The organism is Pseudomonas sp. S2_A02, from assembly GCF_054668495.1.
In genome coordinates this window covers 2004499-2060424 of the sequence record NZ_CP162776.1, presented here as the reverse complement: position 1 = coordinate 2060424, position 55926 = coordinate 2004499, and the positions used below count along the sequence as shown (strand labels likewise).

At 59.7% G+C, this 55926-nt stretch carries 53 protein-coding genes (2 of these 53 cut by a window edge); 28 read left to right on the top strand and 25 right to left on the bottom strand.

Going from position 1 to position 55926, the window contains the following annotated elements; all coding sequences use genetic code 11:
- Window positions 1–16 carry the 5' portion of a Yip1 family protein gene (locus tag AB4O41_RS09420; RefSeq protein WP_460147438.1) on the bottom strand. The gene continues 587 nt to the left of window position 1, outside the view, so the window shows 16 of its 603 coding nt (coding positions 1–16); its start codon is at window positions 14–16; its stop codon lies off the left edge, out of view.
- 428 nt (window positions 17–444) lie between these two features.
- Between AB4O41_RS09420 and ttcA the strand changes: the two genes are divergently transcribed.
- Complete coding sequence (gene ttcA, locus AB4O41_RS09415; protein ID WP_460147436.1) at window positions 445–1269, top strand: tRNA 2-thiocytidine(32) synthetase TtcA; 825 nt, start codon at window positions 445–447, stop codon at window positions 1267–1269.
- 144 nt (window positions 1270–1413) lie between these two features.
- Entirely contained in the window at window positions 1414–2088 is a 675-nt protein-coding gene (locus tag AB4O41_RS09410) for a DNA-3-methyladenine glycosylase I (RefSeq protein WP_038979464.1), read from the top strand.
- Between the two features lie 114 nt (window positions 2089–2202).
- On the opposite strand, the gene AB4O41_RS09405 is transcribed toward AB4O41_RS09410, so the two are convergent.
- The 3 genes from AB4O41_RS09405 to arsC are packed head-to-tail and all read right to left on the bottom strand — an operon-like array spanning window position 2203 to window position 3576.
- The gene (locus AB4O41_RS09405; RefSeq protein ID WP_460147434.1) at window positions 2203–2628 is read right to left on the bottom strand and encodes a DUF2069 domain-containing protein; all 426 of its coding nucleotides are present in this window, start codon (window positions 2626–2628) and stop codon (window positions 2203–2205) included.
- Between the two features lies 1 nt (window position 2629).
- Window positions 2630–3226 carry an NAD(P)H:quinone oxidoreductase gene (gene wrbA / locus AB4O41_RS09400; protein WP_008011647.1) on the bottom strand — a complete coding sequence of 199 codons (597 nt, stop codon included), beginning with the start codon at window positions 3224–3226 and terminating at the stop codon, window positions 2630–2632.
- Window positions 3223–3576, bottom strand: a complete 354-nt coding sequence (gene arsC, locus AB4O41_RS09395; protein WP_030131096.1) for an arsenate reductase (glutaredoxin) — start codon at window positions 3574–3576, stop codon at window positions 3223–3225. The genes wrbA and arsC overlap by 4 nt, the downstream gene beginning before the upstream one ends.
- Before the next feature lie 114 nt (window positions 3577–3690).
- Here arsC and AB4O41_RS09390 point away from each other — a divergent pair, with 114 nt between their 5' ends.
- Window positions 3691–4158: a TlpA disulfide reductase family protein gene (locus AB4O41_RS09390; protein WP_460147432.1), complete on the top strand. Its 468-nt coding sequence runs from the start codon at window positions 3691–3693 to the stop codon at window positions 4156–4158.
- A 138-nt stretch (window positions 4159–4296) separates the two neighbouring features.
- Here the strand turns inward: AB4O41_RS09390 and AB4O41_RS09385 are convergent, their stop codons facing one another.
- Both AB4O41_RS09385 and AB4O41_RS09380 read right to left on the bottom strand, forming a co-directional pair.
- Window positions 4297–4701: an META domain-containing protein gene (locus AB4O41_RS09385; protein WP_223487352.1), complete on the bottom strand. Its 405-nt coding sequence runs from the start codon at window positions 4699–4701 to the stop codon at window positions 4297–4299.
- A complete protein-coding gene (locus AB4O41_RS09380; RefSeq protein ID WP_460147430.1) occupies window positions 4701–5135 on the bottom strand; it encodes a hypothetical protein in 435 nt (144 codons plus the stop codon). The genes AB4O41_RS09385 and AB4O41_RS09380 overlap by 1 nt, the downstream gene beginning before the upstream one ends.
- Window positions 5136–5269: 134 nt before the next feature.
- Here AB4O41_RS09380 and AB4O41_RS09375 point away from each other — a divergent pair, with 134 nt between their 5' ends.
- Complete coding sequence (locus AB4O41_RS09375; protein WP_460147428.1) at window positions 5270–5656, top strand: hypothetical protein; 387 nt, start codon at window positions 5270–5272, stop codon at window positions 5654–5656.
- Between the two features lie 11 nt (window positions 5657–5667).
- On the opposite strand, the gene AB4O41_RS09370 is transcribed toward AB4O41_RS09375, so the two are convergent.
- Complete coding sequence (locus AB4O41_RS09370) at window positions 5668–6651, bottom strand: 2-hydroxyacid dehydrogenase (protein WP_460147426.1); 984 nt, start codon at window positions 6649–6651, stop codon at window positions 5668–5670.
- Between the two features lie 74 nt (window positions 6652–6725).
- Complete coding sequence (locus tag AB4O41_RS09365; RefSeq protein ID WP_460147425.1) at window positions 6726–9476, bottom strand: response regulator; 2751 nt, start codon at window positions 9474–9476, stop codon at window positions 6726–6728.
- 214 nt (window positions 9477–9690) lie between these two features.
- Between AB4O41_RS09365 and AB4O41_RS09360 the strand changes: the two genes are divergently transcribed.
- From AB4O41_RS09360 to AB4O41_RS09330, 7 genes are all read left to right on the top strand, one after another.
- Window positions 9691–10413 carry a response regulator transcription factor gene (locus tag AB4O41_RS09360; protein WP_460147423.1) on the top strand — a complete coding sequence of 241 codons (723 nt, stop codon included), beginning with the start codon at window positions 9691–9693 and terminating at the stop codon, window positions 10411–10413.
- Window positions 10400–11830, top strand: coding sequence for a histidine kinase sensor domain-containing protein (locus tag AB4O41_RS09355; protein ID WP_460147421.1), 1431 nt, complete (start codon window positions 10400–10402; stop codon window positions 11828–11830). Before AB4O41_RS09360 ends, AB4O41_RS09355 begins: the two co-directional genes overlap by 14 nt.
- Before the next feature lie 168 nt (window positions 11831–11998).
- Window positions 11999–12901: a cysteine synthase CysM gene (cysM, locus tag AB4O41_RS09350; RefSeq protein WP_007899067.1), complete on the top strand. Its 903-nt coding sequence runs from the start codon at window positions 11999–12001 to the stop codon at window positions 12899–12901.
- A complete protein-coding gene (gene rlmD, locus AB4O41_RS09345; RefSeq protein ID WP_460147419.1) occupies window positions 12901–14253 on the top strand; it encodes a 23S rRNA (uracil(1939)-C(5))-methyltransferase RlmD in 1353 nt (450 codons plus the stop codon). Before cysM ends, rlmD begins: the two co-directional genes overlap by 1 nt.
- 126 nt (window positions 14254–14379) lie before the next feature.
- Window positions 14380–16623, top strand: coding sequence for a GTP diphosphokinase (gene relA / locus AB4O41_RS09340; RefSeq protein WP_460147417.1), 2244 nt, complete (start codon window positions 14380–14382; stop codon window positions 16621–16623).
- Window positions 16624–16760: 137 nt separating this feature from the next.
- Window positions 16761–17594 (top strand): nucleoside triphosphate pyrophosphohydrolase, encoded by an 834-nt coding sequence (gene mazG, locus AB4O41_RS09335; protein ID WP_460147415.1) that lies wholly within the window; start codon window positions 16761–16763, stop codon window positions 17592–17594.
- Window positions 17595–17622: 28 nt separating this feature from the next.
- The gene (locus AB4O41_RS09330; RefSeq protein ID WP_367374643.1) at window positions 17623–18165 is read left to right on the top strand and encodes a DUF2058 domain-containing protein; all 543 of its coding nucleotides are present in this window, start codon (window positions 17623–17625) and stop codon (window positions 18163–18165) included.
- A 66-nt stretch (window positions 18166–18231) separates the two neighbouring features.
- On the opposite strand, the gene AB4O41_RS09325 is transcribed toward AB4O41_RS09330, so the two are convergent.
- From AB4O41_RS09325 to AB4O41_RS09300, 6 genes are all read right to left on the bottom strand, one after another.
- Window positions 18232–18420 carry a hypothetical protein gene (locus AB4O41_RS09325; RefSeq protein WP_030130084.1) on the bottom strand — a complete coding sequence of 63 codons (189 nt, stop codon included), beginning with the start codon at window positions 18418–18420 and terminating at the stop codon, window positions 18232–18234.
- A gap of 413 nt (window positions 18421–18833) precedes the next feature.
- On the bottom strand, window positions 18834–20054 hold the full coding sequence (gene fabB, locus AB4O41_RS09320; protein WP_460147413.1) for a beta-ketoacyl-ACP synthase I: 1221 nt from the start codon (window positions 20052–20054) through the stop codon (window positions 18834–18836).
- Between the two features lie 11 nt (window positions 20055–20065).
- The gene (fabA, locus tag AB4O41_RS09315) at window positions 20066–20581 is read right to left on the bottom strand and encodes a 3-hydroxyacyl-[acyl-carrier-protein] dehydratase FabA (RefSeq protein ID WP_007899046.1); all 516 of its coding nucleotides are present in this window, start codon (window positions 20579–20581) and stop codon (window positions 20066–20068) included.
- A 247-nt stretch (window positions 20582–20828) separates the two neighbouring features.
- A complete protein-coding gene (locus tag AB4O41_RS09310) occupies window positions 20829–22730 on the bottom strand; it encodes an ATP-binding protein (RefSeq protein WP_460147411.1) in 1902 nt (633 codons plus the stop codon).
- Window positions 22727–23659, bottom strand: a complete 933-nt coding sequence (locus tag AB4O41_RS09305; protein ID WP_460147409.1) for an ABC transporter substrate-binding protein — start codon at window positions 23657–23659, stop codon at window positions 22727–22729. Before AB4O41_RS09305 ends, AB4O41_RS09310 begins: the two co-directional genes overlap by 4 nt.
- Window position 23660: 1 nt before the next feature.
- Window positions 23661–25784, bottom strand: coding sequence for a TonB-dependent receptor plug domain-containing protein (locus AB4O41_RS09300; protein ID WP_460147407.1), 2124 nt, complete (start codon window positions 25782–25784; stop codon window positions 23661–23663).
- A 196-nt stretch (window positions 25785–25980) separates the two neighbouring features.
- Between AB4O41_RS09300 and AB4O41_RS09295 the strand changes: the two genes are divergently transcribed.
- From AB4O41_RS09295 to AB4O41_RS09275, 5 genes are all read left to right on the top strand, one after another.
- Window positions 25981–27006: an NAD(P)H-dependent glycerol-3-phosphate dehydrogenase gene (locus AB4O41_RS09295; RefSeq protein ID WP_460147405.1), complete on the top strand. Its 1026-nt coding sequence runs from the start codon at window positions 25981–25983 to the stop codon at window positions 27004–27006.
- 30 nt (window positions 27007–27036) lie between these two features.
- Window positions 27037–27384 carry a DUF4389 domain-containing protein gene (locus tag AB4O41_RS09290; protein ID WP_095051689.1) on the top strand — a complete coding sequence of 116 codons (348 nt, stop codon included), beginning with the start codon at window positions 27037–27039 and terminating at the stop codon, window positions 27382–27384.
- The gene (gene sixA, locus AB4O41_RS09285) at window positions 27381–27833 is read left to right on the top strand and encodes a phosphohistidine phosphatase SixA (protein ID WP_460147403.1); all 453 of its coding nucleotides are present in this window, start codon (window positions 27381–27383) and stop codon (window positions 27831–27833) included. The genes AB4O41_RS09290 and sixA overlap by 4 nt, the downstream gene beginning before the upstream one ends.
- Window positions 27834–28044: 211 nt before the next feature.
- Window positions 28045–29712, top strand: coding sequence for an AMP-binding protein (locus AB4O41_RS09280; protein WP_460147401.1), 1668 nt, complete (start codon window positions 28045–28047; stop codon window positions 29710–29712).
- Window positions 29713–29744: 32 nt separating this feature from the next.
- Entirely contained in the window at window positions 29745–30188 is a 444-nt protein-coding gene (locus tag AB4O41_RS09275; protein ID WP_258616561.1) for a hotdog fold thioesterase, read from the top strand.
- A 40-nt stretch (window positions 30189–30228) separates the two neighbouring features.
- Here the strand turns inward: AB4O41_RS09275 and AB4O41_RS09270 are convergent, their stop codons facing one another.
- On the bottom strand, window positions 30229–33030 hold the full coding sequence (locus AB4O41_RS09270; protein WP_460147399.1) for an RHS repeat-associated core domain-containing protein: 2802 nt from the start codon (window positions 33028–33030) through the stop codon (window positions 30229–30231).
- 224 nt (window positions 33031–33254) lie between these two features.
- Between AB4O41_RS09270 and AB4O41_RS09265 the strand changes: the two genes are divergently transcribed.
- From AB4O41_RS09265 to AB4O41_RS09245, 5 genes are all read left to right on the top strand, one after another.
- Window positions 33255–34061 carry an alpha/beta fold hydrolase gene (locus tag AB4O41_RS09265; protein ID WP_460147397.1) on the top strand — a complete coding sequence of 269 codons (807 nt, stop codon included), beginning with the start codon at window positions 33255–33257 and terminating at the stop codon, window positions 34059–34061.
- On the top strand, window positions 34058–34912 hold the full coding sequence (locus AB4O41_RS09260; RefSeq protein WP_460147395.1) for an alpha/beta hydrolase: 855 nt from the start codon (window positions 34058–34060) through the stop codon (window positions 34910–34912). The genes AB4O41_RS09265 and AB4O41_RS09260 overlap by 4 nt, the downstream gene beginning before the upstream one ends.
- A gap of 50 nt (window positions 34913–34962) precedes the next feature.
- Complete coding sequence (locus AB4O41_RS09255) at window positions 34963–35622, top strand: glutathione S-transferase family protein (protein ID WP_367374657.1); 660 nt, start codon at window positions 34963–34965, stop codon at window positions 35620–35622.
- Between the two features lie 8 nt (window positions 35623–35630).
- The gene (locus AB4O41_RS09250) at window positions 35631–36437 is read left to right on the top strand and encodes a DUF4892 domain-containing protein (RefSeq protein WP_460147393.1); all 807 of its coding nucleotides are present in this window, start codon (window positions 35631–35633) and stop codon (window positions 36435–36437) included.
- Between the two features lie 68 nt (window positions 36438–36505).
- Complete coding sequence (locus tag AB4O41_RS09245) at window positions 36506–37561, top strand: AI-2E family transporter (protein ID WP_095051697.1); 1056 nt, start codon at window positions 36506–36508, stop codon at window positions 37559–37561.
- 85 nt (window positions 37562–37646) lie between these two features.
- Here the strand turns inward: AB4O41_RS09245 and lapD are convergent, their stop codons facing one another.
- The 4 genes from lapD to AB4O41_RS09225 form a co-directional block, all read right to left on the bottom strand.
- Complete coding sequence (lapD, locus tag AB4O41_RS09240; RefSeq protein WP_460147390.1) at window positions 37647–39587, bottom strand: cyclic di-GMP receptor LapD; 1941 nt, start codon at window positions 39585–39587, stop codon at window positions 37647–37649.
- Between the two features lie 22 nt (window positions 39588–39609).
- Entirely contained in the window at window positions 39610–40314 is a 705-nt protein-coding gene (gene lapG / locus AB4O41_RS09235) for a cysteine protease LapG (RefSeq protein WP_460147389.1), read from the bottom strand.
- Window positions 40315–40473: 159 nt separating this feature from the next.
- Window positions 40474–40869: a YbaN family protein gene (locus AB4O41_RS09230; RefSeq protein WP_460147387.1), complete on the bottom strand. Its 396-nt coding sequence runs from the start codon at window positions 40867–40869 to the stop codon at window positions 40474–40476.
- Window positions 40870–40879: 10 nt separating this feature from the next.
- Window positions 40880–41467 carry a UPF0149 family protein gene (locus AB4O41_RS09225; RefSeq protein ID WP_038979493.1) on the bottom strand — a complete coding sequence of 196 codons (588 nt, stop codon included), beginning with the start codon at window positions 41465–41467 and terminating at the stop codon, window positions 40880–40882.
- Between the two features lie 398 nt (window positions 41468–41865).
- Here AB4O41_RS09225 and recQ point away from each other — a divergent pair, with 398 nt between their 5' ends.
- The 3 genes from recQ to AB4O41_RS09210 all read left to right on the top strand — a co-directional run bounded on the left by recQ (window position 41866) and on the right by AB4O41_RS09210 (window position 46483).
- Entirely contained in the window at window positions 41866–43995 is a 2130-nt protein-coding gene (gene recQ / locus AB4O41_RS09220) for a DNA helicase RecQ (RefSeq protein WP_460147385.1), read from the top strand.
- 119 nt (window positions 43996–44114) lie between these two features.
- Window positions 44115–44549 (top strand): MarR family transcriptional regulator, encoded by a 435-nt coding sequence (locus tag AB4O41_RS09215; RefSeq protein ID WP_007895007.1) that lies wholly within the window; start codon window positions 44115–44117, stop codon window positions 44547–44549.
- A 128-nt stretch (window positions 44550–44677) separates the two neighbouring features.
- A complete protein-coding gene (locus tag AB4O41_RS09210; RefSeq protein WP_460147383.1) occupies window positions 44678–46483 on the top strand; it encodes a FimV/HubP family polar landmark protein in 1806 nt (601 codons plus the stop codon).
- A 141-nt stretch (window positions 46484–46624) separates the two neighbouring features.
- Here the strand turns inward: AB4O41_RS09210 and AB4O41_RS09205 are convergent, their stop codons facing one another.
- The gene (locus tag AB4O41_RS09205) at window positions 46625–48814 is read right to left on the bottom strand and encodes a patatin-like phospholipase family protein (RefSeq protein WP_460148317.1); all 2190 of its coding nucleotides are present in this window, start codon (window positions 48812–48814) and stop codon (window positions 46625–46627) included.
- 71 nt (window positions 48815–48885) lie between these two features.
- On the opposite strand from AB4O41_RS09205, the gene AB4O41_RS09200 reads away from it, so the two are divergent.
- Window positions 48886–49173 carry an Rdx family protein gene (locus AB4O41_RS09200; protein WP_007895010.1) on the top strand — a complete coding sequence of 96 codons (288 nt, stop codon included), beginning with the start codon at window positions 48886–48888 and terminating at the stop codon, window positions 49171–49173.
- Here the strand turns inward: AB4O41_RS09200 and AB4O41_RS09195 are convergent.
- On the bottom strand, window positions 49167–50060 hold the full coding sequence (locus AB4O41_RS09195) for a DMT family transporter (protein ID WP_460147380.1): 894 nt from the start codon (window positions 50058–50060) through the stop codon (window positions 49167–49169). The two genes, AB4O41_RS09200 and AB4O41_RS09195, sit on opposite strands and share 7 nt — an antisense overlap.
- A 177-nt stretch (window positions 50061–50237) precedes the next feature.
- The gene (locus tag AB4O41_RS09190; RefSeq protein ID WP_460147378.1) at window positions 50238–50996 is read right to left on the bottom strand and encodes a helix-turn-helix transcriptional regulator; all 759 of its coding nucleotides are present in this window, start codon (window positions 50994–50996) and stop codon (window positions 50238–50240) included.
- 136 nt (window positions 50997–51132) lie between these two features.
- Here AB4O41_RS09190 and AB4O41_RS09185 point away from each other — a divergent pair, with 136 nt between their 5' ends.
- On the top strand, window positions 51133–51948 hold the full coding sequence (locus AB4O41_RS09185; RefSeq protein ID WP_460147376.1) for a UDP-2,3-diacylglucosamine diphosphatase: 816 nt from the start codon (window positions 51133–51135) through the stop codon (window positions 51946–51948).
- Window positions 51949–52015: 67 nt separating this feature from the next.
- Here AB4O41_RS09185 and AB4O41_RS09180 read toward each other — a convergent pair whose 3' ends face one another.
- Window positions 52016–52606, bottom strand: a complete 591-nt coding sequence (locus tag AB4O41_RS09180) for an HD domain-containing protein (protein ID WP_460147374.1) — start codon at window positions 52604–52606, stop codon at window positions 52016–52018.
- A gap of 98 nt (window positions 52607–52704) precedes the next feature.
- Window positions 52705–53016: an Mpo1-like protein gene (locus AB4O41_RS09175; protein WP_460147373.1), complete on the bottom strand. Its 312-nt coding sequence runs from the start codon at window positions 53014–53016 to the stop codon at window positions 52705–52707.
- Window positions 53017–53174: 158 nt separating this feature from the next.
- On the opposite strand from AB4O41_RS09175, the gene AB4O41_RS09170 reads away from it, so the two are divergent.
- Window positions 53175–54236, top strand: coding sequence for an AraC family transcriptional regulator (locus AB4O41_RS09170; RefSeq protein ID WP_460147371.1), 1062 nt, complete (start codon window positions 53175–53177; stop codon window positions 54234–54236).
- On the opposite strand, the gene AB4O41_RS09165 is transcribed toward AB4O41_RS09170, so the two are convergent.
- Window positions 54193–55647: a TrkH family potassium uptake protein gene (locus tag AB4O41_RS09165; RefSeq protein ID WP_367374671.1), complete on the bottom strand. Its 1455-nt coding sequence runs from the start codon at window positions 55645–55647 to the stop codon at window positions 54193–54195. The genes AB4O41_RS09170 and AB4O41_RS09165 overlap by 44 nt on opposite strands.
- Window positions 55648–55769: 122 nt before the next feature.
- Here AB4O41_RS09165 and AB4O41_RS09160 point away from each other — a divergent pair, with 122 nt between their 5' ends.
- Window positions 55770–55926: the 5' end (the start) of an NAD(P)H nitroreductase gene (locus AB4O41_RS09160; RefSeq protein WP_460147369.1), read on the top strand. The gene runs 410 nt beyond the window's last position; 157 of the gene's 567 nt are visible here — the first part of the coding sequence; it begins with the start codon at window positions 55770–55772; its stop codon lies beyond the right edge, outside the window.

Below are 55926 nucleotides of genomic sequence, written 5' to 3'. Positions count from 1 at the left end.
CTACGTGATGGATCATGCCAGTCACTCCTCTTGTTGTTGCCATCGCCCCCCAGCGGAGCGCTTACGGGCCAAAGTGGCCAGGTAAGTACAGGTCTGAATACGTGTGCGACCTTATGCCGCAGTATAGAAAGGAGTTACCGCCAATAGTGCGAGGGCCTTAGAGCAAATCGCGCTGTAAACAGTCTTGTTAATCGCCGCCGGGTCTGTGCCGAACCCTGTGGCGAGGGAGCTTGCTCCCGCTGGGGCGCGAAGCGGCCCCAAGACATCCACCCCAGTCATATCAGGCAAACCGGCGGCGGCAGGTTTTGCGACTGCTGCACAGCCGAGCGGGAGCAAGCTCCCTCGCCACAGGGGTATGCTCAAGTCATATAAGTGCAGGCTTCGCCCCGAAAGGGTTTTTGCGTAAAATGCCGGCCTTTCGTCACACCTCACGGATTTCGCGTCATGGGCACTCTTACGGTCAACCAGAACAAACTGCAAAAGCGCCTTCGCCGCCAGGCCGGTGAGGCTGTCGCCGATTTCAATATGATTGAAGATGGCGACAAGGTCATGGTCTGCCTGTCCGGTGGCAAGGACAGTTACACCATGCTCGACGTGCTGATGCATTTGCAGAAGGTCGCCCCGATCAAGTTCGAGATCGTGGCCGTGAACATGGACCAGAAGCAGCCAGGCTTTCCCGAGCACGTGCTGCCGGCTTACCTCAAAGAACTGGGCATCGAGTACCACATCGTCGAGAAAGACACCTATTCGGTGGTCAAGGAGCTTATTCCTGAGGGAAAAACCACCTGCTCGCTGTGCTCGCGCCTGCGTCGCGGTACGCTCTACACCTTTGCCGATGAAATCGGCGCGACCAAAATGGCCCTCGGTCACCACCGCGACGACATCGTCGAGACGTTCTTCCTGAACATGTTCTTCAACGGTTCGCTCAAGGCCATGCCGCCGAAGCTGCGCGCCGACGACGGTCGCAACGTGGTGATCCGCCCGCTGGCCTACTGCAACGAAAAAGACATTCAGGCCTACTCGGATTTCAAACAATTCCCGATCATCCCGTGCAACCTCTGCGGCTCCCAGGAAAACCTGCAACGCCAAGTGGTTAAAGAGATGCTGCAGGACTGGGAACGCAAGGCCCCGGGCCGTACCGAAAGCATTTTCCGCAGTTTGCAGAACGTGATCCCGTCGCAACTGGCGGACCGTAACCTGTTTGACTTCACCAACCTCAAGATCGATGAAACGGCGGCTTCGCGGTTCGTCAACGTGGTCAACCTCTGAGCAATATGTGGGAGCGGGCTTGCTCGCGAATGCGTAGTGTCAGCCGACATTCATGTTGAATGGCACACCGCTTTCGCGAGCAAGCCCGCTCCCACACTTTATCGCTCGCAGGCGCCGTTTTCATTTCAATCCTCAGGAGAGGGCATGCGCGACTACAAGTGGCTGAACGAGTACTGCTTGAACCGCTTCGGTTCGGCGGCTGAACTGGAAGCCCATCTGCCCGTTCCCAAGACCCCGGCGCAATTGCGCAAGATCAGCGACGACCGCTACCTCTCGACCATGGCGTTGCGGGTGTTCCGCGCCGGGCTCAAGCACAGCCTGGTGGACGCCAAGTGGCCGGCGTTCGAAGAGGTGTTCTTCAAGTTCGACCCGGAAAAAGTCGTGCTGATGAGCGCTGAGCATCTGGAGCGCTTGATGCAGGATGCGCGGATCATCCGCCATCTGGGCAAGCTCAAGAGCGTGCCACGCAATGCGCAGTTCATTCTGGACGTAGCCCATGAGAAGGGCAGTTTTGGCGCGTTGATCGCCGAATGGCCGGTGACCGATATCGTCGGCTTGTGGACTTACCTGAAAAAACACGGGCATCAGTTGGGCGGGTTATCGGCCCCGCGATTCTTGCGGATGGTCGGCAAGGACACCTTCGTGCCGAGCTACGACGTGGTGGCAGCGCTGAGTGCGCAGAAGATCGTCGACAAGGTGCCGACCAGTCTGCGGGACATGGCCACGGTGCAGGCTGCGTTCAACCAGTGGCATGAAGAGAGCGGTGGGCGGCCGATGAGCCAGATTTCGATGATGCTGGCTTACACCGTGAATCATTGAGACCGGGTTGCCCCAATCGCAGGCAAGCCAGCTCCCACACGTTTTTGCGTCGATCACACATTTGTGTTTCAACAGAGATCCTGTGGGAGCGGGCTTGCCCGCGATGGCGGTATGTCAGGCGACGGAGGTTTCGTCTTCTCCCGCCAACTTGCGATTGAGCTGAAACCGCCAGCGCACATACAACATGGCCGAGCAAAACACCGCCAGGCTCGCGCCCATTTCCAGTAAACCGAACAACTGCCGGTTCGGGTCATACGCGGCCAATGCGCCCTTCATGAAATACAGGTTCACCACAAAGCACATCCACGAATGCCCACGGGCGCTGCCGACGATCATCCCCGGCGCCAGCAATAGCAGCGGCACCAGTTCGATCAGCAGAATCACCCAAGGCCGCGCGCCGTGCAGGTCGGCGAATATCAGGTAGTAGGCGCAGAGCAGTCCCACCAGGCCGAAAAAGCACAGCAGGCTGATGACGCGCATTGCCCGTACTCGCGGTTCGAGCCATTCGATGGAAGGCAGAATCTTCGGCTTTTTGGCCATATCAGCTCACCAACTTTTGCGCAGTCTTCGCCAACCGCAGGCCTAATGCCCGACACAGCGCAACTTCGTGTTCATTCAAACCGCTTTTGCCATCGGCCCCGGCGTGATGGCTGGCGCCGTAAGGCGTGCCGCCACCGCGGGTTTCCAGCAGCGCCGACTCGCTGTAAGGCAGGCCAGTGATCAGCATGCCGTGGTGCAGCAACGGCAACATCATCGACAGCAGCGTGGTTTCCTGGCCGCCATGCAGGCTCGCGGTGGAGGTGAAGACCCCGGCCGGTTTGCCCACCAGGGCGCCGGTCAGCCACAGATTGCTGGTGCCATCGAGAAAGTACTTCAACGGTGCAGCCATGTTGCCGAACCGGGTCGGGCTGCCGAGGGCCAGGCCGGCACAGTTCTTCAAGTCGTCGAGGCTGGCGTACAGCGCGCCTTCATCGGGAATGTCCGGCGACACGGCTTCGCATTCAGTGGAGATCGCCGGCACGGTGCGCAGGCGCGCCTCCATACCGGACTGCTCGACACCACGGGCGATCTGCCGGGCCATTTCATTGGTCGAGCCGCTGCGGCTGTAATACAGCACCAGAATGTACGGCGCACTCACGGCAGCAACTCCAGCACATTCTCCGGCGGACGGCCGATGATCGCTTTGTCGCCGACTTCGAGAATCGGACGCTCCATGAGTTTCGGGTGCGCGGCGATGGCGGCGATCAATTGCGCTTCGCTCAAGCTGCTGTCGGCCAGGTTGAGGGTTTTGTACTCGTCCTCGCCGGTGCGCAGCAGTTGCCGGGCGCTGATGCCGAGCTTGCTCAGCAGGCTCTGGATTTGCGCGGCGTCCAGCGGGGTTTCCAGGTAGCGGACCACAGTTGGGGCCACGCCACGGGCTTCGAGCAGTTCGAGCGCACCGCGGGATTTCGAGCAGCGCGGGTTGTGATAAAGCGTCAGATCGGTCATGTGCGGGTCGCATCTTGCGTAAGGTGGCGGCTATTCTAACTGTGCGGCGCGTAATCCAGAACCTTGGGAGGTGATGGGTCGCAGGTGCATTCTATTTTTGACAAGGATCGAGACATGACAAGGCGACTGGCAGCGGCATTGGCGATCATGGGGGCGTTATTGCTGGGGGGCTGCGGCAACGACTATGGCACCGACCAAAATGGTCGCAAAGTCGCCGCCGAGCGTCTGGACAAACAATGGCTGGTGCTCAATTACTGGGCCGAATGGTGCGGCCCGTGCCGTACCGAGATTCCCGAGTTGAACGTGCTGGCCGAGCAGCTCAAGGGCAAGAAGATCGGGGTGTTCGGGGTCAATTTCGACAATGTGCAGGGCGAAGAGCTGAAAAGTGCCAGCGAGAAACTGGGGATCGCTTTCACCGTGCTGGCGCAGGATCCGGCCGACCTTTTCGAATTGCCGCGCAGTGAAGCGCTGCCAGTGACTTACATCATCGATAACAAGGGCAAGGTGCGGGAACAGTTGATGGGGGAGCAGACGGCGGCGGGGGTGATGGCGAAGCTTGAGGCGTTGCAGGCGATTAACTGAACGGGGGGCGCTGAATGATGAATGATCGTTCCCACGCTCTGCGTGGGAATGCCGCCCGGGACGCTCCGCGTCCCTGTGACGCAGAGCGTCACTTGATGCATTCCCACGCGGGAGCGTGGGAACGATCTGTTAGAGGCATCAACCCTCTTCAAGCCACCAACGCAACGGCTTGCCTTCGGCCGGCCAGAAACGCATCTGCTCGATCGGCGAGACGTCCCAGCGCTGCACGTTTTCCAGCGCCTGCAGGAAGCGTTTTTCCTGCTCCATCAACGCCGGCGCACACATTTTGCGGGTGCTGCCGATCTTGCCGAAGCTCAGCTTGTCGCCTTCCAGGGTATACGGCGCGAACCAGTGGTTGCAGCCGCCATTGCCATAGGCCCGACCGTCTTCATCGAGGGTGATGGTCAGGTGGCTGTAGTCCATCAGCGGACGCTCGCCGATCCACTCCAGAATGTAGCTGCGGTTGTGTTGCAATTGCACCGGTTCGGCGGCGCAGCCCAACAGGCTGGCGCCAGCCATGGCGCTCAGAGCAAGGCGTTTCATCACGCAGGCTCCTGGCACTTCTTGCACAGGTGCTTGTCAGCAACAGTGGCCCAACCCAGCTCGGCAATCCGTGCAGTGGCCGCCGGTTTTTCCGCCTTGTTGCCCAGCTTGGCGTCGACCGCGAACTCAAAGTTCAGCTCTTTGGCGCAGCTGTCGCAGTTGACTTTCCAGGTGTGGATCGCCAGTTCGCCGAACACCGGACCACTGGCCACCGCGACCCATTGGCCCGGCGGGTTGATCAGATGGCGAACCGTTTCGACGGTCAGGCGCATGGACAAGTCCTTGCTGCCTTTAAGGGTCACTACCAGCACGTCGTTATTACGAATCGAGCCGCCGTTGCCGGTGACTTGATAACGCCCCGGCACGAGGGCGCGGCATTCGGTGAGGGTGTGTTGCGGGTTCATCAGGCTGTAGCGGAAATCGTGTTCGACCATGGGTCCTCCAAATATGCGCGATATGCTAGCACGGGCATGAACGCAGCATGGCGCGGGCATGTGACCTTCGATCTGGTTCGAATTACCTACCGAGTCGTGGCACACTGCCACTTTTGCATCTCTAAGGAATGGAAATGGCGTTGATCGAATGTTTTGAGTGCAAGCAACGCATCAGTTCCACGGCGCCTGCTTGCATTCATTGCGGTGCACCTGCGGTGGCAGAAGCCGCCACGTCGACGGCAACGCAGGCGCCTCTTTCTTTCGGGCGTTTACCGACCAATGAGAACGTGCCCAGGGTGACCCCGGCCGCTTTCGGGCGCAAACGTAAAGCCGAAGTCGAGGCAGAGATCCCGGCACCGGCACCCGGCGGGCCGCGTCCGGTGGAACTCTGGCTGAAATTGATGATTTTCTTGCTTCCGCCGTTCTTTGTCTGGTTCCTGCTGCGTCGCGGGCATTCGCTGGGGCAGCGCTTTTTGGGCTTCGGCTGGCTGGCGTTTATGTACCTTTTGTCCAAGGCCTGAGCCGATCAGCACTAAACCTGATTCTGTGGCGAACCGGCCGCCCAGGCCGCGATGTTGTGCAGTGTGGTCGCGGCAATCGCGCCCAACGCTTCACGGGTGAGGAAGGCCTGGTGCGCCGTAATGATGACGTTCGGAAAGGTCAATAAGCGCGCCAGCACATCGTCCTGCAGCGGCAGGTCGGAGCGATCCTCGAAGAACAGCTGCGCTTCTTCTTCATACACATCCAGCCCCAAATAGCCCAATTGGCCGTCCTTCAACGCATCGATCAGCGCCGGGGTGTCCACCAGACCGCCGCGCCCGGTATTGATCAACATCGCGCCTGGCTGCATGTGCGCCAGTGACTCGCTGTTGATCAAGTGTTTGCTCTGTTCGTTGAGCGGGCAATGCAGGCTGATGATCTGCGACTCGGCCAGCAGTTGCGGCAAGCTGAGGTAGCGCGCGCCGAGCGCTTCGACCTGCGGGTTCGGGTAAGGATCACAGGCCAGCAACTGGCAGCCGAAGCCGTTCATGATTTTCGCGAACGTCGCGCCGATCTGCCCGGTGCCGACCACGCCGACGGTCTTGCCCACGAGGTCGAAACCGGTCAGCCCGTGCAAGCTGAAATCCCCCTCGCGGGTACGGTTGTAGGCACGGTGCAGTCGGCGGTTAAGCGCCAGGATCAGCGCCACCGCGTGTTCGGCCACCGCGTGAGGCGAGTAGGCCGGGACCCTTACAATCGCTAGCCCCAGGCGCTTCGCCACCGTCAGGTCGACATGGTTGTAACCGGCCGAGCGCAGGGCAACCAGGCGTGTGCCGCCCGCCGCCAGACGTTCGAGTACCGGAGCGCTGAGGTCATCATTGATGAAGGCGCAGACCACGTCGTGATGCTCCGCCAACGCCACGGTGTCGAGACTCAGTCGCGCCGACTGGAAATGCAGCTCGATGCCGACAGGAAGGTCGGCACTCAGAAAACTGTCGCGGTCGTAAGTCTGGCTGCTGAAAAGAATCGTGCGCATGCTGTGCTCCTGGAAGTCTCAAACCGGAATGCGGTGAGCTTAGCCTTCAAGGCGCCCAGCGTTATTGCGCTGCATCAGGCATTGATGCGCGCCTGGGCCGCCAGGCGATTGATGGCTCGTTCGAGTTCTTCCAGCGCACCGGGGGCTTTCGGGTCCTGTTGCTTGAGCAGGGTTTCACTGCGCTGGCAGGCGGCGCGCAGTTGCGGGACGCCGCAATAACGGGTCGCCCCATGCAGGCGATGGACCCGCTCGATCAGGGCATTCTGGTCATTGGCTTCACGGGCGACGCGGATGGCCTCACGGTCGGCTTCCAGGGAAGCCAGCAGCATTGCCAGCATGTCCGCCGCCAGATCGGCCTTGCCGGCCGCCAGGCGCAGCCCTTCATCGTGATCGAGCACCTGCAACTCATGACCGTTGTGGCTCTCGCTGGAGCGCTCCGGCCCCAGATTACGCAACGCCAGGCCGGTCCACTTCAACACCACTTGTGCCAGTTGCCGTTCGCTGATGGGTTTGGTCAGGTAGTCGTCCATGCCGCTTTGCAGCAACGCGCGTTTTTCGTTGGCCATCGCGTGGGCGGTAAGGGCAACGATCGGCAATGGCGTGCAATGCCGCTCGCTTTCCCACTGGCGAATGGCTTCAGTGCTCTGGCGGCCATCCATGCCGGGCATCTGCACGTCCATCAGCACCAGGTCGAAGGTCTCGTTCTGCACGGCCTTGACTGCGGCATAACCGCTTTCCACCGCGAGCACCTTGGCGCCCATGTCTTCGAGCAGGGTTTGTACCAGCAGCAGATTGGCCGGGTTGTCATCGACGCAAAGGACCTTCGGCGCGCGGCTTGAAAGCGGCTCGCCGGGGTCGCTGCGCTGCTGGCGCGGGTTGACCAGATCCGACAAGGCCCGGCGCAGTTTGCGCGTGCAGGCCGGTTTGGACTGCAGCTGGCTGTGGGGGTTGGGCACCGAGAGGTGGAACAGCGTCAGTTCGGTGGTCGGGCATAGCACCAACACTCGGCAACCCAGGTGTTCGAGGTCCCAGATATGCTGGTTGAGGCGCTCCGGCGGCATGTCATTGCTGGTGATGCCGAGCACTGCCAGGCCGATGGCCTGATCGGTCTGATGGGCGCCGGTCACGCCGTTGGCCAGGCTTTCCAGGGTGTTGAACGGCGTGACTGTCAGGCCGCAGTCCTCCAGTTGATGCTGCAAGGCCTGACGGGCCAGCTCATGGTTTTCCAACACCGCCACCCGCTGTCCGAGCAACGGTGGGCCGGGCAGGTCTTCGGCGTCGTCGCGGGTTTTGGGCAGGCTCAGGCTGATCCAGAATTCCGAACCTTCACCCGGTGTGCTGTCGACGCCGATCTCGCCGCCCATCTGCTCGATCAGGCGTTTGGAAATCACCAACCCAAGGCCGGTGCCGCCAGGTTGTCGGGACAGTGAGTTATCGGCCTGGCTGAAGGCCTGGAACAAGGCGCGCACGTCCTGATTCGACAGACCGATGCCGGTGTCCTGAATGCTGATGCGCAGTTGCACGCTGTCTTCATGTTCTTCTTCGAGCATGGCCCGGGCGACGATGGTGCCTTCGCGGGTGAACTTGATCGCGTTGCTCACAAGGTTGGTGAGGATCTGCTTGAGTCGCAGCGGATCGCCCACCAGCGACAATGGCGTATCGCGATAAACCAGGCTCACCAGCTCAAGCTCTTTGGCGTGGGCGGCCGGGGCAAGGATGTTCAAGGTGTCTTGCAGCAGGTCGCGCAGGTTGAACGGAATGTGGTCGAGCACCAGTTTGCCAGCCTCGATTTTCGAGAAGTCGAGAATCTCGTTGATGATCCCCAGCAGGCTATCGGCGGATTTTTCGATGGTGCCCAGGTAATCGAGCTGGCGCGGCGTCAGTTCGCTTTTTTGCAGCAAATGGGTGAAGCCGAGAATGCCGTTCAGCGGCGTGCGGATTTCATGGCTCATGTTGGCCAGGAACTCGGATTTGATCCGGCTCGCCTCCAGGGCTTCCTTGCGTGCCAGGTCGAGCTCGATGTTCTGGATTTCGATGGTTTCCAGGTTCTGGCGCACGTCTTCGGTGGCCTGGTCGACGCTGTTTTGCAATTCTTCCTGAGCGTTCTGCAGGGTCCCGGCCATGCGGTTGATGCCGGACGCCAGTTCATCCAGCTCCTGGCTGCCGAGGGGTGGCAGACGGGTTTCCAGATGACCATCCTTGAGCTGTGCCACCGCTTGTTTGATCTGGCTCAATGGCCGGTTGATCGTCCGGCCCATGCGCAATGCCAACAGCGCCGCACCGATCAGACCTGCGCCGATCAGCAGCAGGCTGGCGAACAGGCTGCGGTAACCGCGCAGCAACATGCCACTGTGTGACAGTTCGAGTTCGACCCAGCCCAGCAGACGGTCGGCTTCATCGGGGATCAGGTCGCCGGCCAGGTTGCGGTGCTTGCCGAACACCGGCAGCAGGTAACGCGTGGCGTCATTGCCACTGCGGCGCAACAGCTGTGAGCCGTTGCCCAAAGGGGCCTGATTGAGCATGGTCGGGCCGGCGTGGGCCAGCGGTGTGCGGTCGGGGGCGAGGAAAGTCACCGCGCGCACGTCGGTTTGTTCCAGGAACTGGGTGGCGATGCGTTCCAGCAGGTCATTGTCTTTGCGACCCATGGCCGGGGCAACCAGCGGTGCTAGCTGTTCGGCAATCATTTCGCCGCGCTGCATGAGTTGGGATTGCAGGTCCGATTGCTGCATCCAGGTGAAATAGCCGCCCAGGACCAGCGCCATCAGGGTGGTCGGCAACAGAGTCAGCAACAGCACGCGGCCTTTAATTCCCAGTTTCTTGAGCACGCATCTCTCCCGCATCCAGCTGTTTATTGACCTGCACATGCGTCCGGCACGCGCCACCTGCGCAGTGTAGCGATTTGCATGCGGGCAATCTTCGTAAATTGATGTCGTTGTTCGTCGGCCAGTTCAATGCTTTGGTCGCGGGGGGCAAACCTTGGCTTGCCCCTGTCGAGGCAATCTTGAATAATCAGCAACTGAGAATTATTTGCAGATACTCATGACTCCCATTTCTATCAATCATCCCCGAATCCTCTCCATCGAAGACGATCTGGTACTCGGTGCTTATGTCCATGAGCATCTGGGGCGCTGCGGTTTTCAGGTGACCTGGTGCCAGAACGGTCAGGAAGGGTTGGCCATTGCCCGCCAACAAGCCTTCGATGTGGTGTTGATGGATATTCTGTTGCCGGGGCTGGATGGCCTGGCGGTGCTGACCCAACTGCGCCAGAGCCATTCCACGCCGGTGGTGCTGATGTCGGCGCTGGGCGCAGAGGCGGATCGCATCAGTGGTTTTCGCCTCGGCGCCGACGATTACCTGCCCAAACCTTTCAGCATGGCCGAGTTGCGGGTGCGCATCGAGGCGATCCTGCGGCGGGTGGCGCTCGACCGGCGGCCGGTGCCGGCACCGATTGCCCCTGCGATGGACAGTCTGCGTTTCGACGATGAACGGTGCGAGGTCTTTTTGGGCGGGCACGCGGCCGGCCTGACTCGCAGCGAATATCGGTTGCTGGATACATTGAATCGCAACGGTGATGAAGTACTGAGCAAGGCGTTCCTTTATCAGCAGGTGTTGCAGCGCGGTTACGCGCCCCATGACCGCAGCCTCGACATGCACATCAGTCAGATTCGCCGCAAACTCAAGGCCATCGGTTACACCGAGCGTGAAGTGCGTACGGTCTGGGGCAAGGGGTATGTCTTGAGTGCGGCCGATGAAATGGTCTGACGTGCCGGGCAGGCATTCACTGTTCTGGAAACTGGCTTGCTTGTTGGTGGCGTTCTGTCTGCTGATGATCTGGTTGAGCTGGTCCTGGGGCCGCTACATGGAAAAGAAAAACCTGTTCCTGTCCGACGAGGCCCGGGGCACTCTGACGCGCTACGCCGCCGAGGCAGAGCGGGCGTGGAACGAACAACAGAGTGCGGGCATTGATGCCTGGTTGCAGCGTGTCGGCCAGCGTGAGTCGACCTGGGTCGGTGTCATCGGCGCCGACTTGCAATCACTGAGTAATCATCCGCTGGCCAACCAGGAAATCCAGCGCCTGACCTTTTTGCGCGGTCTGGATTGGCCGGTGAGTCGGCGTCACCAAGGCCTGCCGTGGCTGAAAATTCCATTTCCCAACGACCCGTCTGCCGGCAGCCTGGTGATCGAGTTGCCTCAACGTTTCATGCCTGGACGCTACCGAGTGTTTTGGCGAGTGATCACCAATGGGGTGATTCCCGGGCTGTTCACCCTGCTGCTGTGCGTGGGGCTGTATCGATTGTTGGTCGTGCCATTGAACAGCCTGCGCGAACAAGCCAACGCCTGGCGCGCCGACCAACTGACTGTGCGTTTATCGAGTCGCACCACCAATCGTTCGGATGAATTGGGTGAACTGGGCAGGGCTTTCGATCACATGGCCGAGCGCCTGCAAGGCACGGTGACCCTGCAACAGCAACTGCTGCGCGACCTGTCCCATGAATTGCGCACACCGCTGAGCCGGCTGCGGGTGGCCAGCGAAAGCGAGCAGAACCTGGGGCAACTGCGCGAACGGATTGGCCGGGAGGTCGACGGCATGCAGCGCTTGGTCGAAGACGCCCTGCAACTGGCCTGGCTCGACACCGAGCGCGCGCCGTTGCCCGATGAAGCGATCCAGGTCCAGGCCTTGTGGGAAATGCTCACGGAAAACGCCTGCTATGAAAGTGGCTGGCCGGCGAGTCAGTTGCACTGTGCAGTGGATGCATCCTGCTGGGTTCGTGGCCATCTCAATACCCTGGCCCAGGCGCTGGAAAACATTCTGCGCAATGCCATTCGTCATTCACCCAGGGGCGGTGTCGTGACGCTCGGTGGTCGGCGCGATGGCGACTTCTGGCACCTGTGGCTGGAAGACGAGGGCGGCGGGGTGGCTGACGAGGATCTTGAACGGATCTTTTCGCCGTTTATCCGGCTCGATGGTTCGCGGCCGGGGGATGGTGGATTCGGATTGGGTTTGAGCATCGCGAGAAATGCGGTGCAGCGCCAGTGTGGGCGGTTGTGGGCGGAGAATAGCGGGGCAGGGTTGCGGTTGAATATGCGGTTATTGGCGGATATTGATGGTGTCTGTGACGACGCCATCGCGAGCAGGCTCGCTCCCACATTGAATGTGTGTCAGCCCCACATTGTGTGAACAACGCTGATCCCTGTAGGAGCGAGCCTGCTTGCGATGACATTCACCAACCCACCACAAAACCCACCCTTATTCCCATAAGCCATAAGCTCCTTACTTTGCGTGATATGGCCTGCGCACGTTTGCCGGTATGATAGGCACCCCCGCAGTCTGGATTGCGAATACGCCATGACCTTGCAGTACCCAACCATCGCCGATTGCGTCGGCAACACTCCGCTGGTCCGTTTGCAGCGCCTGCCTGGCGCCACCAGCAACACCCTTTTGCTCAAGCTTGAAGGGAACAACCCGGCGGGTTCGGTCAAGGACCGTCCGGCGCTGTCGATGATCACCCGCGCCGAATTACGCGGGCAGATCCACGCCGGCGATACGCTGATCGAAGCGACCTCGGGCAACACCGGGATCGCCCTGGCGATGGCTGCCGCGATCAAGGGTTACAAGATGATCCTGATCATGCCGGACAATTCCAGCGCCGAGCGTAAAGCCGCCATGACAGCCTATGGCGCCGAGCTGATTCTGGTCAGCCAGGAAGAAGGCATGGAAGGCGCTCGCGACCTCGCCCAGCGAATGGAAGCCGAAGGCCGCGGCAAGGTTCTGGATCAGTTCGCCAATGGTGATAACCCCGAGGCGCATTACACCACCACCGGTCCGGAAATCTGGCGTCAGACCGAAGGCACTATCACTCATTTCGTCAGCTCGATGGGCACCACCGGCACCATCATGGGCGTTTCGCGCTACTTGAAAGAGCAGAACGACAACGTGCAGATCATCGGGCTGCAACCGATGGAAGGTTCGGCGATTCCGGGCATCCGTCGCTGGCCGCAGGAATATCTGCCGAAAATTTATCAGGCCGAGCGCGTGGACCGGATCGTCGACATGGCGCAAAGCGAAGCCGAAGACGTGACCCGTCGTCTGGCGCGCGAAGAAGGCATCTTCTGCGGCGTGTCTTCGGGCGGTGCCGTGGCGGCGATGCTGCGTCTGTCCAAAGAAGTTGAAAACGCGGTGATCGTCGCAATCATCTGCGACCGTGGCGACCGTTACTTGTCGACCGGCATTTTCGACGCGCCCAACTGATGGCCAAGCAAGAGAGAGGCCTGCGCTTCCAGCCCACGGGCGGCAGCAAGGCCCCGCAAGTCCCGACCGGCAAAAAGCAGCGCTTGACCATCGAGCGCCTGGCCAATGACGGTCGCGGTATCGCGTTTTTCGAAGGTCGCACCTGGTTCGTTATCGGCGCATTGGCCGGTGAAGAGGTCGAAGTGCGGGTTTTGGGTGCCCACGGCAAAGTGGTCGAAGCGCGTACCGAGCGCGTGTTCCAGGCCAGTGAACTGCGCCGCCCGGCACCGTGCGCTCATGCCGCTCGCTGCGGCGGGTGCAGCGTGCAGCATTTGCCCCACAACGAACAGCTCGCCCTGAAACAGCGCATGCTCGCCGAGCAATTGTCGCGGGTTGCCGGTGTCGAACCTGAAGAGTGGGCAGCGCCGTTGAGCGGTCCGGAATTCGGCTACCGCCGTCGCGCCCGAGTGGCGGTGCGTTGGGACATGAAAGCGAAAAAACTCGAAGTCGGCTTCCGCGCTGCCGGCAGTCAGGACATCGTCGCCATCAACGAATGCCCGGTGCTGGTACAGCCCTTGCAACCGATCATGAGCCGCTTGCCGGAGATGCTGCGGCGCTTGAGCAAGCCTCAGGCGCTGGGGCATGTGGAGTTGTTCAGCGGTTCGTCATTGGCGGTATTGCTGCGGCACATGGCGCCGTTGTCCGAAGCCGACATGACCATCCTCAAGGAATTCTGCGCGTTCCATGAAGCCCAGTTGTGGCTGCATGGCGACGGCGAGCCGCAACCGGTCGAGGCCGATCAGTCGCTGGGTTATCGCCTTGAGCAGTGGGACTTGAACCTGGCGTATCGGCCAGGAGATTTCATCCAGGTCAACGCCGGGGTCAACGAAGCGATGGTCGCCCAGGCGTTGGCATGGTTGGCGCCGAAATCTGATGAACGGGTTCTGGACCTGTTTTGTGGGTTGGGCAACTTTGCCTTGCCACTGGCCAAAACCGTTCGCGAAGTGGTGGCGGTGGAGGGCGTGCAGGCGATGGTCGAGCGGGCCACCGCGAATGCTGTCAGCAATAATCTGCATAACGCGAAGTTTTTTCAGGCCGATTTATCCCGGCCTTTGGCCGATGCCGAATGGGCCGATGAAGGCTTTTGTGCGGTACTCTTGGACCCACCTCGCGACGGTGCTTTCGAGGTGGTGCGCAAGCTGGCGTCGCTGGGCGCCAAACGATTGGTGTATGTGTCGTGCAACCCGGCAACACTGGCGCGCGATACGGTCGAATTGATCAAGCAGGGCTACCGGTTAAAACGTGCCGGGATTCTCGATATGTTTCCTCAGACGGCACATGTCGAGGCCATGGCGTTATTTGAAGCGAGCTAGGACGGCTCGTCTGGTCCGACTGACTCGCCCGTGCACATGCTTCGTCTTAGCCCCGCGAGTGCACACGGGCAGCGAAGGTCAGCGATTTGACGCATTGAATCTGCGTCGTAGGGAAGGTAAAGCAAGATGGTACAGGTGAGAGCACACCAGCCGATCAACACGGACGGCAGTATCAACCTCGAGGCTTGGCTCGATCATGCGGTCAGTGTCGATCTGGCACTGGATCGCGAAGCCTTGAAGGAAGCCTGCGAGTACGCTCGCGAGGCCGAACAACAAGCCAATGCGGCGAAGAATCTGTGGTCCGAAGGGACCTCGAGTTTCCGTACCGGCCTTGAGATCGCCGAGATTCTCGCCGACCTCAAACTCGACCAGGATTCGTTGGTTGCAGCCGTGCTGTACCGCGGCGTGCGCGAAGGCCAGATCCAGTTGCCGGCGGTCAGCCAGCGTTTCGGTCCGGTGGTCGCCAAACTCATCGACGGCGTGTTGCGCATGGCGGCGATCAGCGCCAGCCTGAGCCCCCGTCAATCCCTGGTGCTGGGCACTCAGGGCCAGGTCGAGAACCTGCGCAAAATGCTGGTGGCCATGGTCGACGACGTGCGCGTCGCGCTGATCAAACTGGCCGAGCGCACCTGTGCGATCCGCGCGGTGAAAACCGCTGACGACGAGAAGCGCAACCGCGTCGCCCGTGAAGTCTTCGACATTTACGCGCCGCTGGCCCACCGCCTCGGTATCGGTCATATCAAGTGGGAGCTGGAGGACTTGTCCTTCCGCTATCTTGAGCCCGACCAGTACAAGCAGATCGCCAAGTTGCTCCACGAGCGACGGCTGGATCGCGAGCGCTTTATCGCCGACGTGATGACCCAACTCAAAGACGAGTTGCAGGCCACCGGCGTCGATGCCGACATCAGCGGCCGGGCCAAACACATCTATTCGATCTGGCGCAAAATGCAGCGCAAGGGTCTGGAGTTCAGCCAGATCTACGACGTGCGCGCGGTTCGCGTGCTGGTGCCGGAAATGCGCGATTGCTACACCGCGCTCGGCATCGTCCACACCCTGTGGCGGCATATCCCGAAAGAGTTCGACGACTACATCGCCAATCCGAAAGAGAACGGCTACCGCTCGCTGCACACCGCGGTCATCGGCCCTGAAGGCAAAGTGCTGGAAGTGCAGATCCGCACCCATGCGATGCACGAAGAAGCCGAGCTGGGGGTGTGCGCGCACTGGAAGTACAAAGGCACCGACGTCAAGTCCAGTTCCAATCACTACGAAGAGAAAATCTCCTGGCTGCGTCAGGTCCTCGAGTGGCACGAAGAGCTCGGTGATATTGGTGGCCTTGCCGAACAACTGCGGGTCGATATCGAGCCGGACCGGGTCTACATCTTTACCCCGGACGGTCACGCCATCGACTTGCCGAAGGGCGCGACACCGTTGGACTTTGCCTACCGCGTGCACACCGAAATCGGTCACAACTGCCGCGGCGCCAAGATCAACGGGCGCATCGTGCCGCTCAACTACAGCCTGCAAACCGGTGAACAGGTCGAGATCATCACCAGCAAGCACGGCACCCCGAGCCGCGACTGGCTGAACCCGAACCTGGGTTACATCACCACCTCGCGGGCCCGGGCGAAGATCGTTCACTGGTTCAAATTGCAGGCCCGTGATCAGAACGTCGCGGCCGGTAAAACCTTGCTCGAGCGCGAACTCAATCGCCTCGGCCTGCCGCAGGTGGATTTCGACAAGCTGGCCGAGAAGGCCAACATGAAGACCGCCGAGGACATGTTCGCCGCATTGGGCGCAGGCGATTTGCGCCTGGCGCAACTGGTGAACCTGGCGCAGCAACTGGTCGAGCCGGAACGCGGCAACGAGCAGTTGGAGCTGATCCCGCGCAAAGCCACCGGCTACAAACCGGGCAAGCGTGGCGACATTCAGATCCAGGGCGTCGGCAACCTGATGACCCAGATGGCCGGCTGCTGCCAGCCGCTGCCGGGGGATGCGATCGTCGGTTACATTACCCAGGGCCGTGGCGTGAGCATTCACCGTCAGGATTGCGCCTCGGTGCTGCAACTGGCCGGGCGCGAGCCGGAGCGGATCATCCAGGTCAGCTGGGGCCCGGTGCCGGTGCTCACCTATCCGGTGGACATCATCATCCGCGCCTACGATCGTTCCGGTCTGCTGCGTGACGTGTCCCAGGTGCTGCTCAACGAGCGGATCAACGTGCTGGCGGTCAACACCCGTTCGAACAAAGAGGACAACACGGCGTTGATGTCCCTGACTATCGAGATTCCGGGGCTGGATGCGCTGGGGCGGTTACTGGGGCGGATTTCCCAGTTGCCGAATATCATCGAAACCCGGCGTAATCGCACACCTTGATGGCATGTCTTGCACCGATCCACTGTGGGAGCGAGCCTGCTCGCGAAAGCGGTCTGACATTCAACATATGTGTTGCCTGTCGCTCCGCAATCGCGAGCAGGCTCGCTCCCACAGGTTCTCGCAGAGATTGATAGAAGATGTATTCACTTGAAGATCTATTGCACCTGATGAACCGTCTGCGCGACCCGCAGTACGGTTGCCCGTGGGACATCAAGCAAACCTACGCCACCATCGTCCCGCACACCCTGGAAGAAGCCTACGAAGTCGCTGACGCGATCGAGCGTGGGGACTTCGATCATTTGCAGGGTGAGTTGGGCGACTTGCTGTTCCAGGTGGTTTATTACAGCCAACTGGCCAGGGAAGAAGGGCGCTTCGAGTTCGATGGCGTGGTCGACAGCATCACGCGCAAGCTGATCCGCCGTCATCCTCACGTGTTCCCCACCGGTGATCTGTATGCGCCGCTGGACATCCCGCGTTTGAATGAAGAGCAGGTCAAGCAACGCTGGGAAGAGATCAAGGCGCAAGAACGCGCCGAGAAGTCTTCGGCGCCGCAGCAGCTGTCCTTGCTCGACGACGTGCCTGCCGCGTTGCCGGCGCTGTCCCGTTCGGCAAAACTGCAGAAGCGCGCAGGGCAGGTCGGTTTCGACTGGCCGGACGCCTTGCCGGTGCTCGACAAGGTTCGCGAAGAGCTCGATGAGGTGCTCGAAGCCATGGCCGACAATGATGCGGTAGCGATTGCCGATGAAGTCGGCGACCTGCTGTTTTCCGTGGTCAATCTGGCGCGACATCTTAAGGTCGATCCGGAAACCGCACTGCGCGGCGCGAACTCAAAGTTTGAAAGACGCTTCCGATTTATCGAACAGGCATTGCGCGACACCCACCGTCCCATAGAAGATTGCACCCTCGAAGAGTTGGACGCCTTGTGGGGCGAAGCCAAACGTCAGGAAAAGAATTTGCCCAGCTGCGGTTGAGCAGTTGCCTAAGTGAGAAATAAGCACCATGAGCATTTCCCTTCGCGACCAGTTGCTCAAAGCAGGGCTGGTCAATCAAAAGCAGGCCAAACAGGTCGGCAAAGAGAAGCAGAAGCAGCAACGTCTGGCCCACAAAGGTCAGATCGAACTCGATGACTCCCAGCAGCGTGCCGCTCAGGAAGCCATGGCCGAGAAGGTCAAGCGCGACCAGGAGCTGAACCGTCAGCAGCAGGAGAAGGCAGAAGCGAAGGCCCGCGCCGCCCAGATCAAGCAATTGATCGAAGTCTCGCGCCTGCCCAAGCTGACCACCGAGGACTACTACAACTTCGTCGACGACAAGAAGGTCAAGCGCATCTCCGTCAACACCCTGATGCGCAACCAGCTCAGCAATGGCTTCCTGGCGATCGTGCACCACGCCGGCGGTTATGAAGTGATCCCGCGTGAGGCGGCCCTGAAAATCCAGGAGCGCGATCCACAGCGCATCGTGCAGCTGAATGTGAAGACAGAAGAAGTCAGCGTCGAAGACGATCCGTACGCGGCCTATCAGATCCCTGATGATCTGATGTGGTAAGCCATTAGCGTCTGCAACAACGACAAACCCCGCTCATGGCGGGGTTTGTCGATTTCAATGCGGTCATTATGCAGAGCGCGCTTCGCGCTGCTGCTCCAGTGTTTCCAGTTCGGCCTTGTATTGGTGGGCTTCGGTCTCGGAGTGGAACATCCCGACCAGCAGGTCTTGTTGATGTACATCCCAGATGCGGATACCGGCGGCGATGCCTTCATGGGACATATGTGAATCGTCGCGTTCAGTTACTTTTACAGTCATCTGCTAGCTCCCCTCTCTGTTATCTGCAGCAAGGCGTGTGCAGGCCTTTGTTATATATTTTGTTAGCTGGCTAAGTAAATGGCAGAGTTCGGCAACCCATTTTTGCAGAATCGGCAAAAGTCCTGCAGCCCGCGAAATACGCGACATTCAGTCGCAGGCCATTGAGTTTCATGACAAATGTTTCATGTTCGTGAGGAAGAAAATCGCGGCCTGATGGATTGACCACCGCAATCCTTGTGGGAGCGGGCTTGCTCGCGAAAGCGGTCTGACAGACACATTGATGTTGAATGTGCCGTCGTCTTCGCGAGCAAGCCCGCTCCCACAGGTTGGCGCCTTAACTGGCTACTTTATCCAGGCAAAAAAAACGCCCCGAACCAGTCGGGGCGTTTTGTTTACGGCGAAGCGGCGGGGTATTACTTACCCTGCCAACGCTTCAGCACCAAGGTGGCGTTGGTGCCACCGAAGCCGAAGCTGTTGCTCATCACGGTGTTGATGGTGGCGTCTTCACGGGTCTTGGTCAGGATTGGCATGTCTGCCACTTCCGGGTCCAGTTCGTCGATGTTGGCCGAACCCGCCATGAAGTTGCCTTCCATCATCAGCAGGCAGTAGATCGCTTCGTGAACACCAGCGGCGCCCAGGGAGTGACCTGACAGGCTTTTGGTGGAGCTGATGGCCGGAGCCTTGTCGCCGAACACTTCGCGCACACCTTTCATTTCCATGACGTCGCCGACCGGAGTCGAGGTGCCGTGGGTGTTCAGGTAGTCGATCGGTGCATTGATGGTGGACATGGCCATCTGCATGCAGCGGATGGCGCCTTCGCCGCTTGGGGCGACCATGTCGTAGCCATCGGAGGTCGCGCCGTAGCCAACGATTTCCGCGTAGATCTTCGCGCCGCGGGCCAGAGCGTGTTCCAGCTCTTCGACCACGACCATGCCGCCACCGCCGGCAATGACGAAACCGTCACGCTTGGCGTCGTAGGCACGGGAAGCTTTTTCCGGGGTTTCGTTGTACTGGGTGGACAGGGCGCCCATGGCATCGAACAGGAACGATTGGCTCCAGTGTTCTTCTTCACCACCACCGGCGAAGACGATGTCCTGCTTGCCCAGCTGGATCTGTTCCATGGCGTTACCGATGCAGTGAGCACTGGTGGCGCAAGCGGAGGAGATCGAGTAGTTCACACCCTTGATCTTGAACGGCGTGGCCAGGCAGGCTGAAACGGTGCTGCCCATGGTCCGCGTGACGCGGTACGGGCCGACGCGCTTGACGCCTTTCTCGCGCAGGATGTCCAGCGCTTCCATCTGGTTCAAGGTCGACGCGCCACCGGAGCCGGCGATCAGGCCGGTACGCACGTTGGAAACTTGCTCTTCGGTCAGACCGGAGTCTGCGATGGCATCTTTCATGGCCAGGTAGGCGTAAGCCGCCGCGTGGCCGACGAAGCGAAAGATCTTGCGATCGATCAGTTCTTCGAGGGGAAGGTCAATGGAGCCGGAAACCTGGCTACGCAGACCCATTTCGGCATATTCCGGGTTGAACCGGATGCCAGGGCGGCTTGCACGCAGGTTAGCGGAGACGGTCTCTTTGTCATTGCCCAGGCACGAAACGATGCCCAGACCAGTGATAACGACGCGGCGCATGCGGATAACCCTTAGAAGTTGTCAGTGGAGGTGAAAACGCCGACCCGAAGGCCTTCGGCGGTATAGATTTCGCGGCCGTCGACGGTCACCGAACCATCGGCAATGGCCATGTTCAGCTTGCCCTTGAGGACGCGTTTGATATGAATGTTATAGGTGACTTTCTTGGCGGTCGGCAGTACCTGGCCAAAGAATTTCACTTCGCCCGAACCCAAGGCGCGACCACGGCCCGGCAGACCTTGCCAGCCGAGGAAGAAACCGACCAGTTGCCACATGGCATCGAGGCCCAGGCAGCCCGGCATCACCGGATCACCTTCGAAGTGGCAGGCGAAGAACCACAGGTCTGGAGTGATATCCAGCTCGGCGACCAATTCACCTTTGCCGTACTTGCCACCTTCTTCGCTGATATGGGTGATGCGATCGACCATCAGCATGTTCGGGGCGGGCAGTTGCGCGTTACCTGGGCCGAACAGCTCACCGCGACTGCAGCGCAGCAGGTCTTCCCGGGTAAAGGCGTTTTGTTTGGTCATGCGAGCTCCTCAATAGTCCATGCGGCAGGGTGGGGCGAATCTTCCCGGCCGATCGAAGCGTTCATGCCTCGAGTCAGCAGCCTACTCATAGACTATTGCGTTGTGGTGAAAGTCACAGCACCAAGGACATGAATGTACACTTGTGCACTGAAATTATTATTCAAGCCCCTTTTCGGGCCTGTTCGGGTGCCTAAGACTGCCGCACTTTCGTCATTCACGCCAGTCGCAGATAGCCGAAAGGCCTGTACTACTGCACCCATCGCTGCAGAATTTGCTGCAGATCAGTGCGTTTGAAGGGCTTGGCCAGGTAATCGTTCATTCCCGCCGATAAGCAGGCTTCGCGGTCGCCCTGCAAGGCGTTGGCCGTCAGGGCGATGATTGGCACGTCAGCGCAGCCGGGCAATCGGCGAATCTGTCGGGTGGCCTCGTAGCCGTCGATGACCGGCAGTCGGCAGTCCATCAGAATCGCTTCGAAAATCAGGCTCTCGGCACTACGCACCGCTTGTGCACCATCGGTGACGACGCTGACAGTAAAGCCCAGACTGCGCAACATTGCTTCAACTACAGTGCGGTTGACCGGATTGTCCTCCACCAGCAGCACATTGCGACCTTCGCCGTGGTCATTGCCGGTATGACCTCTCGGGATCAGCACCGGCAGTGGCTGCTTATACAGAGCCAACGGGATTTCCAGGGTGAACACCGAGCCAACGCCTTCTTCGCTCTGAGCGCGCAAGGTGCCGCCCATCCGCTCAGCCAGCGTGCGGGCAATCGGAAGCCCCAGTCCGGTGCCGCCGTAACGTCTTGAAATAGAACTGTCGGCCTGCTGGAACGCGTTGAACATCAATTCCAGGCTGGCGGGCGGGATGCCGATCCCGCTGTCGCGCACGGTGCAGGTGAACCACAGCAGTTCGTGATCCAGGGACTGCCACTGCGGTTCGATCGTGACGCGGCCCCGCTCGGTGAATTTCAGCGCATTGCCAACCAGATTGACCAGGATCTGCCGGATCCGCGTCGGATCGCCCTGAACCTGCAGGACGCGCATGTCCTCGGGGATCCGCAGTTGCAGGTCGAGCCCGCGTTGCGCCGCGCTGTGCTGGAATGACTGGGCGCAACTGCCGATCAGATCCGCAAGGTTGAACGGAATGTGCTCCAGCTCCAGTTCCGAACGCTCGATGCGCGAGAAATCGAGAATGTCGTTGATGACTTTGAGCAGGTGTTCGGTGGATTCCGAGGCCAGCGCCGCATACTCGATCTGCTCCTCGGTCATCGCGGTGGTTTCCAGCAGTTGCAGCATGCCCAGCACGCCATTCATCGGCGTGCGCAATTCGTGACTCATCATCGCGAGAAAATCGGATTTTGCGCTGTTGGCCTTCTCCGCTTCTTCGCGGGTCTGGATCAATTGCGCCATGGCCTGATGCTGTTCGCGACTGGCTTGCTCAAGGCCTTGGGCAAGGTTGTTGATGTGTTGCGACAGGGCGCCCAGTTCAGTGTCGTCGACAATTGGCAGGGGCGTTTTGTAGTCGCCTTTCTGGATCGCCTTGACCGCATTGCCGATGTCGTGGATCGGTTGCGACAGGCTGCCGGCCAGACGCCGAGCCAGCAAAAATGTAAATAACAGAGCGAACAAGGCCAGGATCCCGGCCTTGAAGAGGATTTCCTGTTGACGTTGGTTGAAGGCGTCATTGGACAGGCCGACGATCACCCGGCCCAGATAATCCTCGCCCGGCGCACTGGCGACGGTACGACTGTTCTGAAAAAAGTCATTGTGGAGCGCGATGCGTTGCAGACGCACCGGTGCCTGGAACACTTCGACCTGATGCGAGCGGTTGTGGGCTTGCGACGGTTGCTCAACGTACACAAGAATCCGGTTGGCGCTGTCCTGCACTTCCAGAAAACGTACGTTAGGCGTGGCCAGGGTGGCCTTGAGCAAACTTTCGAGCACCTCGTTGTTGCCCGAAATTACCCCGTATTCGGTGGCCGGCGCCAGTTGATTGGCAATCAGCTGACCGGTGTGATTGAGTTCCTGGCGCAGGTCCTGGATTCGTACGAAGGTGAAAAAACTGATCAGCAGCAACGTCAGCAGCAGGGCCGGGCCGAGGCTGATGATCTGGGTGCGGGTATTGATGTCCCAACCGCGACGAAAGGTCATGGGCGGCGTTCTCCTTCGGCCAGCTGTGTTGCGACAGAGGCTTCGTTCATCGGTTCAATACTTAATGAACGAGCCACTTGCGGGTTGCTTAAGACCTTGAAGTGTTGCGGATAAAGTGCGCGGGGCCAGGTGTTCGAGGGGCGGTCGAGCAGCTCGTCGAGAATCTTCAGCCAATCGTTCTGGTCGCTGTAAGTACTGGCCAGACTGCCGGCCCTGACAAAGGCTGCGTTGGGACCGATCAGCGCCAGTTGCCGCGCATAGCTGCTGAGCAGCAAGTTTTTCACGGTTTTCGGGTTGTACACATCAGGGTCGTCCAGGCCCAGCAGCACATCGCTGTTTTTCAGCAGGGCCTGTAAGGGGCGGCTGTCATGGGTGTTATCCCAACGCTCGGTGACCACTTCAAGGCCCAGGGGCAGGGCGGCCTGACGCAGTTCTTTCAAAAGGAATTCGCTGTGGCTGTCGAAAAGCACACCGACTCGCCGGGCCTCAGGCAGAAGCAGTCGGGTCAGGCGCAACTGTCGGTCCAGCGGCGGATCGCTCCAGAGCAGGCTGAGATGCGGGGGAAGGTCGTTGCCCAAGCGTTGGCGGGCTTGCAGGCGACTGATGCGCAGCACCAGCGTTGCCGGACCCTGAGGGTCTTGCAGGCGCCAGTCGAGGCTGGGCAAGTCGAGCAGAACCAGGCGGATGTCGACAGGCAGTTGGCCTGGTGCCGGCAGGCTGGCGACAGGCTGGAAGCGCACGCTGTCGGTGGGGCGCAATTCACTGAGGGCCTGAACGAAAGACTCCACGCCGGGGCTGTCCTCGGCACCCGTCAGCAGAATGTCGGCGGCCCGTGCCGGCAGACTGCACAGCAAACCGGTAAATACCAGACACAACCCGGCCAGCAGGTGGCCAAGGGTTGGCGTCTTCGGTGACGGGCGATGCTGCATCTTAAAACTCCAGCTCCGCGCTGAAGTAGAGCACCCGGCGTTCGTCGTAATGGTTGTCGACGAAGGTGGTGGGCTGATTGTCGAGGCGTTGCTGGAGGACCCCGGCCAGCTCCAGATTGGCCTTGCCCAAACCGATGCGTTTGGCGATGCGGGTGTCGATCCGTTCGAAGCGATAACCGTTGAGAGTGTCGGCACCATAGTAGAAGAGCGCGCTGTTCCAACCCAGGCCCCAGTTACGAAGCCAGCCGGCGGACCCGCTGTTGCGCGCAGTCTGTTGTGCATCCAGCGGGTTGCTCGCCTCGGCATCGACGTAGGCATAAGTCAGGCGCAGACGATCGGCGCTGCTGAGGCGCCAATCCAGCTGGGTTTCAGTCCCGCTGAAGCGCGAGCTGTTCGAGTTGCTGGCGATGTACTGGTTGTTGCGCAGCGGTTCGCTGATCATGCCGGTGATTTCGTCATAGAACAGCTTCACGTCGACCGCCAGTCCCCATTCGGCGAAGTAGCCGTTATAGCCCAATTCCCGGGAGCGCATGCGTTCCTGTTCGAGGTCGCCCGGGCCACGGGTCTTGACGAAATAGCGGGCGCTGGTCTGGCCGTACGCACTGGGTCGCAAGTTGGTTACCTGGTAGCTCCAGTTGACGTTGTTTTCGAACATGTCCGGCGAGCGGATGGCTTCCGAATACACCGCGCGCAAGCCATGGCGCGGATTGATCAGGTAATTGACCGCCACCCGTGGGGTCAGCGAGTTGCCGGTCAATTGTGAGTCTTCATACATCGCCCCGCCCTGCAACAACCAGTGTTCGGTGGCACGCCACTCGAGTTGACCGAACGCTCGCCAGGTGGTGTCGTCGAGCGTGCCATTGAAGTAGGTCTCGGAATTGGCCCGGTCGTAACGATAATTCATGCCACTGACCAACCGCAGACTGTCGGACAGGCTGAGTGTGTCTTGCAGTTCGAGGTCGTAGCGTGATTCCCGGGCGCTCTGGTCAATGTCGCCGCAGAGGGTTTGCCGGGCGCCGTTTTGCCATTGCCTCAATACCTGATTGCCCAGCGCACGTTCCGCCTCAGTGCCCGCGGGTGCGCCGGAACCGATGTAGCCCAGCATGTTACGCGCCAGACGTTCGGTGTAATTGGGGTTGAGTTGCCACAGTTGGGTCAGCTCCGGGCTGAACGAGACCTCGGCATCGCAGGCGCGCCACGTCTGCTGGCGATCCCAATGTTGCGCCGAGCCTTGAATATAAAGGCTGTGATCGGGATTGATGTCCAGGTTCCAGCGCAGCGAGCCGGCATAGTCCTTGGCGATGACGTCAGAATTGTCCCCGGCGGCGGTAATCCCCGAGAACACCGGACGGTAGGTATAGGGTCGCTGGTTAGTCCCGTCCTTGGCGTTCAGTTGCCAGTCGATGCTCTGGTTTTCATCGAGCGTCTGGCTGACGGCGAGGCTGAAGCGGTTCAAGCGACGGCTGTCGCGGTAATCGGCGCCGGTGCGGTCCGAGTCGAAGCCGTCGTCTTGCTGGCCAGACAACGACAGGCGCAAATCGCCGCTGTCCCAGCCCATGCCCTGGCTGGCGTAGAAATCATTGATACCGCGCTGGCCACGGGTGACTTTCAGCCGCGTGCCGTGGCTGTCGGCGGGTTTACGGGTGATGATATTGACCACCGCCATCAGCGCGTTGGCGCCGTAGCTGACGGTGTTCGGGCCACGGAAAACCTCGATGCGCTCGATGTCTTCCATGGCCACCGGAATATCACTCCAGTCCACCGTGGCCAGGCCTGCGCGGTACACCGAGCGGCCGTCGATCAACACTTGCATGCGCCGCGCTTCGCTGGCGTTGGTGCCGTGATAGTTCACCGCCGCCTGATTGCCGCTGATATTACCGACCATCATTCCCGGCACCAGCCGCAGCAACTCGCTGATGTCCCGCGCGCCGCTGGCATTGATCAGTTCGCTGTCGACCACCGTCATGCTCCCCGGCACGGCCGCAGGCGACTGCTTCAAGCGCGTCGCCGTCAGCACTTGCGGCAACGGATCATTGTCGAGGAACAGGTCGTCGGCCAGCAATGGCGAGCTGAAGATCAGCGCCAATACCATCGGCGAGCGAGGATGGGGAAAGCCAAAAGACACGGCACGGCCTTGATAGCGATTAGTTGGCGCGCATGTTAACCGAGCGAAAAGACTTTTCCAGTCACGTTGTGGGCATTTTCCTCGGTTTTCTTGGTCTTCTTCCTACAAGAGTCGGTAATTGATGCTGGGGCTGGCCGCCACCGGGCTGCTCCGTATAATGCCGGCATCTCCACTGGTATGGATTAACGGATTGCATATGACTGAACAGCGCCCGATTGCGGTCCTGGGAGGCGGAAGTTTTGGTACCGCCGTGGCTAATCTGCTGGCCGAGAATGGGCATCAGGTCCGGCTGTGGATGCGAGACCCCGAACAGGCCGAGGCCATTCGGGTCAATCGTGAGAACCCGCGTTACCTCAAAGGCATCAAGATTCTTCCGGCGGTGGAGGCGGTCACGGACCTGCAAGCCACCCTGGAGGCCTGCGACCTGTGCTTCGTCGCGCTGCCGTCCAGCGCACTGCGCTCGGTATTGGTTCCTCACGCCGAACGTTTGAGCGGCAAACTGCTGGTGAGCCTGACCAAAGGCATCGAAGCCCATACGTTCAAGCTGATGAGCGAGATCCTCGAAGAAATCGCCCCGCAAGCGCGCATCGGCGTGCTGTCGGGCCCGAATCTGGCCCGTGAAATCGCCGAACACGCGCTGACCGCCACCGTGGTCGCCAGTGAAGACGAAGAGCTTTGCCAAAGGGTTCAGGAAGCGCTGCATGGCCGGACCTTTCGCGTGTACGCCAGCGCCGACCGCTTTGGCGTGGAGCTGGGCGGGGCACTGAAAAACGTCTACGCAATCATCGCCGGCATGGCGGTGGCGTTGGGCATGGGTGAAAACACCAAGAGCATGCTGATCACCCGGGCGCTGGCGGAAATGACCCGCTTCGCGGTGAATCAGGGCGCCAACCCGATGACTTTCCTCGGCCTGGCAGGTGTCGGCGATCTGATCGTCACCTGCTCGTCGCCAAAAAGCCGCAACTATCAGGTCGGGTTTGCCCTCGGCCAGGGCTTGAGCCTGGAAGACGCGGTGACGCGTCTGGGCGAAGTCGCCGAAGGCGTGAACACCCTTAAGGTGCTCAAGGCCAAGGCTCAGGACGCGAGCGTGTATATGCCATTGGTCGCTGGATTGCATGCGATTCTGTTCGAAGGACGCACGCTTGATCAGGTGATCGCCCTGCTGATGCGTGGCGAGCCGAAAACCGACGTCGATTTTATCTCAACCAGCGGTTTCAACTGAACCCTCTACTCAATAGGAACGGACTGAGACATGAACGATCAGAAAGTAGAAGCCAAGTACGAATCCATCCTGCTGCGAGTGCTGTGGATGATTGTCTATGTGCTGGTCTGGCAAGTGGCGCAATTGATCCTCGGTGCGGTGGTATTGGTGCAGCTGATCTATCGTTTGATTTATGGCGCACCGAGCGCCAGTTTGATGAACTTCGGCGACAGCCTGAGCCAGTTTCTGGCGCAGATTGGTCGTTTCGGCAGCTTTCACAGCGACCAGAAACCCTGGCCGTTCGCCGACTGGCCGACGCCGCGTACACCGGAAGGTGAAGCCCCGCACGTTGTGGCGCCAGCACCGCATCCGGCCCGAGATGAGGAACCGAAATTATGAAACTCTGGGTATTGCGTCATGGCGAAGCCGAACCTCACGGTACTCGTCCGGACTCCGAGCGGGCATTGACCGTCAAGGGGCGTGAAGAGGTGTTGCGCACTGCCGCCCAATTGATCGGGAAGCCGCTCACCGCCATTTATGCCAGTCCTTTCCTGCGAGCTCAGGAGACGGCTTTGCTGGTGCGTGAGGCGCTGGGTTTCGAGCCAGAGATCCGCACCGTCGAATGGCTGACTCCGGATACCGATCCGGACAAGGTGGCGGAGCAGCTTGTATCGGTGAGTGATGTCCTGCTGGTCAGTCACAATCCGCTGGTGGGCAACCTGCTGAGCTATCTGCAGCACGGCGCCGGCTATCCACCGGAAAAAGTCAGCACCGCCGGCCTGGCCGAGCTGGAGAACAATGAACTGCTGATCGGGTCGATGAAGCTCAACGGCATCAAGCACCCATAGTTCCCGACGAACCCGGGCTAATGTGGGAGCGGGCTTGCTCGCGAAAGCGGTGTGTCAGGCAACAACGGTGTCGACTGATACTCCCTCTTCGCGAGCAAGCCCGCTCCCACAGGTTAAGTGTCGCTCCTGATTTTTTTGTGTGAAATAGTCAACCAAGCACTTGCTTGGTTGACTACGCTTGCTCCAGATCAAAAATAAAGGAGCAAGTCGCATGTCTGCTGCTTCCCGTTTGCCACTGGACGCCTTTTACGAGCGTGAAGCCCGTCATCCTCGCCAACGCTTTCTGGTCCAGCCAATGGGGGGCGGCCAGGTCGAGACGCTGACTTGGGCCGACATCGGTCATCAGGCGCGCTGTGCTGCCCACTGGCTGCGGGCTCGCGAATTGCCGCAAGGCAGCCACATCGCGCTGATCTCGAAAAACTGCGCCCACTGGATCATCGCCGACCTGGCAATCTGGATGGCCGGGCATGTCTCGGTGCCGCTGTATCCCAATCTGACTGCCGATTCCGTGGCCCAGGTGCTCGATCATTCCGAAGCTACGCTGGCATTCATTGGCAAGCTGGATGACTGGCCGGGTATGTCCGTCGGGGTCAGATCCGATCTACCAACCATTAGCCTGCCATTGTGCCCGGCCGGCACTTTCGATTTCAGCTGGGCCGATCTGCAACGCAGTTCGCCAATTCAGGACGACCCCAAGCCCGCCGCCGATCAACTGGCGACCATTATTTATACCTCCGGCACCACGGGCCAGCCCAAAGGCGTGATGCACAGTTTCGGCACGCTGGGATTTGCCACCACTCGCGGCACACAGCTGTTCGGCCTGAATGAGTCGGATCGCCTGCTGTCCTACCTGCCGCTGTGCCACGTCGCCGAGCGGATGTTCGTCGAGCTGGCATCGATCTACACCGGGCAAACGGTGTTCTTCGCCGAGAGCCTCGATACCTTTCTCACTGATTTAAAACGTGCCCGGCCCACTGCGCTGTTCGGCGTGCCGCGGATCTGGACCAAATTCCAGATGGGCGTCTACAGCAAGATCCCGGAAAAACGTCTCGACTTCCTGCTCGGCCTGCCCTTCATAGGCAAGCGTGTAGGGCACAAAGTTCTCGCCGGGCTGGGGCTAGACGCCTTACGCATCGCCTTGTCCGGCGCGGCGCCAGTGCCGCAGACCTTGCTGCGCTGGTACCGAAAACTGGGGCTGGATGTGCTGGAGGTGTACGGCATGACCGAAAGTTGCGGTTATTCCCACATCGGCCTGCCGGGTCAGAACAAACCCGGCTGGATCGGCAAGCCATGCCCGGAAGTTGAAGTGCGCATCGAACCGTCAGGTGAAGTGCTGGTGCGTAGCGGCGCGACCATGCTCGGCTATTTCAAGGAACCCGGGAAAACCGCCGAAACCATCATCGAGGATGGCTTCTTGCGTACCGGTGACAAGGGCGAACAGGACTCCGAAGGCAATCTGCGCTTGACCGGGCGATTGAAGGAAATCTTCAAGACCAGCAAGGGCAAATACGTTGCCCCCGCACCGATCGAAAATCGCCTGGCAGTGCATTCGCGGATCGAACAAGTGTGCGTGGTGGGCGATGGCTTGAGCGCGCCACTGGGTTTGTGCGTGTTGTCGGCGGTCGGCCAGCAGGATGCCAACGGAACGGCGAGGGCGGGTTTGCATTCAAGCCTGGAAAAACTGCTGGAGGAGGTCAACGGCGTTCTCGACAAGCATGAGCGCTTGCGTCAGCTGGTGGTGGTCAAGGACAGCTGGGCAGTGGAAAACGGCTTCCTGACACCGACCTTGAAGATCAAGCGCAACATGATCGAAGCGGCTTACGGTGCTCGGTTTGCAGAATGGAGCGAGCGCAGCGAGGCGGTGCTGTGGCAGGATTGAGCCACGAACAACTCCAACAAAGGAACGTAACGATGAGTCTGTGGCGCACTACTCCCAACGTCGAGCAGTTGAACGCAATCCAGAAAAACACCATCGGCGAAGTGCTGGATATTCGCTTCGAAGCCTTCGATGACGAGTCCCTGACCGCAAGCATGGTCATCGACCATCGCACGCACCAGCCCTATGGTTTGTTGCACGGCGGCGCCTCGGTGGTGCTGGCCGAAACCGTCGGTTCGATGGCCAGTTTTCTGTGCATCGACACCAGCAAGTTTTATTGCGTGGGCCTGGAAATCAACGCCAACCATTTGCGCGGGTTGCGCAGTGGACGAGTGACGGCAGTGGCCAAGGCGATTCACATCGGGCGCACAACGCATGTTTGGGACATCCGTTTGACCAGCGATGAGGGCAAGGCGAGTTGTGTGTCGCGGTTGACCATGGCGGTTGTTCCATTGGGGGAACAACCGCCAGCACGGTGAGAATCATTGCACCAGCGAAAGAGACCTCGGGTGTAGAGACTCAATGCGGCTTGCGTGTTTGTTGATAGCTGTATTGAGACGGTTTCAATCGGACTTTGTTTGGAACCAACACCTGAGGGCGATAAAGGGAGTTCATCAAGGCGTCGGCAGACACGTCATAGAGTGTGTCTCCCGGCTCTTCCGCGTAGGTTAAAACATCAATCATGACGTTGAGTCCCATTCCGCGAATCATGTCTTGCTGCCCCACGAACATCGCTCCGTGACGTTGGGTATCTTCATTCTCGTTGTCCCTCAACGCGAAGTCTCTTCCATACGCGTGGGCATCTTTTACCCAGGCAGGGGCTGCCCTTGGTCTGCTTGTAGGCAATATGATATCGAGACTCTGGAGCATGGAATGCTCGGCCTGACCGCTTTCCTGCAGTATTGAAAAGGGTGCTCTGTAGCGCTTGTCACCGAACCGGCTGCTGGGTTTGGCCGGCTCGTTTTGTGCTTCCAATGAAAAGAAAACAAAATCGTCAGTTCCCAATGAGGTCAAGTCGCCCTCCGCTGTGTTGTTTTCATTGAATACCAACTGCCGTTCGATCAGTTGTTTTCTGGAGAAGAGTTCAACCACATCATTGATGCGAAGATCCTGGTTGGAAAAGTGGACGATATGGAATGAGCTGTCGCTGAATTCCTGGAGAAAAAGAGTCTCGGCAGAGTCCAGTTCGATTGATTCACCAAGGCGCTCTTCAAGTTGCCTGATATTTTTCCTGGACTGTTGCTGGAAGGTAGTCAGGCCGTCTTGCCCGTTATCAATCTGCTTCCATGCTGACCCATTGCGCAACATGTGATCGAAAGCCTCTATAGCCTCTGTGAGCGCCTGACCATCAGAGTCGACAAAGGTCACAGGATTACTTCGGACAAACAGATAAAGATTCAGACCATCAACGGTTCCGGCAGGATCCGGATTGAGCCAGCGTTGCCACCAAGGCGAGTAGTACCTGGCACCGTAGTAATACAAGCCGGTTGCATCGCGCTCCTTACCGCTGTAGCGAATGGTTCTGTAACTGGCTTCAATTTTGTCGTTTCCGGCCCACCATGCAGTCCCTCCGTACGGATAGTAACTTTCCAGGCTGATCAGCTTTGCCTGATCGTTCAATACCAGAGTGCTGGAACCCAAGTGATCATTCAGGCTGTAGTGATATTGATTCTGCGCATCGGCTGATGGCCCGCCTTTTTCCCAATGCAGAACTTGCACTGTGCAGCATCCGGCCTGCACAGAGATAACGTGCAAAACTTCATCAGCCGACGTACGGATTTCCAGCCCCGGTAAAAATCGCGTCTCGTGAGTACGCGTTAAAGTGCCGGCGGAAGCGATGCGGATTTTCCGTTGACGCTGACCGGCTTCGTCATAAATGTAGATTTCAGTATCATTTGGAGCGTTCTCGCGCACCACCTGATCGACTTGCTGCAGACGGTTATTCAAGCTCCAGGTCAGATTCTGACCTGGCTGCAGTAGTTTCTTATTGCCGTTGGCATCGAATCCTGCGGCTATTTCGTTCTCGGTGGGTAATTCGCCATTGTCCTTTTGCGGCAGGCCCCGATTGCTGTATTTGGAGAGGCCTATGCGCTGCGTCTGACTGCGGCTGGCAGCGCTGTGAATCAGCTTGGTCAGATTGCTACCTGCATCGTACGTGTAGGTCTGGCAGTAGTTTTCCAATTGCCCGGGGTCAGGTGGTGACTCGAAGTCTGGCGGTTGTGGACCCATCTGGCTGTTGGCCCGCTGCCAGCCCTTTGCCTCAATCAGTTGATATAACGAGTCATAGGCAAAGGTACGGGTTGGTTCGACTTTCTGATTGCGAAAGAAATAGGTGCGCAGTGCCGCATCATTGATGCTGAGAATATTGCCGACCCGGTCGTACTTGTAACTGAAGTGTTGCAGCAATGATTTGCCGGGCAGTCGGGTCTTGAGCTCAAGCAAACGGCCGTCGAGTGGGGAGTAACAGGCTTCGCTGATCAAGCCATTGCCGGCGATCTGCCGCTCGATGCTGCCAAAAGCGTTGTAGTCGATGAAGCTCAGCAGTGATTTCTCTTGTGTTTGTGCGGCGAGTTTCAGACCTGTCTCTCTGAGTTGGCCGGCGATATTTAAGTGTGAGAACCGGACGTTGCCTCGGGCATCTTCCTGGCTGATTGCGAACCCTAGGGCGTTGTAGTGATTGCGGGTGATCGCGCCGATACCTGTTTCGTTCAACAGGTTTCTTTCGGCTTCATCAATCGGCCAGTCTGGTTCGTCTAATTTTTTGAGAAAATGCCGGACCTGCGAGTTGATTCCACCGGTCAGCGAGTAGGCTGTGAAATGCACGGTGCCGGCACTGTCATCATGACGGATCAGCTGACCGCATTGATTGCGTGAGGCAGTTTCCTGGGTCGCGTCACCATAGGTGTAAAAGGCACGGGTTCTGGCTGGTTTGTCTGGAGCTTGCTCGACAGTTTTGACGGGGCGCAGCAATAGGTCATAGTCGGTCCTGACTTGAGTGGGCAAACTGTCCCAACTCATGAGATTTTGACCAGCCATGCCGAACAAGACCAGCCGACTGCCCGCGTCCACACTATCACTGTAGAGGGGCGCACCCGTGAGGCTGAAAACTGTCAGCAGGTTTGGCCGGGCGTCTGGCTCGGTCTCAAGCAGCTTGTACAAACGAGGGTCGCGGCTGATCGTCGGGCGACCTGCGGCATTATAGGATTGACGGTAAATTCGAGGTTCTGCTGGCTTGCCGAGTGTGTCGCGGTAGTAGGACACAGTGGCGACATTGAGCCCTCGCGGATCCTTCACGGAGACTGTCGGGGTTTTTCTGTGCATGGAAGCAGCCTCCAGAAACAGCTTCGTGTCGGACACAGTTATTCTCGGTTGCTCCCGACGTGTCAACTGTCAGAAATAACAGGTAAGTGAGGCGTTCGAAGAATGCCCGGATTGTTTTCCATCGATGAAACGACGCTGTCATCATTCCTGTCAGTTACGGTCATTGCTGTAGGACACGGTCTTACGGACAATCAACCCCCGTTCTCGCTCATGGATTTGCAGGTATGTCGCAACAGATATTTTTCGCCCACGCCAATGGCTTTCCTTCGGGGACCTACGGCAAGTTGTTCGCGGCGCTGGCGCCCGAGTATCAGGTGACGCATCTGGAGCAGCACGCCCACGATCCGCGTTTTCCGGCGGACGACAACTGGAATAATCTGGTGGATGAGTTGATTCATCACCTCAAGCAGCAACCGGAACCGGTCTGGGGCGTCGGTCACTCCTTTGGCGGCGTACTGCATTTGCACGCTGCATTGCGTTGCCCTGAGCTGTATCGCGGCGTGGTAATGCTCGATTCACCGGTGCTGACCCGCGCCGATCAATGGGTGATCCGTGCCGCCAAGCGCTTCGGTTTCATCGATAGGCTGACCCCCGCCGGCCGCACGTTGGGCCGACGGGAAGAGTTTGCCGACCTGGACGCGGCCCGATTGTATTTCGCCGGTAAAACCCTGTTTCGTGGCTTCGATCCAGAATGCTTCGACGCCTATCTGCAACATGGTTTGCAAAATGTCGGTGGCAAGCTGCGCCTGCGTTTCGATCCGGCCACGGAAATCAGCATCTACCGTGGCGTGCCCCACACCAGCCCCGGTCGGGCATGGCAGTTGAAAGTGCCGCTGGCGGTGGTCCGTGGGCACAAGAGCCGCGTGGTGATGCGCCATCACGCCCGATCCGTCGGGCGCATGCCTTTGGGCGAATCCTTGACCATGCCCGGCGGGCACATGTTTCCTCTCGAACGTCCACAAGACACGGCCACGCTGCTGAAGAATCTGTTCAGTCGCTGGGCAGGTCGCAGCCAACAGGATTGCGCATGAGCAACGTTGTCGAAGAAGTTCGCCTGAGCCTGCCGCATATCGAGTTGGCGGCGCACTTGTTCGGTCCCGAGGACGGCTTGCCGGTGATTGCCTTGCACGGCTGGCTGGACAATGCCAACAGCTTTGCCCGGCTGGCTCCCAAGCTCAAAGGCTTGCGTATCATCGCACTGGACATGGCCGGGCATGGTCACTCGGGGCATCGACCGAACGGCGCCGGTTACGCGCTGTGGGACTACGCCCATGACGTGCTGCAAGTGGCCGAGCAGTTGGGGTGGAAACGTTTTGCTCTGTTGGGGCATTCCCTGGGAGCGATCGTCTCGCTGGTGCTGGCCGGATCGTTGCCGGAACGGGTGACCCATCTGGCCTTGATCGACGGCGTGATTCCTCCTACAGACAAAGGCGAAAACGCCGCCGAGCGCATGGGCATGGCCCTGCAAGCGCAGCTGGATCTGCGGGAAAAACGCAAACCGGTCTACAACACCCTCGACCGCGCCATCGAGGCGCGAATGAAAGGCTTGGTGGCGGTCAGTCGTGAAGCCGCCGAACTGCTGGCGCAACGCGGCTTGATGCCGGTGCCGGGCGGTTATACCTGGCGCACCGACAACCGCCTGACCCTGCCGTCACCGCTACGTCTGACCACTGAACAGGCGATGGCCTTCGTCCAGCGCGTCAGTTGCCCGGCACACCTGGTAGTCGCGGCTGACGGCATGCTCGCCAAACATCCCGAGTTGCTGGAGCGTCTACCCTTTAGCCAGGAACAGTTGCCTGGCGGCCATCATTTGCACCTGAATGACGAACCCGGTGCCGACCTTGTCGCAGACTGTTTCAATCGGTTCTTCGCCGTTCCTTGACTTGCGCCCGGCAACTGTCGAGGCTGGGCGGGTTGAAATGGGAGACAACCATGATAGATCTGTACACCGCAGCGACCCCGAATGGCCACAAGGTCTCTATCGTGCTCGAGGAACTCGGCCTGCCCTATACGGTGCACGCCTTGAGTTTCGACAAAAAGGAACAGAAGTCCAAGGGCTTCCTCAAGATCAATCCCAATGGGCGTATTCCGGCGATTGTCGACCGTGCCAATGGCGATTTCGCCGTGTTCGAGTCCGGCGCGATCCTGATTTACCTCGCCGAGATGACCGGTAAACTGCTGCCCCAAGACCCCAAGGGGCGCTCGGTGGTGTTGCAGTGGCTGATGTTCCAGATGGGCGGAATCGGCCCGATGCAGGGCCAGGCCAACGTGTTTTTCCGCTATTTTCCGGAAAAACTCCAGGGCGCCATCGACCGTTATCAACATGAAACCCGGCGCCTGTATGAAGTGCTCGACACGCGTCTGCAAGCCGTAGAGTTTCTGGCGGGCGAGTACAGCATTGCCGACATTGCCACTTATCCGTGGGTCCGTGGCCATGAATGGTCCGGTGTCGCGGTGGAAGGCTTGTCAGCCCTGCAGCGCTGGATGGCTACAATGGAGGCGCGCCCTGCGGTACAACGCGGTTTATTGGTGCCCGAGCGCATCGATGACGCCAGTGTCATCAAGGGTGCCCAGGCCATGCTGATTCGATGAGTCTATCCATGCGTTCACTCACTCTGCTGGCGCTGTGTTGTTTCAGTCCTCTTTTATTTGCCGCTGATATCCCTGGCAGTCAGGACCTGCCGATCGTGCCGCGTATGGCCGATGCACAGATCGTGGACTATCGCCCGGCTGTCGAGCTTGAGCGGATCTACCCGCTGGGTTCTATCCGCAAGATCAGCGGTCAGTTGCGCTTCGACGGTCAGGTCAGCGCCCGTGGGCACGCCACCTCGGTGACCTACGAGCTGCCACCGGAGCATTCCTCTACCGATGCCTTTACCGCCGCCCGCGAAGCCTTGCAAAAGCAGGGCGCCGAGTTGCTGTTCTGGTGTCAGGCACGTGATTGCGGCGAAAGCAGCCTGTGGGCCAATGAAGTCTTCGGCAACGCCAAGCTGTATGGCGCCGATAACCAGCAGGCCTATTTGCTGCTGCGTCTGGCAGCCCCTCAAGACAACACGCTGGTGGCGCTTTACAGCATCACTCGCGGCAATCGCAAAGCCTATCTGCACGTCGAGCAGTTCGACGCTGCCGCACCATTGGGCGATTTGCTGCCAACTTCTGCGACCTTGCTGCGACAGCTCAAAAGCACTGGTGAACTCGATTTCCCCAAACTCAACGGCGACCCTGACGAAACCTGGCTGCGTTTGATTTCTCGAGGTCTCAACCTGGACACCACATTGCGCGTCAATGTGTCGGGGCCCAATGCCGAAGCCTGGCGCCAGGCGATGATCGGCCAGGGTGTGCGGTCGGCACGGATGGAAACCGGCAACGTCGAAGGCTCTGGCCTGCACTTCGAGCTGCTGCGATAAGCTTCATTGGGCGAGCGCGTTTCGCGCGTTCGCCTACTCTTTGCTGACTGACTTTTTCGAGACATTACATGCCCAATAACGATCGGCTGTTGGTGCAGATTCTGCTCCTGGTGCTGTTTGGCGCGAGCTTCTGGGTGATGGCGCCGTTTTGGTCGGCGCTGTTCTGGGGCGCGGTGCTGGCATTTGCCAGTTGGCCGTTGATGCGTTTGTTGACCCGTTGGCTCAATGGCCGTGAATCCCTGGCGGCGCTGTTACTGACGCTGGGCTGGATGCTGCTGGTGGCAGCACCGCTGGTGTGGCTGGGTTTCAACCTGGCGGACCATGTGCGCGATGCCACGGCGTTCATCAAGGATGTGCAAGTCGATGGTCTGCCTGAAGCACCGACCTGGCTGGGCAGTATTCCCTTGGTCGGCGAGCGGCTGGTGGGGATCTGGAACAGCATCGATCAGCAAGGCGCGGCGATGATGCTGGCGATCAAGCCTTATCTGGGTCAGGTCGGTAACTGGTTGCTGGCGCGCAGTGCGCAGATCGGCGGCGGCATCCTTGAGCTGGCGCTGAGCATTGTCTTTGTGTTCTTTTTCTACCGGGACGGGCCGCGGTTGGCGGTATTTGTCCATGGGTTGCTGGAACGGTTGATCGGTGACCGCGCAGGCTATTACATCGAATTGGTGGCGGGCACCGTGCAGCGTGTAGTCAACGGGGTGATCGGCACTGCGGCGGCTCAGGCAGTGCTGGCGTTGATCGGCTTCCTGATTGCCGGCGTGCCTGGGGCGCTGGTGCTGGGGATTGTGACGTTTTTGCTGAGCCTGATTCCGATGGGGCCGCCGTTGGTGTGGATTCCGGCCACGGCGTGGTTGGCCTGGAAGGGCGAGTATGGGATGGCGGTATTCCTCGGGATCTGGGGCATGTTCATCATCAGCGGGGTCGACAACGTGCTTAAGCCGTACCTGATCAGTCGGGGTGGGAATTTGCCGTTGGTGATTGTGTTGCTCGGGGTGTTTGGCGGGTTGATTGCGTTTGGGTTTATCGGTCTGTTCATCGGCCCGACGTTGCTGGCCGTGGCTTACAGCCTGTTGACCGATTGGAGCAAGAGTCAGGCTCGGGTTGAGGATCGCCGGCCCTGAGGCGCTGGCACTGAACACCTTTGGGGGGCGGGCTTGCTCGCGATGAACGATGACGCGGTGTATCTGATCGTGCGGGCCTTGCGACTCACATCGGCTCCGGCGGCCCAATCAGTCTTCCCATCACCCCAAACAACCCCAGTTCTCGAATCGCTTCCAGTTCCCCCTGCGTCTCCACCATCTCGGCAATCAACGGCAAATCAATGCTGTTGGTCGCCCGGAAAATCGCCTCAATGAACAGGCGCTTGTCAGTCTGTTCATCGATACCTCGAATGTAGGCTCCGTCGATTTTCAGGTAAGCCAGCCCCAACTGCGTCAGGTTACCAATCTGGCTGAAGCTGCCGCCGAAGTGCTGCAGTCCGATGCGATAACCGGTGTTGAGCAGACTGTGACTCAGGCGTTGCAGTTCTTCGGGGGGCGGCAGTTGGCGTTCGTCGATTTCCAGGGTTAGCAGCGGCGCCAGTTCCGGCAGTGATTCAAGTATGTCGCAGATCAGTTTGAGCTGGGTCTGATCGCGCAGGGTGCTGCCGGACAGGCTCAACGCAAGTGGCCAACGGTTGGCGGCCAGATATTCGAGAGTGGTTTCGAGCATCGCCAGATCGAATCGCGCTGACCAGCCAAGGCGCTCGATCCACGGCAGGAAATGCCCGGCGGCAATCGCCTCGCCTTGCGGGTCGAGCAGGCGCGCGAGGACTTTGTGATGCAGCACCTGGCTGGTATCGGCGCACTGCACCACCGGTTGAAAATACAGCTGCATCTTACCCTCGGTCAGCGCGTCGTCGATCCAGCTGCGCCAGTCGTGTTGGGACTGGTTCGGCTCTGTATCGGAATGGGTCATGTGTATCCACGGCCGCTCGGGGTGTTGCTGGGCTTGGGTCAGCGCTTGATCGAGGCGCAGCAGCACGCCGTTCGCCGGCTCGCCGGGGTGATAGGCGACCACGCCCAGATGTGCCACGGGCATGCAGTCACTGGCACCGGTCAGGCGCAGGTTTTCCAGGGTAGCGCTGATTTCGGAAGCCAGGCGTGCAGCATCCTTGCTGTCCAGGCCCGGTGTCAGCAGGCTGAATTCTCCACCTCGATTGCGCGCCGCGAGCCAGGTGCGACGTTCCGGTGGTTGCGTCAGGCGCTTGAGCAGTTCGCCGACCGTGCTAATCAAGGCATCGGTGCGCTGGCCACCCAGGCGCTGGTTGAGCCCGATCAGGTCGTTGATCCGCAACATCAGCAAGTGGCCGTCGCGGCTTTGCTCGGAAACCAGTAATTGGTCGGCCAGTTGTTCATCCAGCAAGCGCCGGTTGGCCAGGCCTGTGAGGCTGTCCTGATAAGATTCGGAGCGCAGTTTTTCGCTGCGCGCGGCCTCTTCAGCGAACAACGCCTTGAGCTTCTCGACCATTTGGTTCATGGCCAGCACCACGCGTTTGAGTTCCGGTGTGCGCGGCAGTTTCGGCAAACTGCGAAATTCGCGTTTGCTGATGGCTTCAGCCTGTTTGACCATGTTATCGAGCGGGCGCAATTGCCGGCGCAACAGCCAGCCACCAAACACAGCGCTGAGCAGTCCGCAAATCAGCAACCAGATCAGGCTGCCGAGGGTACTGTCCCAGAGTTTGGCCAAGGCAAACTGCGGATTGCTCAACACTTCGACCCGCGCCGCTTGCTCCCAACCACGCATGATCAGTGCATCGCCACCCTGTGGGTGCAGATTAACCAGGCTGATGAACCAGCCGGGAACACCCTCGATTTGCGGCGGTGCGCTGCGTTCCACCAACACTCGTTCATCCACAATACTGACAACCCGAATGCTGCTGAAATAACCACTGTCGAAAATCGAGCTGACCATCAACTCGATCATCGCCGGGTCGTCGATCTGCGCTGTCAATGACAAGCCCAGCGCCGTGGCGGCGTCCTGAGCGTGGGAGCGCAACTGGCTGAGCATCTGTTCGCGAGAGCTTTCCAGGCTGACAAAAAAACTGCCGCCGAAAGCCACCAGCAAGAACAGGCAAATGGCGAGAAACAACTGTTTGCGCAGTGACATAAAACGCTCCTTGCAATAGCGGCTAGCCTTCGCCCACGGCGAACCCTTCAAATTGCATCTTTTTCAACACGTCTTGCCAACGCGACAATTTTTTCGAGTCGCTGCTGCGTTTGCCATTGGCTCCCGGCAAGTACAGGCCTTCGGCGTTGAAGGCGTACACCGGCAGCAGATCTTTGCGTTGGGAGGCGGGACGGATTTCGTCGATCAGGTTGTCCAGCACCAGCGGCTCGGCCGTGGGGCTGCCGTAGAAGGTCAACACCATGTGCGCCTGGTTCTGGGTCAGTGCCTTGACGTAGGTGATGCGCAGTTTCTCGCTGGGAATTCCGAGGTGTCGCAGGCTGAAATATTTTGCCAGGGCGTAGTCCTCGCAGTCGGCGGCACCCTTGATCAAAGATTCGACGGGCGTGGCCCAGTAATCGGTCTGACGCCAGATACGCGTGTCGTCCTGAAAGCTCAGTTGTTGATTGAAGAAGCGATTGACCGCGTTCAGTTGTTCGCGCTCAGGCTGCTTGCGTTCGCTTTGCAGCATTTGACTCCAGGCCTCGATCCGTCCCCGGGCCAGGCCAAGGGGGCCGTAGCGTTTTTCGGCCGTCTGCAGAATCTGCGCAAAGTCCCAGTCGGCCCAGACACTGCCCAACCCTGCCAGTAGAAAACTCGTCAGCAGCAGCCATCCGCCGAACCGAAGTCGGAGCGTTGACCATCCTGGACTACGCGGACTGCGGGACATGTCTGGCTGCTCGGGTGCAGATGTCTGAAGTCTAGGCGGTGTTTTCAGCGAGGAAGGGCAGGTCGTCGGACGAATGGACGTCGGCGGATGAAGGCGAAGGGAACGCGGAGCGTCCCGGGCGGCATTCCCACGGAGACCGTGGGAATGATCAAGATGGGATCAGGGTTTATGCAGGGTTTTCTGCTTGAGGATATAAATCGTCACCAACACCGCGCTGGTCAGCATGAACCCGCGCGCCCACGGCAGGGGCACCAGGTAGCAGGAAAGCAGGATGCTCGCCCACATCAATCCGATGGCGTAGACCTTGCCTTTGAGCGGAATGCCATTGCCGCTCAGGTAGTCGCGAACCCATGGCCCAAGCCGTGGATGTTCAACCAGCCACCGATAGAAACGCGGCGAGCTGCGGGCGAAACAGGCGGCCGCCAGCAGCAGGAACGGTGTGGTGGGCAGCACCGGCAGGAAAATCCCGATCACCCCCAGCGCTACGCTCAGCCAGCCGATGGCCAGTAGCACGTAGCGCAACATCAGGGGGCGGTTGCCTATGGGGTTGTCCATAGGCAAAACCTTAGTGGTGACGTGGCTTGAGAATCGCCGGTTTTTCGTCTGGCGCCTGGCACAGCAGGTACAGCGCGGTCAGGGCTTCCGGGATCTGCACGATCATATCGTCCATCAGGTTGGCGTCTTTGGCGATGTCTTCGAATTCTGGCTGTTCGTCGAACAGACCGGAACCGACCATGATCGGCAGCAGCATTTCGCTGACTTCGTCTTCGGCGGTTTCGAACCAGGCCGCTTCGCGCAGGAATACGCCTTCCATGAAACCGATGCACCAGCCGCGCAGGTCAGAGTCATCCGGCTCTTCGCCCAGGTCCAGGTCGCACGGCAGCTCGAACTCTTCGTCGGACGCCAGTTGGCGGGCGATGTGCGCCTTTAGCAGCAGCAGGGTGGATTCGATCGCTTCACGCTCGGTGTCGTCGGCGTAATGCGGCTCTTCGGCGAAGAGCGCGTCGATCCATTCACGGTCGGGAACGCTCTCGGAACAAATCGACAGCGCAGTTAGGTAGCCGTGGGCGGCCACGTAGTCCAGCGCCTCGTCATGCAGCTCGTCGGCGTCGAGGAAGACTTGCAGGCGGGTTAGTTGCTCAGCGAAGGACATTAAAGGGCTACCTTGGGGAATATACGATGCGGGAATTCTAGGCCTTCTTGAGCGCTCAGGCCAGCCGCGCGGTGTATTTGCCCCTTTGCAGGCATGCGGAACACCGCATTCCCTGTGGGAGCGAGCCTGCTCGCGATGACGACATAACATTCAATATCAATTGACTGGCCCACCGCTATCGCGAGCAGGCTCGCTCCCACAAGTTGGCTTTGGTATGTCTTATCAACGGCGCCCTTTGCCGGACAGGCGTCGGGTATACTCGCGCGTTTTGTGATGCCCTGCTGGCGTCACGGCTGAGATATGAAGCGTCATGCAATGCGCACTTACGATTTGTCGGTGCAGCTTTCATGATTCTGAACCAGCCTTGCAGGGATGTTTCGGTGATTTTTGGAGTTTTTATGCTCGAACAGGCTCAACGCGTCCTCAAGGACATCTTCGGCTACGACAGTTTCCGTGGCCGTCAGGGTGCAATCATTGAGCGCGTGGCCAGTGGCGGCGACGCCTTGGTGCTGATGCCTACCGGTGGCGGCAAGTCCTTGTGCTTCCAGGTGCCGGCGTTGTTGCGCGAAGGCCTTGCGGTGGTGGTGTCGCCACTGATCGCGCTGATGGACGATCAGGTCGCCACCCTCGAAGAGCTGGGCGTCGCCGCGGCGGCGTTGAACTCCACGTTGAGCGCTGAGCAACAGCGTGATCTGGCGGCGCGGATCAAGCGCGGCGAGGTGAAAATGCTCTACCTGGCGCCCGAGCGCCTGGTTCAGCCGCGCATGCTGGCCTTCCTGCAAAGCCTTGAAATCGCCCTGTTCGCCATCGACGAAGCGCATTGCGTGTCCCAATGGGGTCACGACTTCCGTCGGGAATACTTGCAACTGGGCCAGTTGGCGGAATTGTTCCCCAACGTCCCGCGCATTGCCCTGACCGCAACGGCTGACAAGCGCACCCGCGAAGAAATCGTCGATCGTCTGCATCTGCAAAATGCCGAGCGTTTCCTCTCGAGTTTCGATCGCCCTAATATTTTCTATCGCATCGTGCCCAAGGAGCAGCCGCGCAAGCAGTTGCTGGCGTTTCTCGCCGAGCGGCGCAGCGATGCCGGTATCGTTTACTGCCTGTCGCGCAAGAAGGTTGATGAAGTAGCGGTGTTCCTCAGCGAGCAAGGCTTCCCGGCGCTGCCGTACCACGCCGGTCTGCCCAATGACACGCGGGCCCATCACCAGAAGCGCTTCCTCAACGAGGAAGGGCTGATCATGGTCGCCACCGTGGCGTTCGGCATGGGTATCGACAAGCCTAACGTACGTTTTGTCGCTCACCTGGATTTGCCGAAGTCCCTTGAGGCCTACTACCAGGAAACCGGTCGCGGCGGTCGTGATGGCCTGCCGGCGGATGCCTGGATGGCGTACGGCCTGCAAGACGTGGTGATGCTCAAGCAAATGTTGCAAAACTCCGAAGGCGATGAGCGTCACAAGCGTCTGGAGCAGCACAAGCTCGACGCCATGCTCTCGCTCTGCGAAGAAACCCGCTGCCGCCGCCAGACCCTGCTCGCGTACTTCGACGAAGACATGCCCGAACCCTGCGGCCACTGCGACAACTGCGTCGACGGTGTGCAGACCTGGGACGCCACCGAGCCGGCCCGTCAGGCGCTGTCGGCGATCTACCGCACCGGTCAGCGTTATGGCGTCGGTCATTTGGTCGACGTGTTGCTGGGCAAGGACAACGAAAAGGTCCGCAGCTTTGGTCATCAGCATTTGTCGGTATACGGCGTAGGCAAAGCGATGGGGGAGAGCGAATGGCGCTCCCTGTTCCGACAGCTGGTTGCCCGTGGTCTGGCGGACATCGACCTCGAAGGCTACGGCGGGCTGCGCCTGAGTGACACCTGCCGGCCACTACTCAAGGGTGAAGTGACCCTGGAACTGCGTCGCGACCTCAAGCCACAAATCACGGCCAAGACCGCCAGCAAGAGCCCGGCCAGCCAACTGGTTCGCGGTGAAGAGCGTGAGCAGTGGGAAGCCTTGCGTGCCCTGCGCCGCAAATTGGCCGAAGAGCATGGCGTGCCGCCGTACGTCATCTTCCCCGACTCGACCCTGCTGGAAATGCTCCGCAGCCAGCCGACATCGCTGGCGGAAATGGCCACGGTCAGCGGCGTTGGTGCGCGAAAACTGGAGCGTTACGGCGAGGCCTTCCTCGAAGTGCTCGGCGGTCAGGTCGAGGCGCCGAAAGTAGTGGCCGATGTGCGCCATGAGCTGATCACGCTGGCCCGGGCCGGCATGACACCGTTGCAGATCGCCGGTCAGCTGCAATGCTCGGAAAAGAACGTCTACGCGATGCTCGCCGAGGCGATCGGCAAGCAGCAGTTGTCGCTTGAGCAGGCGCTGGACCTGCCGGAAGAGTTGATGGGCGAAGTCCAGGATGCGTTCCTCGACGGCGAAGGCGAACTGCCGCCGGTGTCAGAAATTGCTGCGCTGTTCGCAGGGAGAGTTCCTGAAGGTGTTTTGTATTGCGTTCGTGCCGCTCTGCAGTCGGAATTCGAAGTCTGAGTGACCTGAGGCACAGATGTAACGATTCAGTACAGAGCAAGCCTTGCCTATAGCCAAAGGTCATGCTTAGCTGACTAATAATTAGTTTTTCTCTATTTCAGTCTAATCATGAGTGTTTTATGCCGTTAACCGATCAACACCGCTTTGGCATGCAATTGGCCCAGATGTCTCGGGGCTGGCGTGCCGAACTGGATCGCCGACTGGCTGGCCTGGGCCTCTCCCAGGCGCGCTGGCTGGTGCTGCTGCACCTGGCGCGTTTCGATGATGCCCCCACCCAACGCGAACTGGCGCAAAGCGTCGGCGTCGAAGGGCCCACCCTGGCTCGATTGCTTGACAGCCTGGAAAGTCAGGGCCTGGTGCAGCGCCAATCCGTACTGGAAGACCGTCGGGCGAAAAAAATCGTCCTGTGTGCCCCGGCCCGGCCCTTGATCGAACAAATTGAAACCATCGCCACTCAATTGCGCCACGAACTGTTCGAAGGCGTCGATGAGGCAGATTTAAAGGTCTGTATGCGAGTCCACGGGCATATTCTGGCCAACCTGGAAAAATCTTGAGGCACAACCACGCGCCGGATTTTTGAGATACCCCGTTGGGCGGACTATAAAGAACTACTAGGCAATATCGTGTTCGTACCGGATGTGCGAACACGTACAGGTTGGTTCTGGTTATCTAAGGGATGCTCATGCTCGAGAGTTGGCACGTTGTATTGCGGTGTTGTACCAGGCTGCTGCTGGTCGGTGGTGCCGTCACTTACTCGGCATTGGCCCCTGCGCTCGGGTTGGGTGAGATCACCCAGCATTCGGCGTTGAATCAGCCATTCAATGCCGACATCGCCTTGGTGGACGCTGGTGGTCTGGAGGAGGGCGAGCTATCGGTCAGCCTGGCGACGGTGGACGAATTCAGTCGCGCCGGCGTCGAGCGGTTGTTCTTTCTCAACGATCTGAAGTTCACACCGATCCTGCGGGGCAACCGCAGCCTGATCCGGGTGACTTCCAGCAAACCGGTCAAGGAACCCTTCCTGAATTTTCTGGTGCAGCTTAATCAGCCCAACGGGCGTTTGCTGCACGAGTACACAGTGCTGATCGATCCGCCGGGTTCGCCGGGAATTGTTCCCGTCAACGACGACCCTTCGCCGCGCCCCCAGTCTTCCGCGTTCCCGTCCGTCGAACCGGCTGTTGCACCGCCACCTGCCGCGAAGGCGGCGACGTCCAAGCCTGATGTCGAAAAACCAGTTGCGGCACCTGCGAATGATGCTATTGCCGAACAACTGGCCGCCAGCGTGCTGCAGAACCAACAGTTGCAAAAAACCATCGATGAACTCAATGCGAAGCTTCAGGCTCAGGACGAGCAGATCGCCGGCCAGAAAAAGCAGGTGATCGAGCTGCAAACCCAGTTGGCGGAAGTCAAACAGGCATCGTTAGAGCCGGTCGTGCCCCAAGTGACGGCACCGGTGCCCGTTGTAGTAGAGGAATCTGAACCGACTCCGTGGCTGCTGATCCTCGGGTTGCTGGCATTGGTGGCGTTGGTATTGCTCGCAGTATTCATTCGCCGTCAACGACAGCAGGTTCAGGTTCAGCCCGAGCCGTTACCCGTGCTGCCGTCGCGTCATGAACCGGTGCTCAGCCGCGCAACAGAACCGGCCAGTCCGACGCCCCGGCTGCAACCGGTAGCCGGATCGGCCGAAGAGACTCCCGCAGGCGACGTGCTGGAAGGGGTGGGTATCTATCTGGCGTATGGCCGTTTGTCCGAGGCAGCCGGTTTGTTGCGAGATGCGTTGGTCAGGGAACCCCAGCGTACCGATCTGGCTGTGCAACTGTTGGAAGTCCTCGGTAAACAAGGCGACGTACAAGCGTATGACGCGCAGGAAAGCAGCCTGCGAGACGCCGGGTTCGATGCACAGCAACTTCAGGACATCCGCGCCCGCCATCCGAAGCTGATCAGTGCCGCGCCGGTGGTTGTCGCTGTGGCAGTGGTTCCTCCCACGCTTGCGATCCCTGAAGCGGCACCGAGCGATGAGTTCCAGTTGAACCTCGATGACCTGTCGATGGATTCGAATTGGGACCTGATCAGCCCCTTCGAAAACTCATCATCCAGCGCTAAACCGTCGAATGAGCCAGAGCAGGCAAACGACCCCGGGTTCACCTCGAACCTGCATGTGTTGCCCGATGTCTTCGAAATGCCCGAGGAGCCGACGCTGGACGAGCCCGAGCTTGAATGGATCGCCGAACCTGACGCCCAATCTCTGGACGAGACCTTTCTCAACGAGTTCAGCGATCCTGTCCAGCCGCTGGAGCTTGAGCCGCTGAATGCTGAATTGATGGATCTTGAACCGGCCGGGCCGAGCAGCGCGGGCAAACTTGAACAGGCCCAGACGTGCATTGATGACGGCGATCTGGACAGCGCCATCGAGCTGCTTAACGAGTTGCTCAAGGAAGGCGACGAACCGCTCAAGGAGACGGCCCGGACTCTGTTGGCCGGTATCCGATAGGAAAGTCTTGGAGACTTAATGTGGGAGCGGGCTTGCTCGCGAAGCAGACGATGCGGTTTATCAGAAAAACCGCGTCATCGTTTTTCGCGAGCAAGCCCGCTCCCACATTTTTATAGAGGATACCTGTAGAGGGTGTTCGCTTTAGAACGTCTGCCCCAGGTTTAAATAAACCGCCTGTTCATCCGTATCGTTGATGCCGTAACTGAAGTTCAGCGGTCCCAGCGGCGTGTCGAAACCGATGAACACACTCGCTGCATTGATGTAGCCGCTGTCGAATTCATTGTCGTTGTTCCACGCCCGGCCGCGTTCCAGCGAGCCGCCGATGTACAGCGGGAAGTCCAGCGGCAGGTACGAGCGCGGTGTCAGGCGGCGGTAGTAAACCCCGCGCATCAGGCTGACGTTCTGCCCGGAGATCGCATCTTCGCGAAAGCCCGACAACTGTCGCGCGCCACCGAGCAGGAAGCTGGAAGTGACCACATTGGCCTCGTCCAGCGTGCGTCCGTAACGCCCGCCGAGGATGAAGGTGTCCGGCCCGCTGCTCAGGGCCTTGTCCAGTTTGAACTCCCATTGGCGATAGCGTTTGTCCGAACCCAAGCCCGGTTCGAACTGGCGTAACGACAGGCCGATATCCTGGCCTTCATGGGGGAAGTAGACGTTGTCCAGCGAGTCGAATGAGTACTTCAGTTCATAGAAACCTTCGTTGAAGTTTTCACTCGGCAAATCCTGATCGCCGATGCGCACATCAGCCTTGCCCCAGGCCTCACCGACACCGAAGCGCACTTCGCCGCTATTGCCGATTTGTCGGCCGACGTTCAAGCCGAAGCCATAGCGTTCGACTCGGTATTGGGCGATCGGGTCGTTGTCCAGGATCGCTTCGACGTTCTGTGCTTCGAACGCCGCATAAGGCGCAATGAAGTAGCGCGAGCCGACATCCAGCGGCTGATAGAACTCAGTGTAAAGTTCCTGCTTGTCACCGATCTGCGCCCGGGTCAGCCACTCGGCACCAAGGCGATTGATGCCGTTGACGCGGTAGCTGGCACCCAGGTTGAAAGCACTGTCGCCGCGCATGTCGTCCGACAGGTTCAAACCCACCCGCAAGTAATCGGTGCCGCTGCGTTTGCCACGGGCACTGATCACCAGGGTGTGATCGGCGCCCTTATGGACTACGCGGTATTGCACCTGCTCGAAGTAATCGAGGCCGTACAACGTGCCCATATCAGTTTGCAGACGGCCGAGGTCCAGCGGTTCGCCGATGTGCTGGCGAATGTAGTAACGGATTACGTCGTCGCCAACCTTCGAGTCGTTTTCAACTTTGATCGCGGTGATGATCGGCGTACGCTGGCTCGGCGCCCGGGCGGCGGTCAGTTCGGCGTCCAGCGGTTGTGCAGGTTTGAGCCGCGCCAGACGCGCGTCGAGAATTCGGGTTGCGCGGTAGCCAGCGTCGATCATTTCCTGGGCTTTACCGAAATCGGTAACGCCGAAACTCGCCAGCGGTGGCTGGATCAATACGTCGTCTTTGTGCAGGGCGGCCAGTTGTTCTTCGGAATTGCGCCGGGTCATCAGGGTGATCGATTGGTTCAACACGTCGACCACGGTGGTCAGTTGCTTGCGATTGCGCAGCGGCGTGCCGATGTCGACCACGATAGCGATGTCGACGCCCATCTCCCGCGCCACGTCCAGCGGGATGTTATCGGTCATGCCGCCATCCACCAGCAAGCGGCCATTGAGTTCGACCGGCGCGAACACCGCCGGGATCGACATGCTGGCGCGAATCACCTGAGGCAGGTGGCCTTTACGGAACACCACTTTTTCGCCGCTGGCGATGTCGGTTGCCACCGCTCGAAAGGGGATTGGCAATTTGTCGAAGTCGCGGGTGTCGCTAGTGTGGGCCAGCAGGCTTTCCAGCAACAGCGCCAGGTTCTGACCCTGAATCACCCCAAGTGGCAGGCCGAGGCTGCCGTCGTCACGGAAGCTGAGTTTCTGTTTGACGAGGAAGTCCCGGTCATCCTGCTTGCGTCGGAACGGCACGTCTTCCCGAGGTGGGGCGTCGGACAGCGCCTGCTGCCAGTCGATGCTCAGGGCGAGTTTTTCCAGCTCATCGATCTGATAGCCCGAGGCATACAGGCCGCCGATCACCGCGCCCATGCTGGTGCCGGCAATCGCATCGATCTTGATGCCTTGTTCCTCCAGTGCCTTGAGCACACCAATGTGGGCCAAGCCACGGGCGGCACCACCGGACAGCACCAGACCGATTTTCGGTCGGGGGGCTTCGACGGCTTGCACGATCAAGGGGAAGAGGCACAGCAACAGGCAAGACAGCAAACGGCGCATCATGGATCTCGGGGCGAGCGATAAAGGCGGCTATTATAGCGACGCCCTCTGGCACAGGAGTTTTACCAATCATGACCGCACGTAAACCGGAAATCGTCATCACCTACTGCACGCAATGCCAATGGCTGTTGCGCGCCGCCTGGCTGGCCCAGGAACTGCTCAGCACCTTCGGCGATGACCTGGGCAAAGTGTCCCTGGTGCCCGGCACCGGCGGGGTTTTTCACATTTTCTGTGACGATGTGCAGCTCTGGGAGCGCAAGGCCGATGGCGGTTTTCCCGAGGCCAAGGTGCTCAAGCAGCGGGTCCGCGATCAGATCGATCCGGACCGCGACCTGGGCCACAACGACCGCACTCAGTGAGACGGGGCTTGTGCCGCCACGGCGGTCTTGCTTGAACTGCCGGACAATCGGCTCGAGACCACGATAGCCACGATGATCAGTGCGCCGCCGATCAGCATGCGCAGGGTCGGGTTTTCATCGAACAGCAGCCAGGCCAGGGTGATGCCGTAAACCGGTTCCATCGCGAATACCACGGCGGCGGTCCGAGCCTTGATCACCGCCAGGCTGGCGACGAACAAGCTGTGCGCCACGCCAGTACAGAACACCCCGAGCAGGCCGATCCACAGCCAGTCGATGGCGCGCACTTCACTCAACTGCGGCACCGCCACCGGCAGCAGGCAAATCGCAACCACCACGTTCTGATACAGAGCCGCCTGCACCGGCGGAATTCGTCCAGAGCTGGCGCGGTTGGTCAGGGACAGCAGGGCGAACAACAAGCCGGACGCCACCGCCCACAACAGGCCGATGGTGGCACCGCTGGCCAGATCGAAATCCGGCGTGACCAATACCAGTCCAATACTGACCAGCACCACCAGCAGGACTTCATTGGCGCGGATGCGCTCGCGGAAAATCAGCCCCTCGAGAATCACGGTAAACGCCGGGAAACTGGCAAAACCCAGGGTCGCGATCGCCACTCCGGCGACCTTCACCGCGATGAAGAAACTTACCCAGTGCCCGGTCAGCAGCAAGCCGCTGAGCAGCAGACGGCGCAAGTCCACTGCATCGAGTTTTTGCCAACGGGTATTACTGGCGAACCGTGCGAAAAACGCCAGGGCGAGGACGGCAAACGCGGCACGGCCAAACACGATGATGGCTGGCGAGGCGGCGGCGAGTTTACCGAATACGCCAGTCAGGCCGAACATCAATGCACCGATATGCAGAGCGCCAAGGGCGGTACGGGGAGTCATTGCAATCCTTGATAAACGTATCGAATCCGGCCGACAACACCGTCGGCCCCTGTAGGAGCTGCCGAAGGCTGCGATCTGTTGATCTTGCTTTTGGAGATCAAGATCAAAAGATCGCAGCCTTCGGCAGCTCCTACATTGAATCGTGCTGAGCCGGTTATGTCTGTCGCCAGACTCGCGTCATTTGTCGCCAGCCTCGCGGCGCAATTTACCGGGCGAGGCACCGAACTCGCGTAGCACCGCCGCAGCGAACGCACTCTGCGAGCTGTAACCGACCCGACAGGCGATCTCGCCAATGGGTAACGCTGAATCGCGCAACAGACTCACGGCAATGTGCAGACGACGACTGCGAATGTAGTCCATCGGCGTTTGCCCGCATTCCGCCACGAACCGCGCATGTAACCGAGCGCTGGACAAGCCGGCAATGCGCGCCAGATCGGCGACTTGCAGCGGATAAGCCGCGTATTGATCGATGTGCGCATTCAGCGCCGCATAAGGCAGACGCCGACCGCCCACGCTGTCGGGTTTGGCATTGTTCAGGCTGGCCAGCAACAGCACCGCGCCTTGCTGGGCGATCAGCGGATCACTGATCTGGCTGCCCGCCAGCCAACTCACCAGTTGGCTTTGCCCTGCGTCCAGCGACAGACGCCCGGCATTGTCGAGCAAGCGGCGACTGGCTTCGGCGTGATCGCCAAGGGACTGCGAAACCCACGGGTCGCTCGGCACATCCAGCACCAGGCAACGACTGCCATGGGCGCTGTCGCAGGCATGATGCGCCCCCGACGGCACCACCACGAAACTCTGCTGCACCACCTGACTACCATGCCCCTCGACCTCGAAATCCAGCGCGCCCGACAGCCCGAACACCAGTTGCGCGTGGTCGTGGCTGTGGACGATCAGGTCGTGGGTGTACTGGCGTAGCGTGAGGATCGGTCTCATCGCAGGTCTCCTGTGCAGGTCGCCAGTCTACACCGGGTGCGGCCCGACTCGCGCTGTCACAAGACTGACTTGCCACTGTCATGGGCAATTCACCCGACCGGCGCAAGCTTGCCAAAACTTGTCCTGAGGGTTGCCCATGACCAGCGCCGAGCTCGCCAAACCCAGCCGTAAGCAACGTGTGCGGACCTTGTGGATTTCCGATGTGCATTTGGGCACCCGGGATTGCCAGGCCGAACATCTGTCGCAATTTCTCAAGGGCTACCACACCGACAAGATCTACCTGGTCGGCGACATCATCGACGGCTGGAAACTACGCAGTGGCATGTATTGGCCTCAGGCGCACACCAATGTGATTCGTCGCCTGTTGACCATGAGCAAGCGCGGTACAGAGGTGATCTACGTCACTGGCAACCATGACGAATTCCTGCGCCGTTATTCCAAGCTGATACTGGGCAATATCCAACTGGTGGACGAAGCCGTGCACGTGACCGCCGATGGCCGTCATTTGCTGGTGATTCACGGCGACCAGTTCGACGTGATCACCCGCTACCACCGCTGGCTGGCGTTTCTCGGGGACTCGGCCTACGAGTTCACCCTGACGCTCAACCGCTGGCTCAACCATTGGCGTGCCCGTTATGGCTACGGCTACTGGTCGCTGTCGGCGTACCTCAAGCACAAGGTCAAGACCGCCGTCAGCTTCATCAGCGATTTTGAAGAAGCCATCGCCCACGAATGCTTCAAACGCGAGTTGCACGGGGTGGTGTGCGGGCACATTCACCATGCCGAGATTCGCAAGGTCGGTGGGGTGGATTACCTCAATTGCGGGGATTGGGTGGAGTCGTGCACGGCACTGATCGAGCATTGGGATGGGTCGATCGAGTTGTATCGGTTGGCCGATGCCCAGGCGCGCGAGGCAGAGTTGAAGGCGGTGAAGGTCGCGGAGCCGGTATAACCTGCGAGAAATGGAGTGTCTGGTCGGGCCTCTCGCGAATGGACCGCGCAGCGGTCCCCGACATTTTTCAGGCCGGCGAATGTTCTTCCATCGCCGCCATGTAAATCGAATTCTTCGGCTGCGCAAACAACCGCTCCACCATCGGTTCGAAGAAGCTCAGCGGCAGTGTGTCGTACGCCGGATCAAACGCCGCCGCATCGTACCGGGCACAAAATTCGATGGTCGCCTGATACTGCGGATGACCGCTGAATTGCTCGCGCAAATGCCGGTCCATGCCCAGGTGATGAAAGAAGTAATAACCCTGGAAAATCCCGTGCTTCTCTACCATCCACAAGTTCTCGGCGCTGACGAACGGCTTGAGGATCGCCGCGGCGATGTCCGGGTGATTGTAGGAGCCCAGTGTGTCGCCGATGTCATGGAGCAGGGCGCAGACCACGTATTCTTCGTCGCGACCATCGCGCCAGGCGCGGCTGGCGGTTTGCAGGGAGTGGGTCAGACGATCCACCGGGAAACCACCGAAATCCCCCTCCAGTAACTTCAGGTGCGCCACGATCCGTTTGGACAATTGCCGGGCATAGGCGCTGAAATCTGCGGCGATGATCGCCCAGTCTTCCTGCGTGCCGTCCTGCATATGGGTAAAACGGGCATGGACATTCATCAGCTATCCTCTTGTTCTGATCGAAAGGGATGTTTGAGTGTAGGGCTTGGATCCAAGGCTGCATTGGCTGCTCAAGACGCTTTTGTGGCCAATGGAGCCTAGAACGCCACGCGACCCAGAATCATGTCGCGGTACATGACGAAATCGCCGAGCAGGCTGTAAAGAGGATGCTGGAAGGTGGCAGGACGATTCTTCTCGAAGAAGAAATGCCCGACCCAGGCGAAGCTGTAACCGGCCAGCGGCAGGGCCAGTAACATCCACCACGCGCCGTTGCCGATGGTCAGCGCCAGAAGGAAAATAACCAGGGAGGTGCCGGCAAAGTGCAATCGTCGACAGGTGCTGTTGCGATGTTCGCTAAGGTAATACGGGTAAAACTCAGCGAAGTTGTTGAAGCGTTTGATGTTTTCCACGACTGCGATCTCTGTGGTGGCTGTTCACGCGACAAGTTGTTCTGCGGGTAGCTTATTTAAGTCTAGAGTGATCATTGGTATCAGCCAGTGACAATAGGCGCCACTTTAGTATCCTTGGGTATTGGGTCGTGGCATGCGGCCATCACGTAGTAAACGCCATGAGCGAACGAACGACTTCTGCAAGCTGGGCGATGGGGATTGTCAAAGCACTGGAAATGGACGGCCTGGATTGCCGGGTTCTGTTCAAGCAGCTAGGGCTCGACTATGCGGCACTGGATGATCCGGATGCGCGCTTCCCGCAAGATTCCATGACGCGGCTCTGGCAGCGCGCGGTCGAACTGTCCGGCAACCCGGCGATTGGCCTGAACATGGGCAAGGTGGTGCGACCGGCGTCCTTCCATGTCGCCGGTTATGCCTTGATGTCCAGCCAGACTCTGGCTGAAGGCTTTCAACGTCTGGTGCGTTATCAGCGAATCATCGCCGAAAGTGCCGACTTGAGTTTTCGATTGCTGGATGAGGGGTATGCGCTGATTCTGACGGTGCATGGCGATCACCTGCCGCCGACCCGGCAGAGTGCCGAAGCATCAATGGCCTGCGCCCTGGCACTTTGCGGCTGGCTGACCGGCCGCACGCTCCAGCCGCGCAAGGTTTTGCTGCAAGGCGATGAGCCCGTTGATCTTGAACCCTATAAACAAGCCTTCCATGCCCCGTTGATGTTCAACGCGCCTTATGACGCCTTGATCTTCGAGCGCGCCGATATGGAGGCACCGCTGCCCACCGCCAACGAGGCCATGGCGCGGTTGCACGACCGGTTTGCCGGCGAATACCTGGCGCGGTTTTCCGAGACCCGCGTGACTCACAAGGCGCGGCAGGTGTTATGCCGTTTGCTGCCCCAGGGCGAACCCAAGCGCGATGCGGTGGCCCAGACGCTTCACTTGTCGCAACGCACCTTGCAGCGTCGCTTGCAGGAAGAGGGCACGAGTTTTCAGACGTTGCTGGATGACACCCGACGTGAACTGGCCGAGCAATACCTGGCGCAACCGAACATGACCTTGCTGGAAATTGCCTACCTGCTGGGGTTTGCCGATCCGAGCAACTTTTTCCGCGCCTTCCGACGCTGGTTCGATTCCACCCCCGGCGAATACCGGGTGCGGCTGATGGAAGCGCCCATGCGGCTCAGTGACGCCAGAATGCCGGGATACACAGAACAAACACGGTAATGATCTCCAGCCGGCCCAGCAGCATGCCGAACGAGAGAATCCACTTCGCGGCATCCGGCAGGCTGGCGAAGTTACCCGCCGGGCCAATCGTTTCGCCAAGCCCCGGGCCTACGCCGGACACCGTGGCGGCCGCGCCGGTAAGTGCGGTCATCCAGTCCACGCCCAGCAGCGACAGCAGCAGTGCGATGACGCAAATGGTGATGGCGAAGAAGAACGAAAAGGTCAGGATCGAGCGCACGATCTCTTCGTCGAGACGGTGGCCGTTGTATTTCTGCTTGATCACCGCGCGCGGGTGAATCAACTGGTTAAGGTTGGCCTTGAGCAGAATGTAGGCAACCTGGAAGCGGAAAATCTTGATCCCGCCAGCGGTCGACCCCGAGCAGCCGCCGACAAACCCCAGATAAAAGAACAGCATCAGTGAGAAGTTACCCCAGAGGCTGTAGTCCCCCAGTGCAAAACCGGTGGTGGTCACCACCGAAGTCACGTTCAGCGCCACATGCCGCAACGCCTCCAGCCAGTGCAACTGGGTAGTCCACCAGTACCAGGTGCCGAGCACCAGCCAGGTCACCAGCAACATGCCGAGCAGGCCTTGAACCTGTTCATCCTTGATCAAGGCCCGACGGTTGCCGCGCAGCGTCGCCACGTACAGAGTGAATGGCAGGGCACCGAGAATCATGATGACGACGGCGACCCAATGAACCGCGGGCTCCGGCCATTTGGCCAAAGACAGGTCGGAGGTCGAGAAACCACCAGTGGAAATCGCTGACATCGCATGATTGATTGCATCGAATGGGCTCATCCCGGCCCACCAGAATGCCAGACTGCCGAAAATGGTGATGCCGACGTAGGCCGCAACGATCAAACGCGCCACCATGTGCGAACGGGGCATGACCTTTTCGGAACGGTCCGACGACTCGGTCTGAAACAGCCGCATGCCACCGATGCGCAGCAATGGCAAAATCGCTACCGCCATGCCGATAAAACCGATGCCGCCGATCCAGTGCAGCAATGAGCGCCACATCAGGATGCCGGGGGACATGCTGTCCAGGCCAGTGAGCACCGTCGCACCGGTGGCGGTGATGCCGGACATGCTTTCGAAGAACGAGTCGGTGTAGCTGATGTGTTGGGTCAGCAGGAACGGCAGGGCGGCGAAGATGCATACCACCAACCAGCTGCTGACGGTCAGCAGGTACATGTCTCGCGGGCGCAGATGGATGTGCTCGGGGCGTCCGGGTATCACCAGAGCGAGGCCGGCGACGAAGGTGATCATGCTCGCCCAGAGGAACGACGGCAGGTCGCTGGTGCGCTCGAAGATCACCAGTGTGGCCATGGGTACGACCATGGCGATGGCCAGCGTGATCAGGAAGATGCCGATGATGAAACCAATGATCCGTAAGGTCGGCAACGCCATGAAGTCCGCTCGGGCTGATAGTAAGAAGGGCGCCATTCTACCTGCGGGGCAGGGCATGTAAACCGACGCCGTCGCGACAGTTGACGCTAGAATAGCCAGACATTTTCTACAGGAGGTGGCCGATGGAGGCTCTCGACGCTTTGCTCAACCGTGTTTCCGTCCCACGACTGCTCGATCCGGCGCCAACCGCCGAGCAACGGGAAGTGTTGTTTGCCGCCGCGATGCGCGCGCCAGACCATGGCCACTTGCAGCCTTGGCGCTTCCTGACAGTCGAAGGCG

What these genes read in the sequence shown, in the direction of transcription:
- ttcA (WP_460147436.1), top strand. Translation starts at nt 445, where the DNA reads ATGGGCACTCTTACGGTCAACCAGAACAAACTGCAAAAGCGCCTTCGC.
- AB4O41_RS09410 (WP_038979464.1), top strand. Translation starts at nt 1,414, where the DNA reads ATGCGCGACTACAAGTGGCTGAACGAGTACTGCTTGAACCGCTTCGGT.
- AB4O41_RS09405 (WP_460147434.1), bottom strand. Translation starts at nt 2,628, where the DNA reads ATGGCCAAAAAGCCGAAGATTCTGCCTTCCATCGAATGGCTCGAACCG.
- arsC (WP_030131096.1), bottom strand. Translation starts at nt 3,576, where the DNA reads ATGACCGATCTGACGCTTTATCACAACCCGCGCTGCTCGAAATCCCGC.
- AB4O41_RS09390 (WP_460147432.1), top strand. Translation starts at nt 3,691, where the DNA reads ATGACAAGGCGACTGGCAGCGGCATTGGCGATCATGGGGGCGTTATTG.
- AB4O41_RS09385 (WP_223487352.1), bottom strand. Translation starts at nt 4,701, where the DNA reads ATGAAACGCCTTGCTCTGAGCGCCATGGCTGGCGCCAGCCTGTTGGGC.
- AB4O41_RS09380 (WP_460147430.1), bottom strand. Translation starts at nt 5,135, where the DNA reads ATGGTCGAACACGATTTCCGCTACAGCCTGATGAACCCGCAACACACC.
- AB4O41_RS09375 (WP_460147428.1), top strand. Translation starts at nt 5,270, where the DNA reads ATGGCGTTGATCGAATGTTTTGAGTGCAAGCAACGCATCAGTTCCACG.
- AB4O41_RS09370 (WP_460147426.1), bottom strand. Translation starts at nt 6,651, where the DNA reads ATGCGCACGATTCTTTTCAGCAGCCAGACTTACGACCGCGACAGTTTT.
- AB4O41_RS09360 (WP_460147423.1), top strand. Translation starts at nt 9,691, where the DNA reads ATGACTCCCATTTCTATCAATCATCCCCGAATCCTCTCCATCGAAGAC.
- AB4O41_RS09355 (WP_460147421.1), top strand. Translation starts at nt 10,400, where the DNA reads ATGAAATGGTCTGACGTGCCGGGCAGGCATTCACTGTTCTGGAAACTG.
- cysM (WP_007899067.1), top strand. Translation starts at nt 11,999, where the DNA reads ATGACCTTGCAGTACCCAACCATCGCCGATTGCGTCGGCAACACTCCG.
- rlmD (WP_460147419.1), top strand. Translation starts at nt 12,901, where the DNA reads ATGGCCAAGCAAGAGAGAGGCCTGCGCTTCCAGCCCACGGGCGGCAGC.
- relA (WP_460147417.1), top strand. Translation starts at nt 14,380, where the DNA reads ATGGTACAGGTGAGAGCACACCAGCCGATCAACACGGACGGCAGTATC.
- mazG (WP_460147415.1), top strand. Translation starts at nt 16,761, where the DNA reads ATGTATTCACTTGAAGATCTATTGCACCTGATGAACCGTCTGCGCGAC.
- AB4O41_RS09330 (WP_367374643.1), top strand. Translation starts at nt 17,623, where the DNA reads ATGAGCATTTCCCTTCGCGACCAGTTGCTCAAAGCAGGGCTGGTCAAT.
- AB4O41_RS09325 (WP_030130084.1), bottom strand. Translation starts at nt 18,420, where the DNA reads ATGACTGTAAAAGTAACTGAACGCGACGATTCACATATGTCCCATGAA.
- fabB (WP_460147413.1), bottom strand. Translation starts at nt 20,054, where the DNA reads ATGCGCCGCGTCGTTATCACTGGTCTGGGCATCGTTTCGTGCCTGGGC.
- fabA (WP_007899046.1), bottom strand. Translation starts at nt 20,581, where the DNA reads ATGACCAAACAAAACGCCTTTACCCGGGAAGACCTGCTGCGCTGCAGT.
- AB4O41_RS09310 (WP_460147411.1), bottom strand. Translation starts at nt 22,730, where the DNA reads ATGACCTTTCGTCGCGGTTGGGACATCAATACCCGCACCCAGATCATC.
- AB4O41_RS09305 (WP_460147409.1), bottom strand. Translation starts at nt 23,659, where the DNA reads ATGCAGCATCGCCCGTCACCGAAGACGCCAACCCTTGGCCACCTGCTG.
- AB4O41_RS09295 (WP_460147405.1), top strand. Translation starts at nt 25,981, where the DNA reads ATGACTGAACAGCGCCCGATTGCGGTCCTGGGAGGCGGAAGTTTTGGT.
- AB4O41_RS09290 (WP_095051689.1), top strand. Translation starts at nt 27,037, where the DNA reads ATGAACGATCAGAAAGTAGAAGCCAAGTACGAATCCATCCTGCTGCGA.
- sixA (WP_460147403.1), top strand. Translation starts at nt 27,381, where the DNA reads ATGAAACTCTGGGTATTGCGTCATGGCGAAGCCGAACCTCACGGTACT.
- AB4O41_RS09280 (WP_460147401.1), top strand. Translation starts at nt 28,045, where the DNA reads ATGTCTGCTGCTTCCCGTTTGCCACTGGACGCCTTTTACGAGCGTGAA.
- AB4O41_RS09275 (WP_258616561.1), top strand. Translation starts at nt 29,745, where the DNA reads ATGAGTCTGTGGCGCACTACTCCCAACGTCGAGCAGTTGAACGCAATC.
- AB4O41_RS09270 (WP_460147399.1), bottom strand. Translation starts at nt 33,030, where the DNA reads ATGCACAGAAAAACCCCGACAGTCTCCGTGAAGGATCCGCGAGGGCTC.
- AB4O41_RS09265 (WP_460147397.1), top strand. Translation starts at nt 33,255, where the DNA reads ATGTCGCAACAGATATTTTTCGCCCACGCCAATGGCTTTCCTTCGGGG.
- AB4O41_RS09260 (WP_460147395.1), top strand. Translation starts at nt 34,058, where the DNA reads ATGAGCAACGTTGTCGAAGAAGTTCGCCTGAGCCTGCCGCATATCGAG.
- AB4O41_RS09255 (WP_367374657.1), top strand. Translation starts at nt 34,963, where the DNA reads ATGATAGATCTGTACACCGCAGCGACCCCGAATGGCCACAAGGTCTCT.
- AB4O41_RS09250 (WP_460147393.1), top strand. Translation starts at nt 35,631, where the DNA reads ATGCGTTCACTCACTCTGCTGGCGCTGTGTTGTTTCAGTCCTCTTTTA.
- AB4O41_RS09245 (WP_095051697.1), top strand. Translation starts at nt 36,506, where the DNA reads ATGCCCAATAACGATCGGCTGTTGGTGCAGATTCTGCTCCTGGTGCTG.
- lapD (WP_460147390.1), bottom strand. Translation starts at nt 39,587, where the DNA reads ATGTCACTGCGCAAACAGTTGTTTCTCGCCATTTGCCTGTTCTTGCTG.
- lapG (WP_460147389.1), bottom strand. Translation starts at nt 40,314, where the DNA reads ATGTCCCGCAGTCCGCGTAGTCCAGGATGGTCAACGCTCCGACTTCGG.
- AB4O41_RS09230 (WP_460147387.1), bottom strand. Translation starts at nt 40,869, where the DNA reads ATGGACAACCCCATAGGCAACCGCCCCCTGATGTTGCGCTACGTGCTA.
- AB4O41_RS09225 (WP_038979493.1), bottom strand. Translation starts at nt 41,467, where the DNA reads ATGTCCTTCGCTGAGCAACTAACCCGCCTGCAAGTCTTCCTCGACGCC.
- recQ (WP_460147385.1), top strand. Translation starts at nt 41,866, where the DNA reads ATGCTCGAACAGGCTCAACGCGTCCTCAAGGACATCTTCGGCTACGAC.
- AB4O41_RS09215 (WP_007895007.1), top strand. Translation starts at nt 44,115, where the DNA reads ATGCCGTTAACCGATCAACACCGCTTTGGCATGCAATTGGCCCAGATG.
- AB4O41_RS09210 (WP_460147383.1), top strand. Translation starts at nt 44,678, where the DNA reads ATGCTCGAGAGTTGGCACGTTGTATTGCGGTGTTGTACCAGGCTGCTG.
- AB4O41_RS09205 (WP_460148317.1), bottom strand. Translation starts at nt 48,814, where the DNA reads ATGCGCCGTTTGCTGTCTTGCCTGTTGCTGTGCCTCTTCCCCTTGATC.
- AB4O41_RS09200 (WP_007895010.1), top strand. Translation starts at nt 48,886, where the DNA reads ATGACCGCACGTAAACCGGAAATCGTCATCACCTACTGCACGCAATGC.
- AB4O41_RS09195 (WP_460147380.1), bottom strand. Translation starts at nt 50,060, where the DNA reads ATGACTCCCCGTACCGCCCTTGGCGCTCTGCATATCGGTGCATTGATG.
- AB4O41_RS09190 (WP_460147378.1), bottom strand. Translation starts at nt 50,996, where the DNA reads ATGAGACCGATCCTCACGCTACGCCAGTACACCCACGACCTGATCGTC.
- AB4O41_RS09185 (WP_460147376.1), top strand. Translation starts at nt 51,133, where the DNA reads ATGACCAGCGCCGAGCTCGCCAAACCCAGCCGTAAGCAACGTGTGCGG.
- AB4O41_RS09180 (WP_460147374.1), bottom strand. Translation starts at nt 52,606, where the DNA reads ATGAATGTCCATGCCCGTTTTACCCATATGCAGGACGGCACGCAGGAA.
- AB4O41_RS09170 (WP_460147371.1), top strand. Translation starts at nt 53,175, where the DNA reads ATGAGCGAACGAACGACTTCTGCAAGCTGGGCGATGGGGATTGTCAAA.
- AB4O41_RS09165 (WP_367374671.1), bottom strand. Translation starts at nt 55,647, where the DNA reads ATGGCGTTGCCGACCTTACGGATCATTGGTTTCATCATCGGCATCTTC.